43 protein-coding genes, 1 pseudogene and 2 riboswitches are annotated in these 45,387 nt (G+C 38.5%); of the genes and pseudogenes, 6 read left to right on the top strand and 38 right to left on the bottom strand.

The window, feature by feature from the left end; all coding sequences use genetic code 11:
- Positions 1 to 249: 249 nt before the first annotated feature.
- The 26 genes from PQ474_RS20870 to PQ474_RS20745 form a co-directional block, all read right to left on the bottom strand.
- Positions 250 to 1,764, bottom strand: a complete 1,515-nt coding sequence (locus PQ474_RS20870; RefSeq protein ID WP_273847465.1) for a cobyric acid synthase — start codon at positions 1,762 to 1,764, stop codon at positions 250 to 252.
- 112 nt (positions 1,765 to 1,876) lie between these two features.
- Complete coding sequence (cobO, locus tag PQ474_RS20865; protein ID WP_273847463.1) at positions 1,877 to 2,428, bottom strand: cob(I)yrinic acid a,c-diamide adenosyltransferase; 552 nt, start codon at positions 2,426 to 2,428, stop codon at positions 1,877 to 1,879.
- Positions 2,421 to 3,251, bottom strand: coding sequence for an ABC transporter ATP-binding protein (locus PQ474_RS20860; RefSeq protein WP_273847461.1), 831 nt, complete (start codon positions 3,249 to 3,251; stop codon positions 2,421 to 2,423). Before PQ474_RS20860 ends, cobO begins: the two co-directional genes overlap by 8 nt.
- Entirely contained in the window at positions 3,220 to 3,990 is a 771-nt protein-coding gene (locus PQ474_RS20855; protein WP_273847457.1) for an ABC transporter ATP-binding protein, read from the bottom strand. The genes PQ474_RS20860 and PQ474_RS20855 overlap by 32 nt, the downstream gene beginning before the upstream one ends.
- The gene (locus tag PQ474_RS20850) at positions 3,974 to 4,792 is read right to left on the bottom strand and encodes an ABC transporter permease (RefSeq protein WP_273847455.1); all 819 of its coding nucleotides are present in this window, start codon (positions 4,790 to 4,792) and stop codon (positions 3,974 to 3,976) included. Before PQ474_RS20850 ends, PQ474_RS20855 begins: the two co-directional genes overlap by 17 nt.
- 12 nt (positions 4,793 to 4,804) lie before the next feature.
- Positions 4,805 to 5,737, bottom strand: a complete 933-nt coding sequence (nikB, locus tag PQ474_RS20845; protein WP_273847452.1) for a nickel ABC transporter permease — start codon at positions 5,735 to 5,737, stop codon at positions 4,805 to 4,807.
- A 16-nt stretch (positions 5,738 to 5,753) separates the two neighbouring features.
- Positions 5,754 to 7,286: an ABC transporter substrate-binding protein gene (locus PQ474_RS20840; RefSeq protein WP_273847450.1), complete on the bottom strand. Its 1,533-nt coding sequence runs from the start codon at positions 7,284 to 7,286 to the stop codon at positions 5,754 to 5,756.
- 20 nt (positions 7,287 to 7,306) lie between these two features.
- The gene (bluB, locus tag PQ474_RS20835) at positions 7,307 to 7,969 is read right to left on the bottom strand and encodes a 5,6-dimethylbenzimidazole synthase (protein WP_273847448.1); all 663 of its coding nucleotides are present in this window, start codon (positions 7,967 to 7,969) and stop codon (positions 7,307 to 7,309) included.
- A gap of 113 nt (positions 7,970 to 8,082) precedes the next feature.
- Complete coding sequence (locus PQ474_RS20830) at positions 8,083 to 8,649, bottom strand: nitroreductase family protein (protein WP_273847446.1); 567 nt, start codon at positions 8,647 to 8,649, stop codon at positions 8,083 to 8,085.
- Positions 8,621 to 9,415, bottom strand: coding sequence for a uroporphyrinogen-III C-methyltransferase (gene cobA / locus PQ474_RS20825; protein ID WP_273847444.1), 795 nt, complete (start codon positions 9,413 to 9,415; stop codon positions 8,621 to 8,623). The genes PQ474_RS20830 and cobA overlap by 29 nt, the downstream gene beginning before the upstream one ends.
- Positions 9,412 to 10,476 carry a nicotinate-nucleotide--dimethylbenzimidazole phosphoribosyltransferase gene (gene cobT / locus PQ474_RS20820; RefSeq protein ID WP_273847442.1) on the bottom strand — a complete coding sequence of 355 codons (1,065 nt, stop codon included), beginning with the start codon at positions 10,474 to 10,476 and terminating at the stop codon, positions 9,412 to 9,414. The genes cobA and cobT overlap by 4 nt, the downstream gene beginning before the upstream one ends.
- 27 nt (positions 10,477 to 10,503) lie before the next feature.
- Positions 10,504 to 11,883 carry a cobyrinic acid a,c-diamide synthase CobB gene (locus PQ474_RS20815; protein WP_273847440.1) on the bottom strand — a complete coding sequence of 460 codons (1,380 nt, stop codon included), beginning with the start codon at positions 11,881 to 11,883 and terminating at the stop codon, positions 10,504 to 10,506.
- Between the two features lie 15 nt (positions 11,884 to 11,898).
- Positions 11,899 to 13,023 carry a cobalt-precorrin 5A hydrolase gene (locus PQ474_RS20810; protein ID WP_273847439.1) on the bottom strand — a complete coding sequence of 375 codons (1,125 nt, stop codon included), beginning with the start codon at positions 13,021 to 13,023 and terminating at the stop codon, positions 11,899 to 11,901.
- Positions 13,020 to 13,793 (bottom strand): precorrin-4 C(11)-methyltransferase, encoded by a 774-nt coding sequence (gene cobM, locus PQ474_RS20805; RefSeq protein WP_273847438.1) that lies wholly within the window; start codon positions 13,791 to 13,793, stop codon positions 13,020 to 13,022. The genes PQ474_RS20810 and cobM overlap by 4 nt, the downstream gene beginning before the upstream one ends.
- Positions 13,793 to 14,494, bottom strand: coding sequence for a precorrin-2 C(20)-methyltransferase (gene cobI, locus PQ474_RS20800; protein ID WP_273847437.1), 702 nt, complete (start codon positions 14,492 to 14,494; stop codon positions 13,793 to 13,795). The genes cobM and cobI overlap by 1 nt, the downstream gene beginning before the upstream one ends.
- Positions 14,491 to 15,708 (bottom strand): precorrin-6y C5,15-methyltransferase (decarboxylating) subunit CbiE, encoded by a 1,218-nt coding sequence (gene cbiE, locus PQ474_RS20795; protein ID WP_273847435.1) that lies wholly within the window; start codon positions 15,706 to 15,708, stop codon positions 14,491 to 14,493. Before cbiE ends, cobI begins: the two co-directional genes overlap by 4 nt.
- Entirely contained in the window at positions 15,689 to 16,810 is a 1,122-nt protein-coding gene (locus tag PQ474_RS20790; RefSeq protein ID WP_273847433.1) for a cobalt-precorrin-5B (C(1))-methyltransferase, read from the bottom strand. The genes cbiE and PQ474_RS20790 overlap by 20 nt, the downstream gene beginning before the upstream one ends.
- Before the next feature lie 2 nt (positions 16,811 to 16,812).
- On the bottom strand, positions 16,813 to 17,460 hold the full coding sequence (locus PQ474_RS20785) for a precorrin-8X methylmutase (RefSeq protein ID WP_273847431.1): 648 nt from the start codon (positions 17,458 to 17,460) through the stop codon (positions 16,813 to 16,815).
- Between the two features lies 1 nt (position 17,461).
- A complete protein-coding gene (gene cobK, locus PQ474_RS20780; RefSeq protein WP_273847429.1) occupies positions 17,462 to 18,253 on the bottom strand; it encodes a precorrin-6A reductase in 792 nt (263 codons plus the stop codon).
- Complete coding sequence (locus PQ474_RS20775; RefSeq protein WP_273847468.1) at positions 18,250 to 19,143, bottom strand: sirohydrochlorin chelatase; 894 nt, start codon at positions 19,141 to 19,143, stop codon at positions 18,250 to 18,252. Before PQ474_RS20775 ends, cobK begins: the two co-directional genes overlap by 4 nt.
- 21 nt (positions 19,144 to 19,164) lie before the next feature.
- Positions 19,165 to 20,802 (bottom strand): precorrin-3B C(17)-methyltransferase, encoded by a 1,638-nt coding sequence (gene cobJ / locus PQ474_RS20770; protein ID WP_273847428.1) that lies wholly within the window; start codon positions 20,800 to 20,802, stop codon positions 19,165 to 19,167.
- 30 nt (positions 20,803 to 20,832) lie between these two features.
- Positions 20,833 to 21,216, bottom strand: a complete 384-nt coding sequence (locus PQ474_RS20765) for a (2Fe-2S) ferredoxin domain-containing protein (protein WP_273847426.1) — start codon at positions 21,214 to 21,216, stop codon at positions 20,833 to 20,835.
- A 90-nt stretch (positions 21,217 to 21,306) separates the two neighbouring features.
- Entirely contained in the window at positions 21,307 to 22,305 is a 999-nt protein-coding gene (locus tag PQ474_RS20760; RefSeq protein ID WP_273847424.1) for an ABC transporter substrate-binding protein, read from the bottom strand.
- 108 nt (positions 22,306 to 22,413) lie between these two features.
- A complete protein-coding gene (locus tag PQ474_RS20755) occupies positions 22,414 to 23,211 on the bottom strand; it encodes a heme ABC transporter ATP-binding protein (protein WP_273847422.1) in 798 nt (265 codons plus the stop codon).
- Positions 23,208 to 24,326, bottom strand: coding sequence for a FecCD family ABC transporter permease (locus PQ474_RS20750; RefSeq protein WP_273847420.1), 1,119 nt, complete (start codon positions 24,324 to 24,326; stop codon positions 23,208 to 23,210). Before PQ474_RS20750 ends, PQ474_RS20755 begins: the two co-directional genes overlap by 4 nt.
- A 144-nt stretch (positions 24,327 to 24,470) precedes the next feature.
- A riboswitch (cobalamin riboswitch) is annotated at positions 24,471 to 24,653 on the bottom strand.
- Between the two features lie 111 nt (positions 24,654 to 24,764).
- Positions 24,765 to 24,955: riboswitch (cobalamin riboswitch) on the bottom strand.
- A 261-nt stretch (positions 24,956 to 25,216) separates the two neighbouring features.
- Positions 25,217 to 26,383, bottom strand: coding sequence for an FAD/NAD(P)-binding protein (locus PQ474_RS20745; protein ID WP_273847418.1), 1,167 nt, complete (start codon positions 26,381 to 26,383; stop codon positions 25,217 to 25,219).
- A 402-nt stretch (positions 26,384 to 26,785) separates the two neighbouring features.
- Between PQ474_RS20745 and PQ474_RS20740 the strand changes: the two genes are divergently transcribed.
- On the top strand, positions 26,786 to 27,796 hold the full coding sequence (locus tag PQ474_RS20740; protein ID WP_273847416.1) for a DUF3231 family protein: 1,011 nt from the start codon (positions 26,786 to 26,788) through the stop codon (positions 27,794 to 27,796).
- Between the two features lie 156 nt (positions 27,797 to 27,952).
- Here the strand turns inward: PQ474_RS20740 and PQ474_RS20735 are convergent.
- The 7 genes and pseudogenes from PQ474_RS20735 to PQ474_RS20705 form a co-directional block, all read right to left on the bottom strand.
- A pseudogene (locus PQ474_RS20735) lies at positions 27,953 to 28,144 on the bottom strand (MetQ/NlpA family ABC transporter substrate-binding protein); the annotation flags it as partial.
- A 155-nt stretch (positions 28,145 to 28,299) separates the two neighbouring features.
- Positions 28,300 to 29,661 (bottom strand): acetyl-CoA carboxylase biotin carboxylase subunit, encoded by a 1,362-nt coding sequence (accC, locus tag PQ474_RS20730; RefSeq protein ID WP_273847414.1) that lies wholly within the window; start codon positions 29,659 to 29,661, stop codon positions 28,300 to 28,302.
- A gap of 15 nt (positions 29,662 to 29,676) precedes the next feature.
- A complete protein-coding gene (gene accB / locus PQ474_RS20725) occupies positions 29,677 to 30,159 on the bottom strand; it encodes an acetyl-CoA carboxylase biotin carboxyl carrier protein (protein ID WP_273847411.1) in 483 nt (160 codons plus the stop codon).
- Between the two features lie 171 nt (positions 30,160 to 30,330).
- Positions 30,331 to 31,503: an IS200/IS605 family element RNA-guided endonuclease TnpB gene (gene tnpB, locus PQ474_RS20720; protein ID WP_273847409.1), complete on the bottom strand. Its 1,173-nt coding sequence runs from the start codon at positions 31,501 to 31,503 to the stop codon at positions 30,331 to 30,333.
- Positions 31,504 to 31,649: 146 nt separating this feature from the next.
- Entirely contained in the window at positions 31,650 to 32,450 is an 801-nt protein-coding gene (locus PQ474_RS20715) for a putative hydro-lyase (protein ID WP_273847407.1), read from the bottom strand.
- A 35-nt stretch (positions 32,451 to 32,485) separates the two neighbouring features.
- On the bottom strand, positions 32,486 to 33,262 hold the full coding sequence (locus tag PQ474_RS20710) for a 5-oxoprolinase subunit PxpA (RefSeq protein ID WP_273847405.1): 777 nt from the start codon (positions 33,260 to 33,262) through the stop codon (positions 32,486 to 32,488).
- A 175-nt stretch (positions 33,263 to 33,437) separates the two neighbouring features.
- Entirely contained in the window at positions 33,438 to 34,625 is a 1,188-nt protein-coding gene (locus PQ474_RS20705; RefSeq protein WP_390186718.1) for an NRAMP family divalent metal transporter, read from the bottom strand.
- Between the two features lie 208 nt (positions 34,626 to 34,833).
- Here PQ474_RS20705 and PQ474_RS20700 point away from each other — a divergent pair, with 208 nt between their 5' ends.
- Positions 34,834 to 35,598 carry an IclR family transcriptional regulator gene (locus PQ474_RS20700; protein ID WP_273847401.1) on the top strand — a complete coding sequence of 255 codons (765 nt, stop codon included), beginning with the start codon at positions 34,834 to 34,836 and terminating at the stop codon, positions 35,596 to 35,598.
- 62 nt (positions 35,599 to 35,660) lie between these two features.
- On the opposite strand, the gene PQ474_RS20695 is transcribed toward PQ474_RS20700, so the two are convergent.
- The 5 genes from PQ474_RS20695 to PQ474_RS20675 form a co-directional block, all read right to left on the bottom strand.
- A complete protein-coding gene (locus PQ474_RS20695) occupies positions 35,661 to 36,668 on the bottom strand; it encodes a 5-oxoprolinase subunit C family protein (RefSeq protein ID WP_273847399.1) in 1,008 nt (335 codons plus the stop codon).
- Complete coding sequence (gene pxpB / locus PQ474_RS20690) at positions 36,668 to 37,405, bottom strand: 5-oxoprolinase subunit PxpB (RefSeq protein WP_273847397.1); 738 nt, start codon at positions 37,403 to 37,405, stop codon at positions 36,668 to 36,670. Before pxpB ends, PQ474_RS20695 begins: the two co-directional genes overlap by 1 nt.
- A gap of 1,325 nt (positions 37,406 to 38,730) precedes the next feature.
- Positions 38,731 to 39,222, bottom strand: a complete 492-nt coding sequence (locus PQ474_RS20685; protein WP_273847395.1) for a (2Fe-2S)-binding protein — start codon at positions 39,220 to 39,222, stop codon at positions 38,731 to 38,733.
- Positions 39,215 to 40,057 (bottom strand): FAD binding domain-containing protein, encoded by an 843-nt coding sequence (locus PQ474_RS20680; RefSeq protein ID WP_273847393.1) that lies wholly within the window; start codon positions 40,055 to 40,057, stop codon positions 39,215 to 39,217. The genes PQ474_RS20685 and PQ474_RS20680 overlap by 8 nt, the downstream gene beginning before the upstream one ends.
- Positions 40,058 to 42,379 carry a xanthine dehydrogenase family protein molybdopterin-binding subunit gene (locus PQ474_RS20675; protein WP_273847391.1) on the bottom strand — a complete coding sequence of 774 codons (2,322 nt, stop codon included), beginning with the start codon at positions 42,377 to 42,379 and terminating at the stop codon, positions 40,058 to 40,060.
- Positions 42,380 to 42,603: 224 nt separating this feature from the next.
- On the opposite strand from PQ474_RS20675, the gene PQ474_RS20670 reads away from it, so the two are divergent.
- The 4 genes from PQ474_RS20670 to PQ474_RS20655 all read left to right on the top strand — a co-directional run bounded on the left by PQ474_RS20670 (position 42,604) and on the right by PQ474_RS20655 (position 45,333).
- The gene (locus PQ474_RS20670; RefSeq protein ID WP_273847390.1) at positions 42,604 to 43,527 is read left to right on the top strand and encodes a YIEGIA domain-containing protein; all 924 of its coding nucleotides are present in this window, start codon (positions 42,604 to 42,606) and stop codon (positions 43,525 to 43,527) included.
- Positions 43,527 to 43,727 carry a capping complex subunit for YIEGIA gene (locus PQ474_RS20665; RefSeq protein WP_273847387.1) on the top strand — a complete coding sequence of 67 codons (201 nt, stop codon included), beginning with the start codon at positions 43,527 to 43,529 and terminating at the stop codon, positions 43,725 to 43,727. Before PQ474_RS20670 ends, PQ474_RS20665 begins: the two co-directional genes overlap by 1 nt.
- Positions 43,728 to 43,937: 210 nt before the next feature.
- A complete protein-coding gene (locus tag PQ474_RS20660; protein ID WP_273847385.1) occupies positions 43,938 to 45,008 on the top strand; it encodes an XdhC family protein in 1,071 nt (356 codons plus the stop codon).
- On the top strand, positions 44,953 to 45,333 hold the full coding sequence (locus PQ474_RS20655; protein WP_273847383.1) for an NTP transferase domain-containing protein: 381 nt from the start codon (positions 44,953 to 44,955) through the stop codon (positions 45,331 to 45,333). The genes PQ474_RS20660 and PQ474_RS20655 overlap by 56 nt, the downstream gene beginning before the upstream one ends.
- Positions 45,334 to 45,387 lie beyond the last annotated feature (54 nt).

Below are 45,387 nucleotides of genomic sequence, written 5' to 3'. Positions count from 1 at the left end.
GGGTATTTACTTTTTTGGCTCTAAACAGGAAGAACTTTAAAACTGAAAATTCAGTCAGTATATATGCAACACTAGTGATCTTTTATAAAAGTTTAAGTATAGTCTCATTCTTTTAACTCCTTTAATATTTTTCATTTAAAGGAGTAATACGTTTATAGCAGTTGATTTAACCTTTTATAGCAGTCATTGTTGAAATAAAATATAATTCAATGGTATGTAAGTAAGGTGATTGATGTAACTATATTTTTATTAATTGTCGGTTCCCTTTTCCTGAAATTTAATCATCATTTTATGTATTCGATCCAACTGAATGTTCTCTCTTACTACTTTGGCTAATAAATCAAACCCTTCTTCTTTTTTTTGAGCAAAAGATGCTCTATTGTGAATTGGATCTAAACCTTTATGATCCCTAATCTCATTAAGTAATACTTCTCGGAAATAATCATTATGAAAGATGCCATGAAAATAAGTTCCTATGATTTTCCTGTCGTCGGTAATCGCTCCCTCTTTTCTGTCAGCTAAATGAATAAATGGGTTGTACGTCTTTTCATATAATGATTCACCCATATGGATCTCATACCCTGACACAGGAATGTTTTCCTCCCCAAACACAGCCTTCCCTTTGGAAAGAACCGTTAATTTCTTATGAGTCATTGAAGTTCTCATTGGAATCAGTCCTAACCCTTCTATCTGAGTATGCGACGATTCAATTCCGTATTGATCCTCAATAACGTTACCTAACATCTGATAACCACCACAAATCCCTACGATCGACTTATCCATTTGAGACAAATGTAAAATTCGATTGGTTAATCCCTTATCGTTTAAGAACATCATATCCTCTATGGTATTTTTACTTCCTGGTAAAATAACTAAATCTGGTTCTCCTAACTCTTCTGCATTTTTCACAAAACGAACATGACAATCTGGTTCCTCGAAGAAAGGGTCGATATCTGTAAAGTTTGATATCATAGGATAACGGATAACCGCAATATCAATCTCTTTAGAGGCATCTTTTTTAGAAGTATATTGGCTTAAGACAACGGAATCTTCAGCTTCAATCATTAAATCATTCATGTAAGGAACCACGCCTAATACAGGAACTCCTGTATATTCCTCAAACCAAGTAAGACCTGGCTTCAAGAGTGAAACATCCCCTCTGAATTTGTTAATGATTACTCCAATTACTCTTTTCCTATCTTGAGGACTAAGGAGTTGCATCGTTCCTACTAAACTAGCAAAAACTCCCCCTTTTTCTATGTCACCAACTAAAATCACGGGTGAATTAGCAATTTGTGCAACACGCATATTCACAAGTTCTCGGTCATTTAAGTTAATCTCAGCAGGACTTCCCGCTCCTTCTATAACAATACGCTCAAATTGATTTGATAACCGGCTGTATGACTCTTGAATTAATTGTAAGCCTTGTTCATAAAATTCTTTCCTATAGGCCCCTGCCTGCATATTTTTATAAGGTTTCCCGTGAACAACAATTTGCGACTGTGATTCACCAGTTGGTTTAATTAAGATAGGATTCATATCCGTTGTTGCAGCAACTCCTGCAGCTTCAGCCTGTACACCTTGCGCTCGACCAATCTCTTTCCCGTCAACCGTTATATAAGAATTTAGAGCCATGTTCTGTGACTTATAAGGGGCTGTTCTAAAACCATCTTGAACAAAAATTCGGCATAATGCCGTAACAAGGGCACTCTTTCCAGCATCTGAATGAGTTCCCTGGATCATTAAAGGAACAGCTTTGTTCATTGACTTTCACTCCAAACGGCTTCCTTAACAAAGAAGCTAAAATTTGTTTAAATAGGTAAATGCTCTACCACTCTAAGAGCCTACTAAGAGAATTGTATATACCTATTAATCGTTAAAATTCTATTCCTTTAACCGCTTGTATACCTTCATTATAATAATGCTTCTCTGGTTCAATAATCGAAACGAGATCCGCTAAATCAGTAATTTCTTTTTTGGCATTTCTTCCTGTAATGACAAGATGAACATGTGAAGGCTTATTCTTTAGCAAATCAATCACCTCATCTAATGGTAACACATCCTCAATTGGAAATTTTTCAATAGCCAAGGCATTATTTAATTCATCTAAAATAACTAAATCGTACTCGCCACTCATAACAGCTTCTTTCGCAATAGGCCAAGCTTTTCTTAACGCTTCCCTATGTTCCTCAGGTGTTTTGGTCCAAGTAAATCCAATCCCTAGCTGAACCATCTCAACTCCTAGCTTTCGTAAGGCAATTTGCTCTCCATATGTCCGCTCCGGAGATTTTATAAATTGATAGATTTTAACCTTGAGGCCTCTACCAACTCCTCGAAGAGCTAGTCCCAAAGAAGCCGTCGTTTTTCCTTTTCCATCTCCTGTGTAAACAAGCGTTAACCCTCGTCTAATTAGTTTCTCTTTACTCATGTTGACCTCCCATTAAATCTTTATTAAGTATTTCTTTTGTTACTTTCATATTCAGTGTTTCTACTAAAGAAAGTGTATAAGGATGTTTTAGTTGGTTGACATCCCATTGTGCAAACACTTCCACTATTTCACCCTCATACATAACAGCTATCCGGTTACACAATTCTCTACTTGATTGAAGATCGTGAGTAATAAATAGATAAGATAGTTGTTCTTTTTCTTGAATTGATTTTAACATTTTTATCATGGATGCTTGAGAATCATAGTCTAAACTAGCAATTGATTCATCAAAGATAATCACTTCTGGTTGAACCGCTAATGCTTTCGCAATACAAACCCGTTGTTTTTGACCTCCACTTAATTGATGAGGAAATCTTGTTAGGTATGCGACATCTAGGTCTACTAATTCTACTACTCTAGTTAACATCTCTCCCCATTTTTCTTTTTCACTTGGAAAAAAGTTCTTTATCGGCTCCAATAAACTTTCTTTTACGCTCATTTTAGGATGTAAGGCCGTGGAGGAGTCTTGTAATACTAATTGAACCCGCTTATAAAGCGCTAAATCATTAAGCTGTCTACCACTTGTTGCTTGTGATTCTAGAAAAATTTCACCAGATGTGATCGGTTCTAGTTTCATAATTAATTTAGCTAACGTACTTTTTCCACTTCCACTCTCTCCAACGAGACCGACACACTCCCCTTTTTCTAGTGACAAGTTGATTTGTTTAATAGCTTTAAATGTTGGAGCGGGTTTTAATAAACTCCTCTTATTGCTTTTAACATGGTATTCCTTAGAAACATTGCAAAGTTGCAGTAGACTCACTGACAATCCCCCCTAAGCCCATTTGCACCACACGATCGGCAGTGTGTTTCACACTTTGTTTATCATGGGAAATGAGTAAAACGGTCAGGTTATAATCCCGTTGTACCATTTTAAGCAAATTCAAAACTTTATCTCGATTAATGACATCAAGAGCAGTGGTCGGTTCATCAGCAATTAAGAGTTTAGGACGCAAACTTATCATCATTGCTAGCAAAACCCTCTGCCGCATTCCCCCACTTAATTCAAATGGATAAGAAGCTAGGATATAATCTGGATCCGTAAATCCTATTTGCTGTAAAAGGGAATGTAAATAAGGTTCCATCTCTTTCTTCTTCCACCTTTTTTGATACTTAAGCGTTTCAATCATCTGTTTTTTAACAGTACGGATTGGGTTTAATCCATTTAATGAATGCTGAATCAATAAGGAGATCTCATCACGACGGAGTTTCTGCAATTGCTTGTTCGTAAACTTACTAACATTTTCGTTTTTATAAATAATGGAGCCATTTGTCACTTTAAACCCTGGTTCTAATAATCCTACAATTGCTTGCGCAGTTATACTTTTCCCACAACCACTTGGGCCAACAAGTGCAACGGTTTCACCTGGATACAATTGAAACGATACATTCTGAACAACTGGAACGATCTTTTTAGGCTCATAATAAGATAGTTCCAGTTGTTCTATACTCAATAACGGCGTTCTTTTTACCATGAAACTCGTACTAGACCCATGTGTCATTTGTTTTCCCCCGTTCACTAATAAGTTGACATCCTAAAACAAAAAGCATGATCGCAAGACCAGGAAAAATCATTACATGTGGTGCAATTTGAAAATACGCTGTAGCATCATTCAACATGACTCCCCATTCAGGCGTAGGAGGTTGAGCTCCAAGTCCTAAAAAGGATAGCCCGGCAATTAAAAGGACAATTCTCCCCATATCTAGTGCCCCGAAAATGATAATTGGAGAAAGAATAAAAGGTAGAATATAATGTTTTAGAATTTTCAGATGTGAATTCCCTGAGATTCTAGCTGTTCGAATAAAATCTTCGTTTCCTATTTTTAACACAAGGCTCCGAATAAAACGAACATAGTTTGCCCAGCGAACTACTACGATCGCAACAATCATATGTAAAAAACCAGGACCTAAAATACCAACAATAGCGATCGTAAGGATAATGTCAGGTAAGGCAAGAGTCCCATCTACCATACGCATAATCAAATGATCCGAGCGCCCGCGGATATAGCCCGTGATAAGACCGATTGGGATACTAATAATCAAAGTAAAAACCATGATTAGAAAGGCTGTTGTAACAGTCGTTCGTATGCCGTACATCATTCTTGATAAAATACAGCGGCCTACATGATCTGTTCCAAACGGGTAATCCCAATTAGGTGAATGTAGTCTATTTGCTACATTAATGGCTAAGGGATCATGAGGAGATAACCATGGTGCAAAAAGACCAACAAGAATTAATAACATAAGCAGGATAATCCCAATCCCGTTTGCAATACCTAAATTTATTGGGATGATTTTCAACATTGATCAACTCCATCAGTCCGTTATTCTTAATCGTGGATCTAACCAGCCATAAATGAGATCAACGAGAAAATGAATCGTTATAAATAAGATAGAAGCAAATATGATATACCCTTGAATCACAGGATAATCTCGCTGCAAAATCGCTTGAATAATGTATCTTCCTAATCCAGGCCAAGAAAAAATGGTTTCTACAATAATACTCCCACCTAACATGAAGGCAAAGCTTGTCCCAAGCATCGTTAGAATCGGAAGAAACGCATGCTGCAATAAGTGAAAAAGCAAAATACGCCTGGTTGAAAAACCCCTTGCTTTTGCTGCTTTTACAAAGTTTTGATTCAATAATTCAAGCATATTCGTTCGTAGCACACGAGCATATACCGTACCCATTCCGATTCCGAGAGTAAGTGCTGGCAAGACAAGATGATGCCAGCTCCCTCGACCAGTCGTTGGAAGTGCGCCATACTGAACGGAGAAGAAATAAATCAAAAGAAACCCAAGCCAAAAGCTAGGTACAGCCGATCCGAGAAGGGCAAGAAACTTGCTCATTTGGTTAAGCCAGCCATTAGACCAAACGGCAGTGGAAATTCCTATTAATAATGTAATAGAGGTCATTACAAACAAACCTGCTACTGCCAATTCGATCGTTGCAGGTAATCTTTTCACTAGTTCCTCTAAAACAGGCTCTTTCGAAATATACGAATTTCCCCATTGCCATGACACAACACTTTTTAACCACTGTCCGTATTGACTCCATAATGAATCGGTTAACCCAAGTTCCTCACGCAAGGATGTAAGAACCTCCTGTGAAGCAGGCACACCATGAGTCGTTAGCATGATATAAGCTGGATCACCAGGTGAAACTCTTAAAAGAATGAATGTGAGCGTTGAAAGACAGAAAACGATAAAGATTAAGTGAAAAATACGTTCTACACAAAAACGAATCATCGTATGTTCCTCTCAACTACTTAATAGTAATTTGTGGATGAATGTAATAATACTCAATTGGATGGGCTGTAAACCCTTCAACATTCTTATTCAAACCAAAGATTGTATCAGGATGAACGACAAATGATTGAGGAACCTCATCTTGAATGATTATTTGTGCCTCTATTGCTAGTTCATTCCGTTTATCAGCCTCCGTTGTTTCATTTAATTGGTCAATAACACCTTCTAATGGTTTTGATACATAGTTGCTAACATTTGATGAGCTGTTCTCTCGATAAAAAACATTCAAAAAATACTGAGGATCACCCGTATGTGCCGTTAACATACTGTACATCGAAACATCCCAATCATCTTTTGCTAACGCATCATCAATACTTTCAACTTGGCGAATATTCACCTTGATTCCTTCTTGTGCCAGTTCACCTTGAATAATTTCTGCCATCACGGAAAGCTCTGGTCTTTGCGGAAACGTTAACATGTCCACTTCAAATACTAATCCTTCCTTTGCCCAAACACCCTGTTCATTTTTCTCCCAACCGTCTTGAGTCATGATCGACTCCACAGATAGTATTGGTTCCGTATTCTCGATCTTACCGAATGGGAGAACATCCGAAAATGCACTATTAGACTCCGTGCCATATCCTTTCATAATGGAGGTAACAATATCTGTACGAGGAATAGCTTGGTCGATCATCCTTCTGAAATCAACTTTCTCAAAACGGGGAGAATTCATATTATAAAGAACAAGATGAGTTCTTAAAGAAGGGGCTGTCTCTATTTCTAACTGTGAACTTTGTTCAATTAAGGAAATCCCATCTATCGGGATATCGATCGCAATGTCTGCATCTCCTGATTGAAGGGACATTAATCTCGTATTCCCGTCTGATATAAATTTAAATGTTACCTCAGATAATAAAGCGAGCTCCCCCCAATAGTCGTCAAAGCGTTCCACTGTTAACGATTCATCTTTTATAAATTCTTTAAATGAAAATGCACCCGTGAGATCAGGATAGTTCTTTTCTTCATCAATTGTCGTGACGTCAACGATAATAAAGGAGGGATCTGCTAGGTGAGAAATTAAAGCTGAATTAAGCTGTGCTGTCTTGATTTTTAACTCATGTTCATCTATTACTTCAATGGTTTCGATCAACAGTAAATCATTTGCACGTGGATTCATCTCAATAGATCTTTCCAGTGAATCTTTTACACTTGTAGCATCCATTTCACTCCCATTGTGAAACAAAACGTTCTCTTGAAGATTAAAAATCCATGTATTTTCATCCTCTTGTTGCCAATCCTGTGCAAGCCAAGGTGTTGGTTGTAAGGTTTCATCTAGTTTAATCAACGTTTCACCCGCACCTGAACGCATAACGTCCCAACTGTTTCTACCCGAATGATGTGGATCAAGGCCTGGTGGACTCCAAGGGAACGCCACCTCCAATGTATCTTTTCCAGCTTCGTTATGTGAAGCATCCGATACCCCGCATGCCGCCAATAGCAGAACGAAAATGACGATCATGGCTGTAAATGGTTTATTTCTTTTTTGCATGTAGAACCCCCAAAAAATAGTTATTCTTTACTTTTCAACTGTTTACCCCATGTATTTTCATACAAGAGATTCTCTAAGTTTCTTCGTTTCTCCCAATTAGATGTTTCTAAAATGGGTTTATCAGGATAATCTTCCGTGTAGCCAATGGTAAGTAGAGCTACTGGCTCAACATGGGGAGGAATCTCCAGTATGTCACGAACATCCTGCTTTTTATAAAAACTAACCCAGCCAAGTGCTAATCCCTCCGCACAAGCCGCCAACCACATGTTCTGTATGGCACAAGCAGTTGATAGAAGATCGGTTTCTGGAATCGAATTTCTCCCTAAGACATGCGAACCACCTCTTGTTGGGTCACAAGTCACGCAGATCGTTAAAGGTGATTCCTTTATCCCTTCAATTTTAAGTTGCAAAAAGTGCCCTTCCTTCTCCGCATCATTCTCGTAATGAATGGCAAGTGCTCGTCTTTCCTTATCAGCTGCCCAAGCTAAACGTTCTTTAAGTTCGGTTGAATCGACGATAATAAAACTCCAAGGTTGCATAAATCCAACTGATGGTGCATGATGGGCCGCTTGAAGAATGTTTTGAAGGGCTTGATCTGGAATCGGATCTTCTAGAAATGTTCTGATATCTCGCCTTTTATACAACACTTTGTAAAAAGCATCCTTTTCTTCTTGTGTAAACATCGTTATTCCTCCAAAAAACTTATAGTAGACCACAGCTTCACTTGCTATTAAAAGGTTAACTTCGCTCAAAACATTTCTTTCGTTTTACAACATGATTGTTCTTTCTCTAACGTTTAAAGCCAAACCGTTTTCTCTTCATAAGAAGTCCGTTTTTTTGTCTGACTTCCTTCTAATTCCTCCGGGATTGGATAACCTAAAAAGATCGTACCAACCACCTTTTTCTCTTCAGGTGATCCAATAAACTCATAAGACCGTTGATCATGCACAAGACCGACACCTCTTGTTCTCCAAACAAATCCAAGCTCCAACTCACAAGCAGCTAACCACATAGAATGAATGGCACAGCAAACCGCATATTCATTATCTTTTGTATCTGCTTCATTTGAAGCAATATCAGCCGTTACCATAATAATGACAGGAGTATTTTTTACCACTTCAATGGAACTTTCAATTAGTTTCGGTTTCGTAGGGAAACGCTCCTGTAAAAAGTCAAAAGCAATGCGCTCATATCTTTGCTTTGCTTCTCCTTGAATAACAAAAAAGCTCCACGGCTCTCGTAACCGGTCATTTGGAGCAAGAGTAGCCGCACTTAGTAGTTGCTCAATTTTCTCTCTTTCTACCTCACGAGGTTCGTAGTTTCGAATTGCCCTTCTAGAATGTAGTAACTCTATTACGCTCATCTGCATTCTCTCCTTTTTCTTTAAACCAGTTTAACTTCTCCCTTAACTGCACAACATTCCCAACGACAATCATTGCCGGATGTTTAATCCCAGCTTCTGAGACAATACCCTCTATCGTTTCGAGTGTACCGATCACCGTTTTCTGATGTTCAGTTGTCCCCTCCTGAATGACCGCTACTAGAGTGCTAGAGTCTTTCCCATGTAGGATCAGCTGATTACAAATATAAGCTAAATTACGTGTTCCCATGTAAAAAGCTAGAGTGTCGCTCCCCCTTGCAATTGCATCCCATTTAATCTCATCAGTCCCGTTGTCCGCACGTCCAGTCCCAGTGATCATCGTAAAGGATGTAGCATAGTCCCGGTGTGTGACTGGAATTCCCGCATAGGCAGGAGCGGCAATTCCAGATGTAATACCAGGAACCATTTCATACGTAATCTGTGCGTTTGAAAGCACCTGCGCCTCCTCTCCTCCTCTACCGAACACACAAGGGTCTCCACCTTTTAGTCTCGTTACGATTTTTCCTTGACGAGCTTTTGTCACTAGTAAGTGATTGATCTCTTCTTGAATAAGAGTATGATTCCCAGGAGCTTTCCCACAGTAGATGAGTTCGGCATCTTCCTTCGCATAACTTAGGAGTTCTTTATTTACTAAACGATCATAGGCGATAACATCAGCTTTCTGAATACATTCGAGTCCATAAACTGTAATTAACTTCGGATCCCCTGGTCCTGCACCTACAAGAAAAACTTTTCCTTCTCTAGTCATACTCTCACCTCACTCTCTTTCGTTTTATCGGAAATACCTGCTGAAGTAAAAGTTGCCATCTCGCTAAGCATTAAAGTTGCTGATTGAATAATGGGAAAGGCAATTGCAGCTCCTGTTCCTTCGCCTAAACGTAATCCTAGATCGATCATTGGATTTTTACCCAAAAGATTAATAGCCGTTCCATGTCCTGGTTCTATCGATTGATGGGTCAATACGATATAATCGCTAACCCTTTTTGAAATTAATTTTGCAATTAATGCAGCCGTAGTACAAATAAACCCATCAACTAGAATCGGAACTCTATTTTCCGCAGCAGCTAGCATCGCTCCAGCCATTCCAGCAATTTCTAAGCCCCCTACTTTTGCTAAAATATCAATCGGATCGCTAGAAGAAGGCTTTCTATTTATGAGTGCTTGTTCAATAACTCTCTCCTTATGAAGTAACTGCTCACAAGAAATCCCCGTCCCATAACCTATTAAACAATTAATATTTTTATTGCTAAGCACAGCTAATATCGTACTACTTGTTGTTGTATTCCCGATTCCCATTTCACCAACAATCAAGGATTCTGCTCCTTGACGAATCATATTCACTCCTTGCACATACCCAATATGAATCGCTTGTTCTGCTTCTTCACGGCTCATCGCATCTTCGTGGAGAAAATTAGCAGTACCGTATCGAACTTTCTCATTAACAAGCTCCTGATGCTCAATCTCTGCTGCAACACCGATGTCGATAATTTTGAGCATAGCTCCTATTTGCTTACTAAATACATTAATAGCCGCCCCACCATTTAAAAAGTTTCGAACCATTTGCTCCGTAACAGCTTGTGGATAAGCCGACACCCCTTCCGCTACAATTCCGTGATCAGCAGCAAAAACGAGAATTCCAGCAGGAGTGACTTTAGGAAAAGCACTATTTTTCATTTCTGCCAATTCAATGGCTAAATCTTCTAATCTACCTAAACTGCCACGTGGTTTTGTTAGAGTATTTATATAATGATTCACTTTGTGTCTCATTTCTTGATTAACGGCTGGGATAGAGATCTTTTGATAGTTCATATTTTCCTTCCCCTTCATCCTCACAAATTACAAACAGACTTTACCTTGCAAACATTTTTCAATCCAATTTTCAACGATTTCTGTACATGAGGCAAAATGGAAGTGAGTATAGCCAGCTACAAGATTGTACATCAAATAACCTTCTTGCTTCGTCCCACGCATTCCTTTTGTCTCGTATGCATGGCGGACTTCTTCATCACAGTGAAAGGTAGAATAATGAAATTCATGACCTCTAGCCCTTTCTTTCTCATTAATTAGGAAATTACCAACTTGACCGCTTATTTCGCGATAACCTAAAGCAGCAAGTTTTTTCTGCATTTTTACGTTTCCAGGAATTAATCCTACCATTGGAAACAATGAATGATCAGTCGTTTCAATCGATTCAGTCAAATACATAAAGCCTCCACATTCTGCAAGTGTCGGCAAACCTTTTTCAATGGCAGTCTTAACTGAATCTTTTACCACTCTGTTATGAGAAAGTTCTTGTGCATATTCTTCAGGAAATCCCCCTCCAAGATATAGACCATCGATGTTTTCAGGTAGTGGTTCATCGGCCAATGGCGAAAAGTAAACAAGCTCAGCTCCATACGACTGAAGAAGTTCGAGGTTTTCAGGGTAATAGAAATTAAAAGCAGCATCCTTTGCAACGGCAATCCTAACGAATGATTCCTTCTTTCTTTCAAAAATAGAACTTGCTGTATGATTGACAAGCAGTGGCTGAGCAACTGACAATTCAAGAAGCCGATCAAGATCAATGGTCTTACGAACGAGGTCTCCTAATTGATCAAAAAAAGCATCGAGTTCTCCTCTTTCAATAGAAGGAATCAGTCCTAAATGCCTCTCTGGTATTTCGATATCAAGCTCTCGTTTTAAATACCCAATAACGGGTACGTTGCATTCTTGTTCAATCGCTGTCTTAACAATGTTAAAGTGCCCTTCGCTTCCGACTCTGTTTGCGATCACACCTACAATGTTTGGTCCTTCGGCTAACAACTGAAATCCTTTTACAATAGCCGCTGCACTTCTTGCCATACTTGCACAGTTAACAACAAGGATCACAGGACTTTCCGTAATCATACTGATATCTGCTGTACTGCCTTCATTGTTTTTAGGATTCTTCCCATCAAAAAAACCCATTACGCCTTCTATAATTGAGATATCAGCCCCTTGGCTGCCATGCTTGAAAATATCCACAACGGTTTCTTTTTCAAGCATCCAGCTATCTAAATTTCTAGAAACACGGTTGGTTACAGCGGTATGATAAGTCGGGTCAATATAATCAGGACCACATTTGAAGCCTTGCACTGATAATCCTCTTTTTTGCAGCGCCGACATTAAGCCAATGCTCAGTGTCGTCTTTCCTACACCACTTCCCGTACCTGCAATGACGATTCTTCGTTCTGTCATTTACACAGCCTCCTACTAATAAGGAATTACCGCAACGGAAATCGTTACGTTTCCTGATTTTTTCTTAACAAGAGAAAGTGTATCCGCCCCACTAAATAATTTAGCTGCGGGTTCACTAACCCCATATGCGCCCGTGAATTTAAAGACAGTTTCAGATGGGTCATCTATCGACATACGATTTAACTCATCTGCCGAATAACAAATGAAATCCCAATTATACTTTTCGGAAATCGCTAGAAACCCTTTCTCGTCTTTTTTCAAATCAATGGAGCAGATTGCCTTTACACTCTTGATGGAAAATTTCAACTCCTCAAGTGTGCTATAAATTACCTGCTCAATCTCTTCCATTGAAGTTCCTCTGTTACACCCCATCCCGAGTACAATCACCTTTGGTCTGTAAAGCACTCCATTTTCAAGAATAGCTTGTTCTGCTTCTTTTAAATTACGGTGAGTGACAACAAGAGCGGCATTCGGTTTAGCGTGCAACGCATCCTCAATTGATGGGTACACTTTAATCGTATCCGGGAGGGGACGGTCGTAATGCCACCAGTCTCTTTCACCAGATTCTTGTATGACGGCAACCTGTTCTTCATTGACAACAGACGCACTTACAGGTGTTAATTTCTCTGCAGACTCCCACGTCCAACCAAACCGACTCCCAAATAAATCTACCGGTATTGTTTTTTGAACATCGGATGCCGTCGTAATGACTGGTGTCGCTCCAAGTAATTCAGCGACTTCCTTTGTTAACTCATTTGCTCCACCTAGATGTCCTGATAATACGCTTATGACATGTTCGCCTTTATCATCAATGACGACCACGGCCGGATCTGTCTTTTTATCTTTTAAAAGCGGAGCAATCATACGGACTACGGCCCCTAAAGAAACAATCATGATAATCCCTTTGTATTCTTGGAAAAGAGAAGGTAACAAGAGACGTACATTCCCTTCAAATAAAGAAATGTTCCGTCTCTGTTCATCTTCTCGTTCAAACTTACTCATATAAAATAAGTCCGTTTGCGGGAATTTTTTATGCAAGTTACGAGCTAATTCAACGCCGTGTTTCGTAATCGCGACAATCGCGTACGTTCCATTTTTCTCGAGCTTAACTTGCTTTCCTTCTTCTAAAACAAGTGTCATGGTTTCACTCCTTTTCGAAATCCATGAGTGAATTCTTTATCATAAAGCTTCGATTTAAAGTCTTTATCATGAATATCTTGATCTAGTGCCCAACCTGCTAGGATCATAGCTTGTTTTCTGATTCCATTGACTCTCATATCTTCATCTAAGTTCTCAAGGGTCGAACGTACAATTTTTTGATCTGGCCAAGTGGCTTTATAGACGACTCCGACTGGTGTATCTTTACTCCAGCCCGCTGCTAAAAACTCTTTGACAATCTTCTTCGTTAAAGTCGCACTTAAAAACAAAGCGACTGTGCAATTATGTTTGGCTAAATCTCTTAATTTTTCTGCTTCTGGAACTGGAGTACGGCCTTCAGCTCGAGTTAAGATCACCGTTTGAGTTAAATCTGGAATCGTTAATTCCGCACCAAGCGCTGCAGCTGAAGCAAAGACGGAACTAACGCCTGGAATAATTTCGACATGGACATCTTGTTTATTTAAGAGAGAAATTTGTTCCATGATCGCCCCGTACACAGCTGGATCACCTGTATGTACACGAACGACCTTTTTTCCTTCAAGCACACGATCAACCATGACTTGTACCATTTCTTCAAGATGCATACCAGCTGTTTTAATCACTTCAGCTTCCGGTTTAGCACGCTCAATCAGCTCCGAACTTACCAGTGAATCAGCATATAGAACAACGTCAGCCTCTTCTAGTAATTTCAAACCCTTTACAGTAATTAAATCGGGATCACCAGGACCTGCTCCAATAATTGTGATCTTCATTATTTTCTCACCACCATTAACGTTAAGTATTCAAGCTCAGCTCTTTCTAACTCATGGATATCCCAAACGACTTCCTCATCGGACGTGACTTTTGTAACAACAGATGCTTTGTCCAATAAATCAAGCTCACGTAATACTTCAAGCATAAGATCGATGACTTTAGCTACTTTAATAAAAACGACACAATCATTTTCAATAATCGCTTTCTTCATGGCTTCATAGTCATCTCTCGCTGGAATAATGGCGACATGATCATCGCCTTCAGCTAGAGCAATTCCAAGTCTAGAGGCAGCACCATTAATAGATGAGATACCTGGTACGGTCTGAATCTTCACCTCAGGAAAACGCTCTTTCACTAAATTCATCATATGAATAAATGTACTGTATAAAAGAGGATCTCCTTCTGTTACAAATGCAACATCTTTACCTATTTTAAGGTGCTCCCAAACTTGATCTACCGTATTAGACCACTCGCGTTCTAAAATAACAGGGTCTTTAGTCATTGGGAAAACGAGACCCAACATCTCTTTTTCACCCGGATTTATGTATACATCGATGATGCGATGCGCATAACTTTTGCTCCCCTTTCTTTTTTTCGGGTACGCAATTACATCAGATTCCTTTAATTTCCTAAAAGCTTTTATCGTGAGGAGTTCTGGATCTCCAGGACCTACTCCTAAACCATACAGTGTGCCAGTCATTGTGAAGCCCCTTCCTTATGTTGTGCGGTAATAATATAAATGGGATTTAACGCATCGAACCTAGTTAAATTCAAAATCGGTTTGCTTCTTGAAATTTGAGCAAGTGTTATCGTCGGGTCAAATCCGTTTTCTTTAAAGGTGTCCACGGCTTGCATTAAGTTTTCAATCGTTACAGCATTTAAAACAATTCTTCCACCCTTTTTTAACCTAGAACAACAGGTCGCTAAAATATCATCCATACTTCCAGCGGTTCCACCAATAAAAATAGCATCCGGATCTGGGAAAGAATCTAGCTTATCTGGTGCCTTCCCTTGAATAGCCGTAAAATCAGTGCGAAATTTCACTTGATTTAGAAGACAATTTTCGAGGTCGTGTTCATTCTTCTCGATCGCAAACACACTTCCTTCTTTAGCAATGAGACTAGCTTCAATCGCAACCGAGCCTGTACATGTTCCTATATCCCAAACTGTACTGTTCTCTCTTAAGTTGAGAGCCATTAAACTAAGCGTTCGAATTTCTTTTTTTGTGAGAAGCCCTTTTTCTGGCTTTCGCTGATGAAACTCTTGATCATCAATTCCCATACCCCAAGTTTTCACTTCTCTCACTTTTTGTAGGATGACGACATTAAGTGGAGAAAAATCCATTGCTTCCATCTCTTCAAGCTCGTAAAAACCACAACGTTCATTTTCACCACCAAGATTTTCAGCAACAAAAATACGATACTCGTCCATTTCAAACGACCGCAAGTAGCGCGCAATTTCGATCGGATTATTTTCTGCATCTGTTAACAGCGCAACTTTATCCCGCCCATTTATTCGTTGAGCCAGCCCCTTCATACTTCTGCCGTGAATACTAGTCACATAAGCGTCTTGCCACCGCTCATTCATACGGGCAAAAGCAAGTTGAATCGAGCTCAAGTAAGGGTAGACGTCAACGTTTAATTTCTTTGCTAAATAGCTGCCAATCCCGTAAAACAAAGGGTCTCCAGAGGCTAGGACTACGATTTTCTTTTTCTCTTTACTTAGATCATTCACAAGGTCGGTTAATCCACCTTTAATCACTCTTTTTTCTCCTGAATAATCAGTAAAGAAAGCGAGCTGCCTTTCTCCCCCTACTAGAATCTCGCTCTCATCTATCCATTTTTCATAGATTGGTAGAAGACTCTGTTTTCCATCATCACCTATTCCAATAATTTTAATTTTCTGTTCTGTCATCTTTCCCTGCCTTTCCAAGAAACGCACCCTTCATCGAGTACAAACTTGTTTCAATCGAGATTCCGCCGCCCACTTCTTTTAATCCCGCAGCACAACAATAATTGCAAAGGATTGAAAAAAATTCAACGTAACCATGGTCGAGCATGATATCTCCCACTTGTGAGGCAGTATTAGCACCTCTCACTTCATTAATTAAGTTCTGTTCAGTTACACCAGCATCACGTGCAACATTCGCTAAAAAGTTGAAGTCAACGGGAGCACTTTTGGAATGAACCATCATCACACCTTGAGCTACTTTTGAAAATTTCCCCATCATCCCAACAAGAGAGACCTTTTCGATTCCCTGTTTTTTGCATTGCTTTAAGGTGAATCCAACAAAATCTCCCATTTCAATAAATGCTTCTTCAGGGAGCTCCGGATATTGCATGATGCCATATTTTTCACTTCGTCCTCCAGTGGAAATGACAACATGGCGACAGCCACTCGCCCGTGCGACACTAATGGCTTGAACAATACTCGCCATATAAGCTGAACTTGAAAAAGGAATCACCGTTCCTCTAGTGCCTAAAATCGAAATACCACCAATAATTCCCAGACGTTTATTTAACGTTTTTTCAGCTATCTTTTCACCCTCTGGAACCGAAATGATGATGGAGATTCCTCTTTCGATCCCATAGGAGTGAAGAACTTCTTCCGCTGTTTCACAAATCATTTTCCTGGGCACTGGATTAATGGCTGCTTCTCCAACTGATACAGGTAGGCCTTCCTTTGTTACTCGGCCAACTCCAATTCCGCCATCTAAGTTAATTCCCGGTTCTTTAGACCAGCTCACTCTTGCTATAATCAATGCACCATGTGTCGCGTCTGGATCATCACCTGCATCTTTTATCGTTCCAGCTTCAGCAAAATCAGATCCAATGTCGCAACTATCCATCTCAAAAGTAGCAAACTTTCCAACAGGTAAGTAAATCGTTGCATCTAACTGCTTTTCTTTTGTAATAAGTGCAACTAGGGCTGCTTTTGTTGTAGCTGTCGCACATGCGCCCGTTGTATAGCCAGAGCGCATTTCTTTTTTGTCCTTCTTTTTTGCCTTCGCTTCCATTTTTACGCCTTTTCAGCTAAAAGGGATATTGCATTTAATGCCGCAACCGTAACCGTACTACCACCTTTTCTCCCGACATTGGTAATGAACGGTACATCTAGTTTTGCTAACTCTTCCTTCGATTCAGGTGCCGATACAAACCCTACCGGAAGACCAATTACTAAACTTGGCTTTGCATAGCCTTCCTTAATTAAACGAATTAACTCAAGTAAAGCGGTTGGTGCATTTCCAATCGCAAAAATTCCACCTTCAAACTGTTGAATCGCTTTTCGCACAGAAATAATCGCTCGAGTTGTATTTAATCGTTTCGCTTCCTCCATCACATCAGGGTCGGAGATATACACATTTACACTTCCGCCATGCTTTTCAATTCTTCCTTTACTAACGCCACTTAAAATCATTTGTACGTCTGCATACACTTGTTCACCCCTCTGAATCGCTTCGATTCCAGCTTGAATAGCTTTGTCATGAATAAGCATGCTATGACCTAGTTCAAAATCAGCCGATGCATGAACGACTCTCTGCACAACTTTATATTGCTCATCTGTAAAGGAATGCTCCCCAAATTCATCATCAATCATCTGAAAGCTCATACCTTCAATCTCTTGCGGTTGTACCGTTAAAGGTTTAAAATCTGTTAAAAAGTCCATTTTAATGTCCTCCATCCGTTATTGTTTCTTTCGTTAATAATTCGTTAACGCGTGCTAACACTTCAGAGAAAGTGGAAAACCGATTCTCATACTCGATTTTCGGTCTCTTAATCATGATCGTCTCTATCCCTAGCTCTCTGGCTGCCTCAACCTTTTCATCCACTGAACCCACTTTGCCACTTTCCTTTGTAATCATCGTTGTTACCCCATACTGCAAGTAAAGAGCATGATTGAACTCTTTTGTAAAAGGACCTTGTATCGCTACTATGTCTTTTTGAGGAAACCCTAATTGTTCACATTTTTCCATGTTATCTTTTCTAGGAAGCATACGGGCAATGACGCGAATGTCAGGTTGATTGAGAAGTTTCTCCGTAAAAATTTGAAGCGTTTTGCTTCCAGTCGTGAGCAGGATGACCCCTTTTTTCTCAAAAGCTTTTTCTGCCGCTTCCACGTAAGACTCAACCATCGTTACACCTTCGTTTGCATGCAACTGTGATTCACGTTCATAACGTATATAAGGTACACCCGTTACCTTTGCTGCTGATAAAGCGTTTAGGCTGGCTTCTTCTGCAAAAGGATGACTCGCATCTACTACAGCCTGAAAGCCTTTCTCTTTAATGACGCTCTGAAAATCTTCACTCTTCAAACGTCCGATATAGACATCAAGTCCTGCCTTACGTAATTCAATGGCTGCATTATCTGTAACAACCGTAGTAAGAAGCTTGAATCCTGCGTTCGAAAGCATTATAGCTAATTCTCTAGCATCACTTGTTCCAGCTAAAAAAAGAATCATAGTTTCTGAGCCTCATGGTGATGATGGTCATGATGATCGTGATGATGATGGTCGTGATCATGGTCATGATGATGGTGATGGTCAATATGTTCCATCGCAGCAATTCGGTATTGACACGTATCACAATTCATTTTGACTGCGCCTTGAAGTGCTTCCTCAATCCGGTCTTTTATAATCGTTTGTAAGCGAGTGTGAAAACCAAAGTAGCCTGCCAACTTAAATTCAACACCTGGATGTTCTAGTTCAAAGTCAATAATCATTGTTTCTAATCGTTTAATTAAAATACCCGTAAATAAGAAGTAAGGTAATATAACAACTTTCTTCGCACCAAGTTTAATACAGCGGTCTACACCTTCTTTAATGAGTGGATCTGTTACTCCCATGAAAGCAGGTTCGACTAATTTGTAATTTGTCTTTTCCCAAAGCAGACGATTAATCTTGTAGAGATCACTATTTGCATCCGGGTCACTCCCTCCACGGCCTAAGAAAAGAACGGCTGTGTCCTCTTCTGGTTCTGCTAGATTTTCACCTACTTCTTCTAAACGACTCTTACAAATCTCAATGGCTTCCTCATGAATACCAAAAGGTCTACCGTACGTGAATTGAACTTGAGGAAACTTCTTTTTTGCTTCATCAATGGCAGCAGGGATATGTATTTTGGAGTGACCAGCTGCAAGTAGCATAAGTGGAATGACATAAACACTTGCCGCTCCCTTTTCTACACAGGCTTGAATTCCCTGTTCGATCGTTGGTTTTTCAAATTCTAAAAAACAAGTTTCAATTAATAGGGTGGGATCCAATTGCGTAGATAATTCTTGAATCATTTGTCTAACTTGCTCATTTCCTTCAGGATCTCTACTTCCATGGCCAACGAGTAAAATAGCTTTCATATGTTTCTCCCCATTCATTTATTAGTCTCCACATGGAGCTGGTTCAATCTCAATCTTTGGTGTCATGTCTTGGTATGTATATCCTTGTATTTCTCCTACACGTCTAAAATACTTAAAGAATCGTTCGTTCGGATACCCTTTTTCTTTGTACTCATTGATGATTGTTTCAACGACGTCTACAATTTTGTTTGGCTCGATTCCCTCTGCTACAGGCTGACCAGCGTGGGCTGTTCGACCAACTGTTTTTGCCCCTAAAAATAAATCGAATTTTCCTTTACGAAAAATAATACCGATATCATCATTCACGGCCCCATAACAAGCCATGCCACAACCGTTAAATCCAACCTTCAACTCTTTTGGAAGTTGAAGTCCACTTAATTTTTGATGCAACTCTTCTGCATGTGGGATTGAATCTTTTTTCTCACCTTCACAAAAGTCACACGCCTTTAATTGAAACACGTCTCCAAGAGGCTCAAGGACAAAGCCCGCCTCTTTCAATTTCTCTGTGATGAGCTCAGGATTCGCCGTAGGGATTCGTAAGTGTATTTGATGATGAGGGGTATACTCCATCTTTCCTTCATCGCCAACTACTTCAGCTAAAGTGATCATTTGCTTAGGTGTGAATTGCTTATTAACAATTCCAGGGCTAACCGCTAATTCAAACACAGAAACGACTGGATTATGAACCGTATTCACTTCTCGTTTACTAGATCTTCCTTGCACTTTACTTAATGCCTCTAAAGCGAGGTCTAAAGTGTTCGTTTTAGGTGTAGCCACCTTTGTTACAGTAACAGCAGTCTCTCTTTGTGCAGTTTCCATAGTATTAATACCTTGATGCAACGCCCATGGTTCGTTTTCATGCCGTAACCGCTCATGTGGCCTTAATCTCTGTTCTGCTGTATTTAACGTATACTTTCGTTGATATCCTCTGGGTGTAATCATTTTGTTGTCGTAAAGAAAAGTAGAGGAATTTCCAATCACGACTGTTGTTAGCATGCCAATATCATGATTCAACATGTTTTCAAGATCAGTAATGACAATGTGCTGACGGTCTCGGTAAGCACTTTTCACCAGACCTACAGGCGTTTGCGGTGAACGATATTCGAGTAAAATCCTCTGAGCCTCTTGAATTTGCCTCGTTCTCCGGCCGCTTTTTGGATTATATAAGCTAATAACAAAGTCAGCTTGTGCCGCTGCATCAATTCGCTTTTCAATAAGTGCCCAAGGTGTCAGATGATCGCTCAAACTAATCGTACAAGCATCATGCATAATAGGAGCTCCAAGTAAAGAAGCGCATGAGTTGCTAGCAGAAACTCCAGGAACCACCTCGACACTAACACCTGTTTCCTCTGTCCAGCCTTTTTCAATTAAAACCTCGTAAACTAATCCTGCCATTCCGTACACACCAGCATCCCCACTCGAGATGACAGCAACGGTTTTGCCTTCTTCAGCAAGTTTAACTGCTGCCTGAGCACGACTAACCTCTTCAGACATCCCTGTACTAATGATTTCTTGATCTGTTAATAAATCTTGAATTAAATCAACATACGTTTTATAGCCAATGATGCAATCACTTTCCTGAATGGCTGTTTGCGCCCTGTTTGTCATGTGATCGAAACTTCCAGGTCCAAAACCAATTACAAGTAACTTTCCAAGCATCTTACTTCCCTCCTTTATGTTTCAAAAAAACTAAACCTCTGTTTTCTCCTTTTTCGTAACACCTTCAAATCTACTAGTCTCATTAACTGCCTTCATTTCCTCTTTTTCAAAGTCATAAATTAATGCTTCTTGTAAGTCGATAGATGGGTCAACGTGACTTTGTACAATGGTACGCCCTACCTCGGTAGACGTTGCGGAATACCATTTCCCTTCTGGATAAACGATTACGACACAAGCATCTTTGCATCGACCATTGCAACGAGTACGAGATGTGTGAATTTGATGATCTAAATGAAGATTGGTAATTTCATCACGAATAGCTACGGTTATTTCTTCTCCTTCCTTTCTCATACAGCTAGAACCATTACAAATTAAAACGTGCTTTTGAGTACCCTTTAAATTCCAAGTAGTCATTCTCATAACCTCCTAAATAGTTTGTTTACGATGGTATTTTCACAACATAGTACAGGTGTATAAAAGACTCTATAAGCCTAACATCGGTTTTTACTCGTATAATCCATTCACTATTATTTCAAGAGCAGATGGAACACGAACTCCTTCAGCTGCGGCAGAAAGCGGCATCACAATAAACTCTTGATTCAAAATCGCGGTTACATCTGTTAAAGCAGGATGATTCATTAGTTGCTCTCTTTTCTCTTCAGCTGTTGTTTCACCATAATCAACAATGACAATGACTTCTGGATCACGTTCGACTACTACTTCCCAGCTTACTTCTCCCCAATTGCTATCAATATCATTAAAAATATTCGTTGCACCTGCCATTTCAATAATCGTATTTAGAAAGTTTTGTCCTACAGTAAAAGGAGCTGTATCGCCGCTGTCGTATACGAATATATTAACAGGCTTGTTATTCACAGGAATGTTTGCTTGAATCTCTTCCAATTCAATATTCATCTCATTTATTAGCGCCTCTCCGCGCTCAACAACATTAAAAATTTTCGCGATGTTTCGAATATCTTGGAAAATATGTTCAATAGTTGGTCCAACGACACTTGAAGATTCATGCAAGTAAGCGTTAATTCCAAACTCTTCTAGTTGTTCCACGGTACCTACATTATCTTCTCGAAAAGCACTTTTCCAACCAGCGTAAGCAAAATCAGGTTCTTCCGCTAAAAATACTTCTTGTGACGGATATTGATCAGAAAGGACTGGAATTTGATCGTAAGCGGCTTTAAATTCGGGCAATATTTCGTCATCAAGATACGCGGTTCCAACGATTGAATCTTCTAAACCAAGAGCAAGCATGACTTCTGTTACATGCTGATTTAATGTAACAGCACGCTCGGGTGCTTCTGTAAAAACAAGGTCATGCTCGTTGTTTTCCATTTCAACCACAGCATATTCACTTACTTCTTTTTCAATTTCTTGTAGCTCTTTGTGCTCTGTATCGACACTAGAGTTTGCTCCTTGAGTTACTCCACATGCTGTTATTAATAAAAATATGATACTAAAACAAAATCCCAATCGAATATTTTTTAACATTTGATTCCCTACTTTTTTATTTAATTTACTGTTGCATTTTAACTATCTCGTTCCCCTAAAGCGAACGAATTCTAATTGGCCATGAATTCACCTTCTCTTCCAATCTACCTAACAGATTTTTGAACCATTTGATGTGAACATTCCATCAGACACATATAAAATTTGGACTTTGCCGGTATCAGGATGCGCTGTAACCGTACATTCCACTTGAAAAATCTCTTTTAACATCGTCTTAGTGATCACTTCCTCAGGCGACCCACTTGCTACGATTCTTCCATTGTCAACAACGAATAGAACATCACAATAAGCAGCTGCTAAGTTTAAGTCATGAAGAGCAGCGAGAACACTTACTTTTAAGCTTTTAACAATATCAAGTATCTGAAGCTGATGATGAATATCAAGATGGTTCGTCGGTTCATCTAAAATGAGAAACGTAGTCTCTTGTACTAAAGCTCTCGCTATGAGGACACGTTGTTTTTCTCCACCTGATAGTGTAGAAAAGCTTCGATACTTATAGTTTTCTAAGCCCACTTTGACTAACGCAGAATGAACAATCTTATTATCTTCGAAAGTATCACGTTCAAAAAATCGTTTATGTGGACTTCTTCCCATTATCACAATTTCTTCAACTGTGAAATCAAATGGAACAGATCCTTCTTGGCTAACCACAGCGATTTTTTTCGCAAATTCTCTGTGAGAAAGCGAGTTGATTTCTCTTTCGTTAAGTGAAACAAGACCTGCTTTCGGGCGAAGAATTCGATAAATCGTTTTAAGCAGAGTTGATTTCCCACTCCCATTTGGCCCGATAATGCCAACAAATTGACCCGTTTCAACATGCATGGTTATATCTTCAATGATGTTCTTCTCCTCTATGACCGTTGTTAATCGCTCTACCTCTAATTTCATTTCCCTTCACCTGCCCCAAAAGAATAAGAACTACGCCTCAAAAGCCAAATAAAAAAGGGGCCTCCACACAAAGCGGTAACAATTCCGATTGGCAATTCTAAAGGCGCCACGACAGTCCGAGCAATAACATCAGCCCAAATAAGAAAGACAGCACCTATAAGACCACTTAAAGGTAAGACATGGCGATGGTCGGAACCAATAATTAACCGAACGATATGAGGAACCATTAAACCAATAAAACCAATGGCTCCACTCACTGCTACTAATACTCCCGTAAGTAGAGCGGTTAACAGGACAAGCAGATTTTTAAATTGGTCAATGTTTAATCCAAGAGTGGTAGCTGTTTCTTCTCCCATTAAAAGAAGATTAAGTGGCTTTGTTAATAAAAGAAGAAATCCAATCCCAATAAATAAAGAAAAGAACGGAATGGACAACTGGTCCCATTTGGCCCCCGCCAAGCTCCCCATCATCCAAAATAAAGCATCACGCATTCCTTCTTCCCGAGGTGCTGAAATAACAATATAGCTTGTAATCGCTGAGAGCATCATGGACACAGCAATGCCCGATAGCAGGAGTCTTACTGTTGATATTTTTCCATTCACTTGAGCTAATAAAAAAACGAGTAATATTGAAAAGAGCGCCCCTAGAAAAGCAGCAATTGATAATGAATAAAGTCCAAAATATTTAAAAGCTCCAAAAATGATAACAAGTGTTGCCCCAACAGAAGCCCCTGATGATATTCCTAAAATAAATGGATCGGCTAATGAATTACGAACTAATGCTTGGATTGCAACACCTACAATCGCTAAACCAGCTCCCACAATTGCAGCTAATATAACTCTTGGGAAACGAATTTCCCAAATAATTTGTTCCTCTGGTTTTGACCAACTAGAAACGATATAGCCTTCCATGATGGGAATTTTTGAAAACGCAATTTTCCATACTGTCAATGGAGAGATGGCAACAGGACCAAGCATAATCGAAAGCGTCACTGACAAAATTAACAGTAATAAAAGAGTAATAAAAAGAACTCTATATGTAAGGGCTTTTGTATGCTGATTTCCTTTTTCTTCAGTGAGCCATTTAGCTTCAACATTTTTTGCAGGACTCCCCATTTCTTGACACCTCCCGAACAACCGATTTTACAGATCGTTTAGATTAAAAAATAAAAATACACCTCTATCAAAGATAGAGGTGTATTAAATGGCAAACGAATCGTAAGCCCATCTATTACACTTCTCTACCTATGACCCGTAGGTATTGAAGACTAAAACAAGGCAGGTCTCCTGACTTAGGTTCATCATTCCATTGTGTCTTCCCGAATACTCAGTGACTTCATACAATGAAATTTCCCATTACAGTGGCGGGACCGTGACGGATTTACACCGTACTTCCCTTTTAAGCATAACGAGTCGTTACGCACCTTTGTTTTCTCGATATTATAAAAAAACCTTAACTTCATCTTGAAGTTAAGGATAATGGCATGTCCAAATTAGAGTTCTACTTTGCTAGATCTCTAAATATGATCATCCCAAATCCTCCCTCCGAAGATTGGATACATAGTATTAAAAGCAGGTTTCCTGGCTTGTGTCTAAAATTTACTAATGTCCCTTCCTGGAAAAAAATTCCAGTGGCTTGACACGTTCATCAACACATACAGTAGCGGGGGCTGCATCAGACTCTAACTGATTTCCCTATTATCCCAAAGTTAACAACCTTAGGCACTTTGAATATACTGTCTATTAAACTACGATTTTATCTATATAGCAACAGTTAGTTTTATAAGATATTTATTTCACATAATTTAGGGCTAGATAATTATTGAAATTTCTGGGCCTCTTGCACCTATAATTCAACAGTAACACAAAACTGACTCAAACCTTTTTGAGTGAAAAAAGGTAACCTAACATTCTTAAATCAAAATAATTACGATTTAATAGCTGTTTATTTACCTCAGATCAGAAGGTTAATTATCTAGTTTAAACTCCACTTTTCATTCTCTTACTTATACTTGGACAATCCTTTCCGCCCCTCTACGAGCACCTGAAATGTTACGAGACACCGGTCCAATAACTAGCTCAGCAAGTGCACCTATGACGTATAAGTTCTGCCCCCATTCTAAAGTGTCCTCTGAAACGATCGGATAACCACATGCTGCACAAAGCAAAGCTTCTCTCTCAATCGTTGCGTTTAACCAAGTAATTCCAGGTGGTGAAGGATTAAAGCCTGTTGCTAATAAAATTTGATTTGTATGGATCGATGTATTTTGTAGATCTAATTTTATCTCCCCATTTTGATACGTTGCGCCAGTTAATTCGTCTATGACGATATCGAGCCGGCCTTCTCTTTGTTCTCTTAATACCTTCATTTTTAATTCTTGTGGAATGGATCCGCGGTGCCTGGCACTCGTAATGATTTGTCTTCTTTTACTAAGACAAGTTACTTTTCTGAATGAATTCATTTTCTTAGGTCCAAGCCATCCTGGATCGGAATCAAATGGTTGAAGGCGTAATGGATGTCTTGTAAGCAACTTAACCTTCCCAGGACGTCTTTTACTCCACTTTAACGCCGTATGTATAGCACTAATCCCTCCACCCATGATTAACATTTCACTTACAGGACCTGAGTCTGTATTCATTCTGTTATCATAGATATGTTTAATGTTTGCCCCTTGACTTTGTAGCTCATTGGCCCAATCCGGCCAATTTGGCTGTTCGCTTAACCCCATTGCTAAAACGACATTTTTGCTTTCAAATTCTCTTCCATCAGTTAATTTAATAAGCCAATGTTGCTTTACCTTAATCAGCTGTTCCACCCTTCCTTGATTCCAACTATTTAGCAATTGAATCTCATGAAAAAGGGCATCACAATGCTTATTAAAAAGAGCAAGTGATGGTCGGTCATAACGTCCATAAAACTGTGAGAGACGGTTACCCTCTTCAGATTTCGCAAACTTTTCGAGTGAAAAAGGATCAATATCCAGATGATGAATAGATGGAGATCTTAAAAAAGGCATTTCTATTGTTTTTGTGCATTTTTTCCACGTAAATATTGGCTCTGGGTTTGGATCTATCATCATAAGGTTAGAGATTGTTGTACGATTAGATTTAATTAAAAAATTTGCAAGCGTGCATCCTTGAATGCCACCTCCAATTATTGTCCACTCAACCAATTGATTACCTCCTATTTTAACCGCGTCTCAAATCGTAATAATTACGATTAGATTCTTATTGTAATAGATACTAACAAGATAATCAATCTTAGATGCAGATTGATCATGTGTTAGATTGGATTAAAATAAAATTAATACAATTCAATATCTTGAATTGTGCATAATCAATGTTCATATAGGGGAAATAATAAGGTAGTAAACTAAGACATTAGATTAGAAAAAAACCAAACCCAATTATCTGGTTAGTTATAAAGATTCTATATTACTATCCAATCCAAAATTAAAAATCTTACTATCTCATTTATTGTTCTGACTTATTAGTGCGATAGAATATATCATTTTCGTCTTAATATTTATTCATATTAATGGTTAAGTTAAGAAGAAAACAAAGGAGATTATCAAATGAGTGCATCGAATCAAGTACCAATCACTTCAACAGAATTAGGGAACTTATGGATGACTTATCAGGAAAAAACAATGATCATGAGATTTTTAGAACATTTTATTGAACATGTCGAAGATGAACAAATTCAACAAATCTTAAGATCAAGTTACGATGATTCCGCTCAAACAGTAGCATCTATTGAAACTATTTTTCAACAAGAAGGAGCTATTATCCCAACTGGCTTTACTGAAAACGATGTAAACAAAGGAGTCCCCAAGTTATTTGATTATCTCTATGAGCCGATGTTTTTACATATGATGAGTAAAATAGAAGTTAATCTTTTTGCACTCTTTTCAACGATGTCTTATCGCAAAGATATTAGACAATTGTTTAAGCAATTAACAACAAACTCACAAGAGGTATTCGACCAATGCACACAAATACTTTTAGAGAAAGGGGTTCTTGCTCGCCCTCCATATGTAACAATGCCAAAAGAAGTTGTATTCGTACGTGATACTAATTATTTATCAGGTTTTACATTATTGAAGGATGCAAGGCCTTTAAATGTCATTGAACTTTCTCAAATTCATCATGCAATTGAAACAAACCTAACAGGTATGCAATTAATGATCGGGTTTGCACAGGTAGCAAATGATAGTGAGGTAAAAAAATACCTTGTTAAAGGAATGAAGTTGTCAAAAGACGTTGAAACAACTTTAGGTGAATATTTACGACAGGATTACATTGAACCACCTGCTACTCATGCAGGAAAAGCTACTAATTCAACTGTGGCTCCATTTTCTGATAAGATGATGATTTATGTTACAAACTTGTTAAGTACTTTCGGTCTTGGCAGCAATGCACTTGGTGGAGCTTTTAGTTTAAGAAGCGATTTACCAATGACGATGGCACGCCTTGCTCAGAAGGTATACTCCTTTGCAAAAGAAGGAGGAGAAATTTTGATTAAGAACGGATGGATGGAGGAACCACCTCAAGTAGAAGATAGAAAAAAACTAACTAAAATATAATAATAGATCGTGTTCAAAAGATGGCAATGGCTCCACACGCTACACGCCTCTAGGAGAACCCCACTCCTAGAGGCTCAAAACCCTGTAGCGGTTCCGCTCATTACTTCGAGTCTGTTCATCAAAAAATACCTGTAAAGAAACGCAATCACGAGATCAATCAGATAATTCTAGCTCATGCTCTGTCGCAAAGCTTTCTAAGTAAATCTTATGTTGAAATAGGTTTGCATCAATTTTTTCTTGAGACAGAGCTATGTTAGGTTGCATATAGTCACTAAATTCTACAAGCTTAACTGTATACCCTTTTGCTTCCAAAAAGGTTTTAATCGCTGTTGTTACCATGTTACTATAGGTCCTCTAGTTTCACCAAATGGTGCCACGTTTGGCTTGGTGTTGTCTTTTAGCTCATTAACCAGGATAAACAAAGGACAGATTAATCAGTTTTTAAATATCTATTTTTATGCAACACCAGTGAGAATGTGTTTTTTATTCATTTTAAGTCATTATTATTTTAATTTTATCGACATAACATCATGTTCTTCAAGGAATTTCGTATTAAAGTCACCTGTAATAAACGTCTCATGATTCAAAAGTTTTAGATGAAAAGGAATCGTTGTTTCTACACCTTCAATTTCAAATTCCTCAAGCACTCGTTTCATTTTAGCTACCGCTTCTGCTCGAGTCGCTCCATGCGTGATCACCTTTGCAACCATTGAGTCGTAAAATGGAGAAATCACATAACCTAGGTAAGCAGCAGAGTCGATTCGAACCCCTAACCCACCTGGTGCCAAGTATTTCGTTATCTTACCAGGAGAGGGCATAAAATTCTTTTTCGGATTTTCTGCATTTATTCGACATTCAATCGACCATCCTTGAAAAGTAACGTCCTCCTGAGTAAGCGTTAATTCTTCTCCACTAGCAACCCAAATTTGTTCTTTGATTAGATCAATCCCAGTCACCATTTCTGTAACAGGATGCTCTACTTGGATACGGGTATTCATCTCCATGAAATAAAAATTTCCATTTATGTGATCATAAATAAATTCAACCGTACCTGCTCCAGAGTAGTTAACCGCTTTAGCAGCATTTACTGCAGCTATTCCCATCTCGCATCTTGTTTCAGCTGAAATCGCAGGCGAAGGTGTTTCCTCTAAAAGTTTTTGTAACCTTCTTTGGATAGTGCAGTCGCGTTCGCCAAGATGAATCACATTCCCGTGATTATCGGCCAGTACTTGGATTTCAACATGCCTGAAATCCTCAATGAATTTTTCAATATAGACACCTGGATTTCCAAAAGCAGTTGCTGCCTCTTGTTGGGTAATATTCATTCCCTTTTTAAGTTCTTCAGCAGTCCTTGCCACACGAATTCCTTTTCCTCCACCGCCAGCTGTTGCTTTAATAATGACAGGAAATCCAATTTCCTCTGCTACGGCTAGTCCTGCCTCAACATTTTCAACAATTCCTTTTGATCCAGATACAATTGGAACTCCAGCATTTGCCATTGTTTCTCTAGCGACGTCTTTTGTCCCCATTTGATTAATTGCATATGGACTAGGTCCAATAAACGTAATATTACACGCAGCACAAATTTCAGCGAAATCAGCATTTTCTGCTAAAAATCCATATCCAGGATGGATGGCGTCAACTTCTGTCAACGTTGCAACACTCATTATATTCGTTACATTTAAATAGCTTTTATTAGAAGCTGTCGGACCAATACAATACGCCTCATCAGCTATACGAACGTGTAAAGAGTCCTTGTCCGCTTCCGAGTATACCGCAACTGTTTCAATCTCTAATTCTCTGCAGGCACGTATAATACGTACGGCAATTTCTCCACGATTGGCAATTAAGACCTTTTTTATCATCGTATCTCTCCTGTGCTAAGTAAGTTCTATAACAAATAATGGTTGACCATATTCAACAAGCTCACCATTTTCAGCAAGAATTTCGATAATCTTCCCTTTAACTTCTGCTTCAATCTCATTCATCAGTTTCATCGCTTCAACAATACACACTACTGATTCTTCTGTAACTTGAGTACCTGGTTTTACATATGAATCTGCGTCAGGTGTGGGAGCTGAATAAAAAGTCCCTACCATAGGAGACGTAATTGTATGTACATTTACATTCGTCATTGGCTGTTGTGCGGTATTAGTTGAAGAAGTCGCTGCTGTTTGTACTTTTTCAACTGTTTGTACGACCGGTTCAGTTACAGGTACTACTTCTTTTGGTACTTCTACTCCCTTTTGTATAGCTTGTTTTTTCAAAACAAGCTTTGTACCCTCTTGTTCGAATTTTAATTCATCTATATTTGATTGGTCTAAAGCCTTAATCACATCTTTTAGTTCTTGAACTTTTAACATATCTACAACTCCTCATTCTCCCCTATTATAAATAATAGAAAAGGATTTTAAATTAAATGTTAGTCCTACAGCATTCACCACTTAACTCTTGAACAACCCGCCACTTACCACCCTTACGGTTGCTTGAAGTGAGGGATTCCTAAGAACACTAACCTAACGGTTCGTTATGGATTAGGCTATCCCCGCAGTTCCTGCGGTTAATCGCAATGCTTCATTACGAAGATTCATACTTGCGTTGATATCCCTTTGGTGGTGACTTTCGCATGTTGGGCAAGTCCATTCACGCAAAGCGAGATTTTTAACATCTTTGTGTTTGTGACCACAAGTGGAACATAGTTGACTTGAAGGAAAGTTTTTCGCTACCGCAACAACTCGTTTTCCGTACCACTTAGCCTTATATTCAAGCATTGTTCTGAATTGTGACCACGATACTTCACTAATCGCCTTAGCAAGATTGTGATTCTTTAACATGTTTTTAATAGACAAATCTTCAATACCAATGATGTCGTGGTTTTTGACAATATCAGTTGAGATTTTATCTAACATATCTTTTCTTGCATTCGCGATTTTTTCATGAAGTCGAGCTACTTTTGCTTTTTGTTTAAGCCAATTATAAGAACCGATTTGCCTCTTTGATAATATGCGTTGCGATTTTGCTAATTTTATTTCTAATGTTCGAAAGAATTTGGGGTTTGCATAGACTGTGCCATCTGAAAGAGTGGCGAAGTCTTTTAGCCCTACATCGATTCCTACGGATGAACCTGTCTTTCTAAATGGTTCAACTTCGGATTCAGCCAAAATTGAAATGAAATGTTTACCCGAAGGATTTCGTCTAGCCGTTGCATTTATGATACGCCCTTCCACCTTACGGCTATTCGCAAAACGGACTAAACCCAATTTTGGTAATTTAATATGTTTGTCTAATACTTGAATATTTCCGTTTACACATTTCGTTGTATACGACTGAACAGGATTCTTTTTTGACTTAAAACGTGGTTCTCCGTTCTGTTTTTTATAGTAACGAGTGTAAGAATCGTTTACATTTTCGACTGATTTTTGAAGGGCGATACTATCCACTTCTTTTAAGAATGGATAGTTTTGCTTCAACTCCCGAATAGCTTTAATAGATTCATTCTTATTGAAAAACTTCCCTTTCCAATTGTTTTGAAGAAGCTGACCATTTTGCACCATTTCGTTTACGATATACCAATAGGCATCTTTATCTTTTTGCTTCCCGACAAAAAAGTTATAGACAAAACGTGAACATCCAATCGTTTTATTGATAAGTTCGATTTGTTTTTGATTAGGATAGATTCTGTACTTATACGTTTTTTTCACTAGCATTGATTTTCACCTCCTCGTATCCATTATATCAAATGAAAGAGTATTTATCGAACGCTTGTTCTGTTTTTTTGTCAAACAATCGAGATGGCAAAGGCGTCCCTTGTCCGAAGGCGATTCATCTCCCCCTTACCATTGGGCTACGCCCTTCACTCGCTTGAAGAGGGAATTTTCTCGCCTATTTCATATAAAAAATCATCATTCGTCCAATCTGTAATGAACATATGCCCAGGAGCGTGTGTAATCATTACGGGAATATTGGCTCGAACGGCTGCAGCTTGTGGCGTAACCCCACATGCCCAAAAAACTGGAGTTTCATTGTCTTTCATTTCTACAAATTCACCATAGTCAGGACATTCAATCTGCTCGATTCCTATTTTGCTAGGATCTCCAATATGAACAGGAGCACCATGCATGTTTGGAAACCTACTTGTAATCTCAATAACTTTCTCGAGATGCTCGTTTGCAATCGGTCTCATTGAAACGACCAGAGGTCCTGAAAAACGCCCTGCAGGTTCCGTTTCCATATTTGTTTTGTACATGGCTACGTTTTTCTTATAATCAACATGACGAAGGTATATCCCATTATTAAGTATTTGACTTTCAAAAGTAAAACTACAACCGAGTAAAAAGGTTACATAGTCATCTTGGTAAAGATCTCTGATGTCACCTCTTTTTTCATGGAGTTTCCCATTAATGAATACATGATAAAGGGGTATATCCATCCTTATATCTGAGCCTTTTGCGAGACGCGATTCATATTCACCAGCTTCTAACACTTCAATTAACGGACAAGCTTTTGGATTTCGATACGTATATAAGAAAAAATCAAAAGCAAATTCCTTTGGCAGGATGACGACATTCGCTTGTACATATTCATCACATGCACCAGACGTATTTTTTTGAAACTCCCCTCTTCTTATCCTTTCTCTCACTTCTTTTGATTTCATAAATCATCCCCCTTTTTTCCATTCATTTTATGAGGTTAAGTTAGAGTGTTTCTTCCTTTTACCTCACAAATTTTTACTCCTTCTTTTACAAGAACCTCCTGTAGCTTCTTAGCAAAATCAAGTGCACTTGGGCCATCACCATGAACACAAATGGTATCGGCTTGTAACGGAATGATCGAACCATCAACCGCTAAAACGGTGCTCGTTTTCACCATTGTTAACACCTGTTCAACGGCTTCCTCTATATTGTGAATTAATGCGTTGTTATGAGTGCGAGGGGTTAGGGTACCATCAGGCTGATAAGTTCGATCAGCAAATACCTCATTAGCCACCGTTAATCCAATCTGTGAGCCAGCTTTTATTAGCTCACTTCCTGATAAGCCAAATAAAACAAGGGACCGGTCCGTATCATAGACTGCCTTGGCTATTGCTTCGGCTATAAGAGGATCTTTAGCTGCCACATTATACAGTGCTCCATGTGGCTTCACATGGTTCATATCGACATCATGAATCTGACAAAAACCTTTAAGCGCGCTAATTTGATAGACGACAAAATGGTAAATGTCTGTTGGATCTGTTTGGATGACTCTTCTTCCAAACCCTAGTAAATCAGGAAACCCAGGGTGGGCGCCAATACTGACACCTTTTTCCTTCGCCATTTTCACCGTTTTCGACATCACATTGTGGTCACCTGCGTGATACCCACAAGCGATATTTGCTGACGTGATATGTTCTAGAATGAGTTTATCTTGTCCCACTACAAACGTACCGAAGCTTTCACCTAAATCACAATTAAGGTCTACCGATTTCATGATATTCTCCTTTCAATCTAGAGGTTGTTCAAAAAAGGAAAAAACAACCTTTGATAATAACTGCACTTAAGTCTATGCTTGTTGGTGCTATATTGGTCTGTTCGTCATTCTGAAGAGTCGTCTTGGCCAAAGCAACTATTCTTAGCCGTAGCTCTTGTTTTTTTGCATGGCTTCTCTAAAACAGTTGCGGAATCATTTGAATGAGAGTACGAACGCCTAAATAAGCTGTTAACCCAACGACAACGACTCCAAACACAGTCATCCAAATGGGATGCTTATAATCACCAATAATCGTCGAGCGATGGGCAGCTAATAAAATGCAGCCTAGTGTTAATGGAAGAATTAATCCGTTAAAAGCACCTGCTAAAATTAATAGCAACACCGGACGACCGATTAGTGTAAACACAATAGTAGAAAAAACAATAAACCCAATCGTCCAATAATTTTTATGCTTTTCAATACTTGGGTGAAAGGTTGTTAAGAAAGAAACAGATGTATATGCAGCTCCAATAACAGACGTAATTCCAGCGGCCCACAATACTAAACCGAAGATACGGTAGCCGATTTCCCCTGCTGCAATTTGAAAGACCGATGCGGTTGGATTGTCCGCATTTAATGCAAAACCTGCAGAAACGACACCTAAGACGGCTAGAAACAAAATAAATCTCATAACCGAAGCTACAACAATGCCTGAAATAGCTGTTTTAGTAACATGGCCAATATTTTCTTTCCCTGAAACACCTGCATCTAAAAGCCTATGACCACCAGCAAAGGTAATATACCCACCAACGGTCCCACCGACAATCGTGATAATCGTCAAAAAATCTACCTCAAGAGGGACAAACGTACGAAGCGCAGCCTCAGCATAAGGAGGCTTACTAACGATCATCACATAGGTCGTTAACAGAATCATTAATCCACCCAAATATCGAACAATTTTATCCATTGCCACATTGGCTTCTTTAAGAGAGAAGATAACAATACCAATCACACCGGTCATAATGGCCCCAACTCTCGTATCAAAACCCAGCAATGCATTAACGCCAAGACCGCCTCCAGCAACGTTACCGATGTTAAATGCCAACCCACCCAGTACAATGAAAAAAGCAACAACATACCCTAAACCGGGCAGGACGGCATTGGCTATTTCCTGTCCTCTCATTTTTGAAACGGCAATAATTCGCCATATGTTCATTTGTGCGCCAATGTCTAAAAAAATAGATACCAGAATAACAAACGCGAAACTAGCTAGGAGTTGTTCCGTAAATACAGCGGTTTGCGTTAAAAATCCTGGTCCAATCGCAGACGTCGCCATTAAAAAAGCAGCACCAGTCATCGCACTTAATCGTTGTTTTGATGTCATGTGATGTTGTTCTTCTATTGAATTATGTTTCATGTAGCTACACCCCTTTTTTAGAATTAGTTATAAACATAATAATAAGACATGAACTGCCTACTATATTTGATGTATAAGCCATATAGGTAGCCTAGACAATTACTAGTAGTTTTAGTAGAATAAATAGGTATTTTTAAATGATAAAAATTGTATCTCATTTAAAGGGGAGTTCCTTGTGCAAAACAAAAACAAAACCGTTGTTAAGTCTATGAAACTCCTAGATCTTTTCCGAACAAACCGGAAGTTGAGCTTAAATGAAATGGTCCATCTTTCTGGCATCCCCAAAACTTCTGCCCATCGGATGATTGGTTCATTAGAAGATATGGGATTACTAAGCAAAGACGAGGAAGGGAAGTATACCCTTGGCATGCTATTTCTTGAATTCGGACAACTCGTGGCCGATCGCCTTGATATAAGGCAAATAGCCTACCCAATTATGCAAGCTCTTCGTGATGAAATTGGGGAAGCTGTAAATCTCACTATGAAAGATAATTGGGAAGCCATCTATGTTGAAAAGCTTGACACGATGCATCCTGTGAGACTATTTACAAAGGTAGGTAGACGTTCTCCCCTCTATGCAGGAGCTTGTTCGCGAATTATTCTTGCCTATTTAACAGAAAAGGAACAAGAAGAATATTTAATTAAGACAGAACTGCAACCTTACGGCATAGGGACAATCACAGATAAGGAAAAGCTCCGTTTAGTTTTACAGCAATCACGACTAGATGGATATACGGTTAGTCACTCAGAACTAGAAAACCATACTTCTTCAGTAGCTGCACCCATTTTCGATTACACAGGCCAAGTAATAGGTGGTATTAGTATGGCAGGACCCGATGTACGCTTTCAAAAAGGGCAATTACCGATTCTAATTGATAAAGTGAAATCAGCTGCAGCAGAAATATCACAAAAGCTTGGTTTTTTAGGCCCTTTAAAGTAGTATGGGGGCTTTTTTATATGTTTAAAGAACCCCTCATCATATCCTTTCTGTCGTTGCATTATTCAATTCACTAGGAATTTAAGATTTAAGCCAGCACGTAACTCTTTGAAATCCTTTTCTCGATTCAAATAAGTCTCCTCAGCTTCTTGCACACTCACTTCTTTAAACTGAATCCGTTCGCCTGGCTTAACCTGAGCTAAAAGAGAGATATCAACTGACGCGACTTGTCCAATTCTTGGATATCCACCAGTCGTTTGTCGATCAGCTAGTAAAATAATTGGATTCCCATCTGGTGGTACTTGTATCGTGCCAAGAGAAACAGCTTCTGAAATCATCTCAAAAGAATGGGTTAGTTCTAACGGATCACCTGAAAGTCTGTAGCCCATCCGATCCGATTGTGGTGTCACTGTGAAGGCCTGTTCAAAAAACACTCTTTTAGATTCTTTTGTGAAGTGTTCATAATGAGATCCAAGGATGACTCGAATTGTATTATTTTTTTTATCTGGTACGAAAAACTCTTTACTGACACTCCAAGTTGTTGTAGAAAAAAGGTCATCGCTCTTCTCTAACAACTGTTGAATTAGGAGTAAAGATCGTTCTGATGGAGCTCTAAACTCAAGGACATCACCTACTTCTAATGCTCGTCCATGAAAACCACCAATTCCTGCTCGGAGATAGGTGCTACAGCTTCCCATTACTTCCTCAACATCTATTCCACCAGCTATCGCTAGATAAGTACGACATCCAGAAATACATGGGCCAAATTGAAGAACGCTTCCTTTTTTTACATAAACCGGTTTCCATAAAGGAATTGGTTTATTTTCAATGGTTGGCGATAGTTCTCCACCCGTTATCGCAATAAGTATATCTTGCTCTATTTTTAATGATGGGCCTGTCAACGTTATTTCCAGAGCTGCTTCTCCTTCATCATTACCAACCAACAAATTAGCTACACGAAGCGCGTAAGGATCCATTGCTCCACTCATAATCACTCCATACTTTTGATACCCGACTCTTCCTAAATCCTGAATACTAGTAAGCAGACCCGGACGAAGAATTTTCATACTCATTAAGAGTCCTCCTTATAATTTCTGAACACTTCCATAGAAATGGGTTTGAACCTGATTACATCTCCTGATCGTAGTAAAGATGGAGGATTGTCACTTGGACGGAAAAACTTCAATGGTGTTCTGCCAATTATCTGCCAACCACCGGGTGTAGAAATGGAATAGACCCCCGTTTGCTTACCTGCTATACCTACAGACCCCTTCATGATATTCATTCGCGGATTAGACCGTCGCGGCGCTGAAATTTGTTCAGACATTCCTCCCAAATATGGAAACCCAGGTGCAAATCCAATCATATAAACAAGATATTCTCCCTCTGAATGTATGTGAATGACCTCATCAGTGGTCAGGTTGTTATGCTTTGCAACAAATTCTAAATCAGGCCCCAATTCCCCACCATAGTAGACGGGAATTTCAATTTCTCTTTTGGTTTCTTCAACTGAATCTTCTAAACTTAGAACGATCTGTTTCATTTTCGAATAAACAATTTCATATGCTGATCCCTTTTGTTTCTCTATTTCAAGAACTCTAACCGGATCATAATACACCGTTACACTTGTAAATGCTGGAACATATTCAATCATCCCCTCAAAGGGATGGTTATCAAGATAAGTTGTAAACGTCTTCAACTTACGATGAATAGAAATATCAATACTTGTTCCTAACGTAACCATGATCGCCATATCCCCTAATGGATGAATGTCAAAACCTAAATTTTCTTTCGCTACAATTGACCTCATTTGTTTCACCTCTTTCTTTATTCCGAATTACGGAACCCGAATTCCGATTTTCAAATTATAGAACTATTATAATTGTGTGAATATTAGAAAGCAACACAATATTTAGATGAATTTCATTTGAACTTTTTATCCTTTTTGATTAAATGAAGTCATACATTCTCTGTTTTCAATAGCGATTTAGCATTAAAGCCCCCCCTGATTGTTAGATATTTTTCATTGACGATGCGCTTAGCCTATCCTATCCTAATAAGAAGCTAGACATTCACATAAAAAAACAGTTGTTTATGTGAAGTTGATCAATCAATGTAATCGTGGTGTGTGCTAGAATCAAGGAAGCAAAAGCGAAGGGTTTCTAAAGAAATACTGTTTTTAGGTGAAGAATATAACAACTTTGATCTAGTGTAAAAAAAACGGCCCCCTATTAACGGCAAAATAATATGATTAAAATCCTCCTCTCTCTTTTTCAAACACAAAAAAACGCGCCTTTCAAAACATGAGCAGACGCGTTATTACTGACTTTCTTATGAATGACCCGTACTGGGTTCGAACCAGTGAGTTCCACCCTGTCAAGGTGGAAAAATTGATCTGATTATTACAGTTTAAACCTGAAACCCTTGAGTGAATAGGCTCTAGTTTTTCTTATGTATGATCTAATCAAATGAAATTGGTGGCAGTATGATTAATCTTGCCACCAACTTTCCACCATTGTGCCACCAGCTGAAAGTCTTGATTTATAAAGGTTTTCATGCACTTTGAAATAAAACAATTACTTAAACTTACTTTTTTCCTTTTTTAATCATCTTCCCCAAAGGGTAACCTGTTCTTGGAGCTCCTCTTTTAATAATTCGATTGCGCTTTCTTCATTAGGGTTGTTTGTTCCTAATTCCTTGAAAAGCTTTACTTAGTATAGACCTCTTAAAGGAGATCTTGTAAAGACCCCCCTTTGATTCTCCTATGAGCTATGTTATTGAAGTTGCTGTGCTTGCTGAATTTGTTGTGTAGCCTGTTGTAATTTTTGTTGAACTTCTTGGTACTGCTGCTGTTGTGCAGGCTGTGCACTATCTTGTGCTTGAAGAATTTGCAGTTGAGCTTGTTGTAACTGCTGCTGGGCTTGCTGAATGGCTTGAGGATTCGTTTGTTGTGTAACTTATTGGATTGATTGTTCAGCTTCTTGGATTGATTGTTCAGCTTCTTGGATGCTTGCTGGGCTTGCAGAGCAGCTTGTTGCGCTTGTTGATTTTGTTGAGCTCCCCCTTAAAGGTGTGTTTGATGTTACTCGTATATAATGCCTTATTAGGTTTTTAACATACTTTTTTCATCAAAATTTAATCTTTTAATGCTTTGTGTCCCTGTGAACGATGGAAGTTTTTTAATAAACCTGATTTTATAGCTTGTTCAATTTCTTGATAGCCTGTACATCGACAAATATTTGACTCTAACCAATCTTTAATGACCGTATCATCTGCGTTAGGATACTTTTGAATTAATGAATGACAGGTCATGATAAAACCCGGTGTACAATAACCACATTGAAAAGCAAATTTTTCAATAAATTCTGATTGGATCGGAGCATTTTTAAGTCCTTCAACCGTTGTCACCTTTTTTCCGACAACTTCCACAGCTAGCATCAAACATGATTTCATCGAATCTCCATCCACGTCAATTGTACAAGCACCACAGTCTCCATTTAAACAACCAGGCTTGGCCCCTGTTAATCCTAATTGGTCACGTAACACATACAGTAATGTGTCCGCATTTCGAACATATAATGAACGATCTTCACCATTGATATGTATAGTTATTTCGGTTTTATACATCTTCTGCCCCTTCTAGCGCATCTAATACATCAAGTAAAGTATTTTCTAATACGAATAATCGATAGTCAGCTGAACCGTTCACATCATCTAAAATAGGTGCAGGAATCCTCTTTATTGCTTTATCTACTCTTTCTTTCTTAGATAATTGTTGGTCATTTAAACCCTCTTCTATTTTGGGGTCGCGAAAAGGAAATTCACATAATCCGCTGAATGCAACCTTTATATAATCATCCTTCTTTAGTGCAGCAGTCGTTACTAAAGGATACCCAACATCCCACTGTCTTCTTTTTTTTATACTAAGAAAAGGACAATCAATTTCACTTTGTTCTACAATGACTTGAACAAGAAAACTCCCTTTTTCTAAGTTTAATTTTTGTTGAAATACCTCATGGATAGGTACTTGTTTTATACCATCCATACTAGCAATGACAACTTGGCTGTTCGTTAATAATAGTGGTAAAACCGTTTCCCGATAGATAATATTTCCACATAAATTTCCACCTAACGTGATTTTATTACGAGCGGTATGATCGGCAATTTCAACAATAACTTTACCAAGAAAAGGAAATAGTTGCATTTCTCGGATTTTGGTTAACGATTGTGCGGCTCCTAACGTAACTTTTTGCTCATCCTTTTTTAAGACACGACATTCAGGAATTCCTTTAATATCAATCACTGCACTTGTCATAATTTTATTTACTCTTCCTAATGTCAGGACTTCCGTACCGCCTGAAAAATAGATTGGTTCCTTTCCTTGCTCGTACAATGCTTGATACAACTCAATGGCTTCTAATATTGTTGCCGGTTTGTAATATTCAAAATCAAAGGAAATCATTCACTCCACCGCCTTCTTTTCCTTCCAAATGAATTCGGGAGTAAGTGGCAGCTTATTTAAATCCACCCCTGCAGCAATAGATAAGCTATTAGCTAAGGCTGCCGGCATTCCAATCAATCCATGTTCACCAACTCCTCGAGCTCCATATGGACCATCAATATGAGGGGTTTCTATAAAATGAACAAAATATTCCGGATGATCCCCATAACGAAATGGGACGTAAGTACGCAGCCTAGGATTAAGAATTTTTCCATCCTCGCTAAAGACAAAGGTCTCACTACTTCCAAAATTTAACCCCATACTCATAGCCCCCATCACTTGGCCCTGGGCTGACTTATTATTTAGTATTTTCCCAATATCTAACACAGAATAGGCGTTCAAAATTTTATACGTATAATCTCTCGTATCAAATTCTATTTCTACCCCTTGAGCACCAACTGAATATTCAGGTCCTGGTTTTCCTATACCTGTTTTATGTTCAAGATGTGTCAGGTGCCGTAATGTATAGTTCCCCCTTCCAATAATTTGCGCTCCAATAGAATATCCATTCGGGTACTTATACCCGTGACATATATTTTTGACATGAATAAATGTATCTGGCTCATCACGGACATAGACCATTTCATTTCCTACTTCCAAATCATCTGGTGAACACATGAGAACACGTGAAGCAATATCTTTTAACTGATCAATTGCATCATCTGCAGCTTTTAATAAAGCTCTTCCAGCCATCAATGTCCCTCTGCTGGCTACCGTTTTCCAATGCTCTGGTGTTGTTTGAGTATCGATTTCCATCTTCACGTATATTTTATTGATATCCATCCTTAGCTTTTCGGCTAATAACTGGGCGAGGACTGTTTTTGTTCCGGTCCCAATTTCAACGACTCCAGAAAGGATATTAATACTCCCATCTGCATTAAAAGTTAATACCACTCCAGAGCTCGCTTCCGAATCAATCGTAGATGTCTTCCAAATACAACTGATGCCTTTTGCTTTTATTTTCCGGTCATTTACTTGAAGGACTTGTCCTTCGTTCCAATTCATTAATTGTTTTAATTGATCAATGCATTTAGGTAAATTTCCTACCGTACTCTCATTGAGCCGAATTTGCGTCGGGGTCGTATGACCAGGCAAAAATGCATTTTTCTCTCTGAATTCTAATGGATCTATCTTAAGTTTTTGCGCAAGCATATCCATCGCTCGTTCAAAAACAAATAACAGTTCGGAATGACTAAAACCTCTATAGGCAGTTGCATATGGGTGATTTGTATAAATACAAAGCGAATCACACCATATATTTTCCAGTTTATAAGGACCTGTACACGTAACAGCAGCAGCACGACTAATTGTTGCCCCTTTATCTGAATAAGCACCAGTATCAAATAAGTACTGTATTTCTGCCGCTGTTAAGCGTCCATCGTTTGTTGCACCTAGCTTTATCTTTGCATCAAGCCCTATATGGACCGGTGAAGTAATCATATCTTCTTCTCTTGTATTTAAAAGCTTGACAGGTCTTCCGCCAACTGCAAGGGTAGCCATATAGGCAATAAGCTCTAACTGAACCGCTACCTTCCCTCCAAACCCTCCACCAACTAACGGAGTTTTAACGATAATTTTCCCTTCTACTAAATCGAAATAATCGCTCATTAATTTTTTAATCATATACGGCGACTGAGTAGCTGAAGAAAAAACAACAACGCCATCTGGTTTAATTTCTGCAATTACACATCGAGTTTCCATTGCGATGTGATCGGATGGACCAAAAGAAAAATTTGCTTCCACCGTTACGTCACTTTCTTTCCAACCTTGTTCCATATTCCCTTTACGAATTTTTGTATGGTCAGCAATATTTGTATCCGGTTCAGGATATACATGTTCAATTTTTTCATACGTTGCTAAGTTTTCATGAATTAGGGGAGCATTTGGATCAAGCGCTTCCTTAGGGGAATTTACAACTGGAAGCACCTCATATGTAACCTCAACCAATTCAGCCGCCTTTTTAGCTTGAACTGGATCATCCGCTATGACTGCTGCAAGGGGTTCACCGTGATACCGTACTTTTTCAAATGCGATTGGAGGTCGATCGCTAATTTCTTCACCTGTAAGCGGGAAAGGCTGACCGAGTATAATGGCTCGAACCCCCGGTACTTCTCTTGCTTTGGTTGTATCAATTTCTTTAATTTTCGCATGAGCATGAGAGCTTACGACTAATTTTATATGTAACATTTCCTTCGTTGAATAATCATCCGTATATTTAGCTGCTCCTGTAACCTTTTCAAATGCTTCCTTTCGAATGATACTTTTCCCAATACTCCAGCTCATAAAATCAAGTCACCTCTAAACTATTTTTCAATCCACTCTATTTATTTTATCTCTAACGCTTTTATTAAAAAGTTGGTGCATTATCCTATTATTGGTATTGGTCTTCTTATTCATTCATCTATTCATGAAAAAATCACCCTTACGTCCGAAAGAATACTTTTTGTATATTTATTTTCATCTAACCAATTCTATAAAAGAAAAATTATTAATAAGGAGTTCTATACATGTCTAACAATAACGATGTTATTTCGCCAGAAATGCTAGTTCTTATTATTACTGCAACAATCATTGGGACATTTGTACGCTTTTTATCAATTAAACTCGATTATAGGCAATACCCTAATTATCCAAATGGTTATTTGATCCATCTTGTAACAGGTGGACTTGCTGCAGCGATTGGTGCTTTCATTATTCCTACTTTAATGACAAAGAATTTTACAGCAGTTACGTTTCTTGCCTTAGCCGCTCAACATTTTCGAGATGTCCGTAAAATGGAAAGAGAAAGCCTGTTAGACCTAGAAGGTGATGAGTTTACAAGACGCGGGGATGCATATATTGATGGAATTGCAAAAATTTTTGAAGCCCGAAATTACATTACATTAATCGTTTCCTTTGTTACAGCCCTTACGATTCAATTATTTCAAGAGTTTCTTGATACGGCTGCTTGGACTGAAGCGGTATGCGGTTCAGCTGTTGGACTTATCATATATTATTTGTTAAAACGGTTTACAGTACGACAAAAAGTAAGAGATATCGCAACAGTAGAAGAAGGTAAAATTGAAATTAAAGGGTCGGATTTATATGTTAATGATATGTTTGTATACAATTTAGCTGGAAGAGAAGAAGCAAAAGAATGGTTTTTAGATGACGGACTTGCAGCAGTTATTCGTCCTAACAAAGATCATTTTCAAATCCCTCTCTTTAATGGAGGGCAACGACAGGCGATATTATTCGAAACGACAAGAAGGCTCGGGCAGAAAAAGTTATACAACGTAGAAAACCCAGGTGCTGGAGTTATTATCATTGTATTAGTTCCTATCATTAAAAATTTTGAACTGTTGAAAGAAACCATTTTACTAACTCCTTTATTAGAGACCGTTAAAAAGAATCCAGAATTATTAAATATCCAAAAAGGGGGACAAAGATAATGGGAAATAACGGTGGAGAGATTAAAGGAATTCTTGCCATGGTAACAACGGATAAAAATCGCTATTTAGGTGGTGCACCTCTCTCTTTATTAGCTAAGGATCAAGAGGAATTGATTGATATTTCAAACAATCTTGCTGAAGTTTTTTTAGCAGATATTCTCGAACTTAAAAGCGGCGATCATATAATTATAAAAAAATAAATCTCTTTAAAAAGGAACAGACAGACCACTACAAATCTAATGTGGTCTTTTTTGGTTTTTCCTTTTTTGTTTACAGTTAGAAAGAAGGGCCCCTTTCATTTTCATCCCTTTAAAGTTCTATACTTAAAAATCTTTCATAATAATCTTTACATACTAATCTTTACTTAGTGAAAAATCTGACTAGCTGTTCTATAAAATTGGGAGGCATACATGAAAGATTTATTTCACATCTTGAAGACGATACAAACAAGCGAATGCCAGAAAGTATTAGCTACCATAATTGATGTTGAAGGTTCTTCTTATCGTAAAGAAGGGGCGATGATGCTTTATTTAGAAGATAACACCGAAATCGGCCTTTTAAGTGGCGGATGTCTAGAACAAGATGTAGCTTTAAAAGCTAAAGAAGTCCTCATAAATCAACAATCTCGTATAGTTGTTTATGATATGAAGTCAGTTGACGATATTACTTGGGGGCTTGGCATTGGATGCAATGGAAGGATATCCATTTTATTAGAATACATCGATGAAAAGCTTGAAAAACACTTAAACCAAGTAAATGAATATTTAAATAGCGGAACACCTATTCTTCATATTAAAAAGTTATCTCATTCAGATACCGTCTTAGACTATGTCTCTATTTTTTCTTATCATAATCACTTTGGTGAATGGCATGATGATGACCCACTAGAAATTTTTCGAGATGTCATCGACGATAAGTTCAGGCAAGGGTTGTTTGTAAAGAACTCGGAACGCTACTTTGGTCAAGTTTTTTATCCAAAGCCTCGCCTCATTATTTTTGGTGCTGGCCCTGATGTAAGACCACTAGTTGAAATAGCAGCTAAAACTGGATTTTATACAATCATAACGGACTGGAGACCACTATTTTGCTGTACTTCATATTTTCAAAATGCTAATGAAATCGTCCATGAGTTCCCTAATACATTTTTAAAAACCTTTTCTTTTGATCCCGACGATTCGATAATTATAATGACTCATCATTTTCAAAAGGATCAAGAAATTTTACAGATACTTCTTCAAAAAAAATTAAAATACCTTGGCATATTAGGACCGAGGAAAAGAACTCAACAACTATTAAAGAGAAATGATATTCCCAAATGGCTCCGTTCCCCAGTAGGATTACCCATTAATGCCGAAGGCCCAGATGAAATAGCAATAAGTATCCTTGCTGATGTCATTAAAACTAATCGAAAGAAGGCTCATCAACATGATTTGTGGAATATATTTAGCCGCTGGTCAAAGCAAAAGAATGAGTTGTCCTAAGTTAATTCTACCTATAAACGGAAAACCACTAGGCAGTATCAGCTTAGAAATAGCTCTAAATTCTCAATTAGATAAAGTCATAGTAGTGGCAAATAAAGAAGATCCCCTTACTTGGCTTTCTACACATGTCCTTGCTGGACATTCCAAATGCATTCTTAGAAGATGTAAGTACTCAAGTGATGGTCAAGCTGCATCCCTTAAGTGTGGCTTAAAAACTGCCCAAGACCTTCAAGTAGATGCAGTAATGATATTACTCGCTGATCAACCCTTTATCTCTGAAAAACTTCTTAACCGATTAATAACACTAGTGTTGCATAAAAACTAACTGAATTTTCAGTTTTAAAGTTCTTCCTGTTTAGAGCCAAAAAAGTAAATACCT

Origin of the sequence: Halalkalibacter alkalisediminis (assembly GCF_028610705.1) — a bacterium.
GTDB lineage: Bacteria > Bacillota > Bacilli > Bacillales > Bacillaceae_D > Halalkalibacter > Halalkalibacter alkalisediminis.
The sequence above is the reverse complement of the archived record's forward strand: the minus strand, read 5'-3'. Positions and strand labels throughout refer to the sequence as shown.

Coding starts and splice junctions, on each gene's coding strand:
- PQ474_RS20870 (WP_273847465.1), bottom strand. CDS start 1,764: ATGAACAAAGCTGTTCCTTTAATGATCCAGGGAACTCATTCAGATGCT.
- cobO (WP_273847463.1), bottom strand. CDS start 2,428: ATGAGTAAAGAGAAACTAATTAGACGAGGGTTAACGCTTGTTTACACA.
- PQ474_RS20855 (WP_273847457.1), bottom strand. CDS start 3,990: ATGACACATGGGTCTAGTACGAGTTTCATGGTAAAAAGAACGCCGTTA.
- PQ474_RS20850 (WP_273847455.1), bottom strand. CDS start 4,792: ATGTTGAAAATCATCCCAATAAATTTAGGTATTGCAAACGGGATTGGG.
- nikB (WP_273847452.1), bottom strand. CDS start 5,737: ATGATTCGTTTTTGTGTAGAACGTATTTTTCACTTAATCTTTATCGTT.
- PQ474_RS20840 (WP_273847450.1), bottom strand. CDS start 7,286: ATGCAAAAAAGAAATAAACCATTTACAGCCATGATCGTCATTTTCGTT.
- bluB (WP_273847448.1), bottom strand. CDS start 7,969: ATGTTTACACAAGAAGAAAAGGATGCTTTTTACAAAGTGTTGTATAAA.
- PQ474_RS20830 (WP_273847446.1), bottom strand. CDS start 8,649: ATGAGCGTAATAGAGTTACTACATTCTAGAAGGGCAATTCGAAACTAC.
- cobA (WP_273847444.1), bottom strand. CDS start 9,415: ATGACTAGAGAAGGAAAAGTTTTTCTTGTAGGTGCAGGACCAGGGGAT.
- cobT (WP_273847442.1), bottom strand. CDS start 10,476: ATGAACTATCAAAAGATCTCTATCCCAGCCGTTAATCAAGAAATGAGA.
- PQ474_RS20815 (WP_273847440.1), bottom strand. CDS start 11,883: ATGACAGAACGAAGAATCGTCATTGCAGGTACGGGAAGTGGTGTAGGA.
- PQ474_RS20810 (WP_273847439.1), bottom strand. CDS start 13,023: ATGACACTTGTTTTAGAAGAAGGAAAGCAAGTTAAGCTCGAGAAAAAT.
- cobM (WP_273847438.1), bottom strand. CDS start 13,793: ATGAAGATCACAATTATTGGAGCAGGTCCTGGTGATCCCGATTTAATT.
- cobI (WP_273847437.1), bottom strand. CDS start 14,494: ATGACTGGCACACTGTATGGTTTAGGAGTAGGTCCTGGAGATCCAGAA.
- cbiE (WP_273847435.1), bottom strand. CDS start 15,708: ATGACAGAACAGAAAATTAAAATTATTGGAATAGGTGATGATGGAAAA.
- PQ474_RS20790 (WP_273847433.1), bottom strand. CDS start 16,810: ATGGAAGCGAAGGCAAAAAAGAAGGACAAAAAAGAAATGCGCTCTGGC.
- PQ474_RS20785 (WP_273847431.1), bottom strand. CDS start 17,460: ATGGACTTTTTAACAGATTTTAAACCTTTAACGGTACAACCGCAAGAG.
- cobK (WP_273847429.1), bottom strand. CDS start 18,253: ATGATTCTTTTTTTAGCTGGAACAAGTGATGCTAGAGAATTAGCTATA.
- PQ474_RS20775 (WP_273847468.1), bottom strand. CDS start 19,143: ATGAAAGCTATTTTACTCGTTGGCCATGGAAGTAGAGATCCTGAAGGA.
- cobJ (WP_273847428.1), bottom strand. CDS start 20,802: ATGCTTGGAAAGTTACTTGTAATTGGTTTTGGACCTGGAAGTTTCGAT.
- PQ474_RS20765 (WP_273847426.1), bottom strand. CDS start 21,216: ATGACTACTTGGAATTTAAAGGGTACTCAAAAGCACGTTTTAATTTGT.
- PQ474_RS20760 (WP_273847424.1), bottom strand. CDS start 22,305: ATGTTAAAAAATATTCGATTGGGATTTTGTTTTAGTATCATATTTTTA.
- PQ474_RS20755 (WP_273847422.1), bottom strand. CDS start 23,211: ATGAAATTAGAGGTAGAGCGATTAACAACGGTCATAGAGGAGAAGAAC.
- PQ474_RS20750 (WP_273847420.1), bottom strand. CDS start 24,326: ATGGGGAGTCCTGCAAAAAATGTTGAAGCTAAATGGCTCACTGAAGAA.
- PQ474_RS20740 (WP_273847416.1), top strand. CDS start 26,786: ATGAGTGCATCGAATCAAGTACCAATCACTTCAACAGAATTAGGGAAC.
- accC (WP_273847414.1), bottom strand. CDS start 29,661: ATGATAAAAAAGGTCTTAATTGCCAATCGTGGAGAAATTGCCGTACGT.
- accB (WP_273847411.1), bottom strand. CDS start 30,159: ATGTTAAAAGTTCAAGAACTAAAAGATGTGATTAAGGCTTTAGACCAA.
- tnpB (WP_273847409.1), bottom strand. CDS start 31,503: ATGCTAGTGAAAAAAACGTATAAGTACAGAATCTATCCTAATCAAAAA.
- PQ474_RS20715 (WP_273847407.1), bottom strand. CDS start 32,450: ATGAAATCAAAAGAAGTGAGAGAAAGGATAAGAAGAGGGGAGTTTCAA.
- PQ474_RS20710 (WP_273847405.1), bottom strand. CDS start 33,262: ATGAAATCGGTAGACCTTAATTGTGATTTAGGTGAAAGCTTCGGTACG.
- PQ474_RS20705 (WP_390186718.1), bottom strand. CDS start 34,625: ATGACATCAAAACAACGATTAAGTGCGATGACTGGTGCTGCTTTTTTA.
- PQ474_RS20695 (WP_273847399.1), bottom strand. CDS start 36,668: ATGAGTATGAAAATTCTTCGTCCGGGTCTGCTTACTAGTATTCAGGAT.
- pxpB (WP_273847397.1), bottom strand. CDS start 37,405: ATGAGGTCAATTGTAGCGAAAGAAAATTTAGGTTTTGACATTCATCCA.
- PQ474_RS20685 (WP_273847395.1), bottom strand. CDS start 39,222: ATGTATAAAACCGAAATAACTATACATATCAATGGTGAAGATCGTTCA.
- PQ474_RS20680 (WP_273847393.1), bottom strand. CDS start 40,057: ATGATTTCCTTTGATTTTGAATATTACAAACCGGCAACAATATTAGAA.
- PQ474_RS20675 (WP_273847391.1), bottom strand. CDS start 42,379: ATGAGCTGGAGTATTGGGAAAAGTATCATTCGAAAGGAAGCATTTGAA.
- PQ474_RS20670 (WP_273847390.1), top strand. CDS start 42,604: ATGTCTAACAATAACGATGTTATTTCGCCAGAAATGCTAGTTCTTATT.
- PQ474_RS20665 (WP_273847387.1), top strand. CDS start 43,527: ATGGGAAATAACGGTGGAGAGATTAAAGGAATTCTTGCCATGGTAACA.
- PQ474_RS20660 (WP_273847385.1), top strand. CDS start 43,938: ATGAAAGATTTATTTCACATCTTGAAGACGATACAAACAAGCGAATGC.
- PQ474_RS20655 (WP_273847383.1), top strand. CDS start 44,953: ATGATTTGTGGAATATATTTAGCCGCTGGTCAAAGCAAAAGAATGAGT.